The following is a 56,974-nucleotide window of genomic DNA, read 5'->3' as shown; positions in this document are numbered from 1 at the left end:
CCGACGTAAAGCGAAGCCACCTTGCGCGGGTACGCGCCCAGCTTTTCGACGAATGCGACGATCGGAAACGTCTCGCTCTTCTTGCATTTCAGCTTGAGCCAGGCTTCCTGCCGTCCGGAGCGATAAGGAGCGTCCGCGCGCTTGGCGAGCAGCCCTTCGAGGCCAAGCCTGCAAGCATGGCGAAGGATTTGCTCGCCGTCGGCTTCGACGTGCTCGACGTAGATGAAAGTCTCGGGCGCTTCTTTCAGGAGCCGCTGCAGCAGCTGCTTGCGCTCGACAAAGCCGACGCCGCGCAAATCGTATCCGTCAAGATACAATAGATCGAACGCGTGATAGCGAATGCGGCGGCTCTGCTTGGCGCCGAGCTCGCGCCGCAGCTGCTGGAAGTCCGGCCGGCCATTACTGCCGTAGACAACGGCCTCGCCATCAATGATCGCACTCCCGGCTCTGAGCATTCGCGCGCCGGCTGCAATTGACGAGAACTGCTCGGTCCAATCGTATCCGGCGCGCGAATAGACCGTCGCCGCGCCCGCCTGCAGGTGAAGTTGCGCGCGATAGCCGTCGGCTTTTATCTCGAACACCCAGCCGCTGCCTTGCGGCGGGTTCTCGCGTAGCGTGGGATCGCATGGCACGATGTATGATGGAATCGGAATCTTCCGCGCGCCGGCTAGGCGCGATAGTCCCGACTGACGCAACGCAACGGCACACATGCGGGATTCAACGCGGCCCGACAGATTCGTTCCGATCTGAAATAAAATCGATGGAATGCCGCGAAGCTCTTGAACAACCCGAATATTTCGCCGTGCGAGGGGCGCCGCGCGCTAAGGCGCCAGATACCGCATCAGCTCCGGACTGCCTTTCACCTCGCCGGCGTCGCCCTGCAGCGCGACGCGGCCGCGGTCGAGCACATAGGCGTAGTCGGCGACTCGCAAAGCGAGGTCGAGGTGCTGCTCGACGATGATGACGGCGATGCTCTTGGCAAGCTCGATCAGGCGCTCGGTGATCTCCTCGATGACGCCGATCCAGACGCCCTCGGTGGGCTCATCCAGCAGCAGCAGTTTTGGATCCCCGAGCATGGCGCGGCCGATCGCGAGCATCTTGCGCTCGCCGCCGGAAAGCGTGCCGGCGGGCTGGTCGAGGCGCTGGCCGAGCTTTGGGAAGATCGCCAGCACGCGGTCGATGGCGGAGGAATCCTTCTTAGCCAGCGAGCCGACGGCGAGATTGTCGCGCACCGACAGGCGCGCGAACACCGAATGCTCCTGCGGCACGTAGCCGATGCCGGCGCGGACGCGCTCCTGGGTGGCGCGGCGACTGATGTCACGGCCGTCGAAGGCGACCTCGCCCTTCCATGCCGGCAGCTCGCCGACGATGGTCTTCATCAGCGTGGTCTTGCCGGCGCCGTTGCGGCCGAGCACGGCAACACCGCCGCGCCAGGGAATGCCGAGGCTGACGTCGAACAGGACCTGGCTGCGGCCGTAGCCGGCATCGAGATGCTTGATTTCCAAAAATTCAGGCACGGCGCAGATAGATCTCCTGGACGGATGTGTTGGCCTGGATCTCGGACACCGTGCCTGTTGCCAGCACCTTGCCCTGGTCGAGCACGGTGAGGCGATCGCAGATGTCGCGAATGAAATCGAGGTCGTGCTCGACGATGACCAGCGAGCAATGTTTTTTGATCGGCTGCAGCAGCTCGCCGGTGACGCGGCGCTCTTCCAGGCTCATGCCGCCGGTGGGCTCGTCGAGCAATAGGAGCTTCGGCTTGCCAGCGAGCGCCATCGCGATCTCCAGCCATTGCTGCTGGCCGTGCGACAGCGCAGCGGCCGCATCGAAGGCGCGGTCGGCGAGACGGAACTGCGTCAGCATGGACATGACCTGGTCGTGCAACGCACCGCGCGTGCGCGAGAACACGAGGTCGAACAGCGAGGACTGCGCCTGCAGCGCGAGCAGGATGTTGTCGTAGAGCGTGAGCGACGGCAGCACGGATGTGATCTGGAATTTCAGGCTCATGCCGGCGCGCGCACGTTCGGTCGGCGTGAACGCGGTGATGTCGGTGTTGACGAAGGAGACCTTGCCTTGGGTCGGCACTTCGGCGCCGGCGATGCACTTCATCAGCGTGCTCTTGCCCGAGCCGTTCGGGCCGATCAGGCCGTGAAACTCATTCTCGCCGACCGTGAGGGCTGCGCCGTCGAGCGCGGTGAGCTTGCCGAAGACCTTCTTGATGCCGGCCGCTTCAAGGAGCATTGCGCCTCTCCTTTTGCTTGGCACCAAAGCTGCCGACGCGTTCGCGCTCGCCGAGCACAAAACTGATCAGGCCGAGCGGCCGGAACAAGATCACGAGCAGGAGCAGCAGGCCGAGGATGATCGGCCAGATCTCGCGGTAATTGTCCGAGAGCCAGAAGCTGACGCCCTCGACGATGACAGCGCCGACGACGGCACCGATCAGCGTGCCGGAGCCGCCGAACAGCACATAGAGCACGACCTGGGTCGAAACCACGACGCCCACCATGTTGGGCCAGACGAAGCCTTCGTGGAAGGCATAGAGGCTGCCGGCGAGGCCTGCGACGGCGCCGCCGATGGTGAAGATGATGGCTTTGAGATGCTGCGCCTTGTAGCCGAAGAAGGCGATGCGCTGCTCGTTCTCGCGCAGGCCTGCGAGCGCAAGGCCGAATTGCGAGCGCACCAGGAAGCGGCAGAGCAGATAGACCACGACGAGGATGCCGAGCACGAGATAATAGAACGCTGGGCCTTCCGTGAAGTCGTATGACCCAAGCGACATCGGCGCGATCGAGGGGATGCCGTTCTGGCCGCCGAGATAGTACCAGCCGCGCGCGAGCCGATCGGCGGCGTAGGAGCCGGTCAGCGTGCCGAGCGAGACGAAGATCACGCTGGAGGGATGCCGTCCCAGCAGCAGGAAGCCGCCGAGCAGCAGCGCGAAGGTGAGGCCGATCAGCGTGCCTGCCGGCAACACCAGGAAGATGTTGGTGATGTCGAGGTCGCGCGCGAGCAGGGCGACGCCGTAACCGGCCGAGCCGAAGAACAGCGCCTGGCCGAAGCTCATGATGCCGGCATAGCCCCAGACCAGGTCGAAGGACAGCGCAAACAGCGCGAGGATGATCACGCGCGTCGCGAAGACCGTGAGATAGTCCTGCAGCACCAGCGGCGCGAGTAGCGCCGCGAGGAGCACGAGGCCCTCGATGACAGGCAGGATTTTTCGTCTTGCCTTGACCTCGTCATTGGCCCGTTTCGCCGCTGCGCCCTCAGCCATCGCACCGTCCACTTCGTCGTCCGGGTCGGCGACGATGGCCTCTCTTACCACACTCATCGGCTTCAGCATTCCGAGTTCAACATCGTCAGAGGCAGCCGTGTCAATCACGGCGGGGTCCACCTCTCCCCAAGAGGGGAGAGGCGAAGAATCAGCATTCCTTGGGATCGACGAGGCCGTTGCTGCGCCCGACGATCTCGTAGTTTCCGCTCTTGGCGACGGCGGTGTACATCTTCATCTTGCAATGCCGCTTGCCCGGCACCATCTCGGCGGGTCCGCCCGGACCTTCGGCGATCTTGGCATGGTCGAGCGCGGCGGCCACGGACTCGCGGTCGATCTTGCCGGCTTCCTTGACCGCGGCTTCCCACAGCTTGAGGCCGCGATAGGTGCCTGTGGCAGCGCTGCCGGCGGCGAACAGGAAGTTGCCCGGGAAATCCTTTTCATAGGCCGCCTGGATCTTGGCGTCGAACGGGTTCTCCTTGGTCAGCACCTTGAAATAGTCGAGGCAGCTGGCGAGGCCTTCGATCTCGGCGGCCTGGTTGATGTTGAGCGTGTTCTCGTCGTAGTAGACGCAGGCCAGACGCCCGCCGTTCTTGAGGAAGCCTGCTTCATAGAGCTGCTTGAAGAACGGGCCGACGCCGGGCGGGATGACGGTGTTGAAGACGACGTCGACCTTGTTGGAGATGATGCGGTTGACGGTCGCGGAGAAGTCGACCTGGTCGAGCGGGTAATATTCCTCGAACACGACCTCGCCGCCATTGGATTCGATCACCTTGCGGGCGTAGACGTTGAGCGTGTGCGGCCAGACATAATTGGCGCTGGGCAGCGCGAACTTCTTGCCGCCGTTCTTGATCAGCCAGGGAATGAACTCGTCGCATTGCTGCGCCGGCGTCGGGCCGGTGCAGAACAAATAGGGCGTGCACTCCTTGCCCTCGTAGAGCTGCGGATAGATGTAGAGGGTCTTGCCGCGCGCCACGATCGGGTCCTTGATCGCGTTGCGCATCGAGGAGGTGATGCCGCCGAGGACCATGTCGACCTTGTCGCGCTGGATCAGCTTGCGCACGTTGCCGACGGCGACGGATTCGTTGGATGCGGTATCCTCGATGTAGAGCTCGAGCGGACGGCCGAGCAGGCCGCCGGCTCCGTTGATCTCCTTGATGACCATCTTGGCGACGTTGGCATCGGCGTTGCCGGCGTACGCAATCGGGCCGGTGAGATCGGTGGCGATACCGACCTTGATCGGCGCCTCGGCCGCATTGGCCCAGGGCGCCGGGATCACCCAGCTGCCGACGCCGGTCGCGACCGCGCCGGAGGCGAAGGCGAAATTGGACAGGAAACGACGTCGCGTGAGCTGAGTACGATCGAGCATGTGATTAAACCCCTTTTCCAGCGATGAGACCTTGCGGACGGAATTTGATGAAGACGATGGCGAGCACGAAGACGAGGACGTCGGCAACGACGGGTGCCATCACCCAGGGCAGCGCCGCGCTCAGCGTGCCGATGACGCCGGCGCCCGCGACCGGGCCGATGAAGGAGCCGACCCCGCCGACCATGACCGCGACAAAGCCCTGGATCAGGAAGCGCAGGCCGAGATCGGCAAACAGGCTGAACACCGGCACGATCAGGGCGCCGGCTAGGCCGGCCAGCGCCGCACCGAAGGCAAAGGTGGCGCCGTAGATCAGCGGCGTAGAAATGCCCGACGCGCGCGCCAGCGACGGGTTCTCCAGGGTCGCCCGCACGCGCAGGCCGAAGCTGGTGCGCGACAGCAAGAGATAGCAGAGGCCCATCACCAGCAGCGTGATGACGATGATGGTGAAGCGCCACGCCGAGATGTGCATGGCGCCGATATCGATGGAGCCGCCGATCGGCTCCGGCACGGTGAGGTAGAAGCCGCCGATCAGCCCGCGAACGGCTTCGCGGATGATCAGTCCGAGCGCATAGGTGCCGAGCATGGCAACGATCGGCGCGGCGTAGAATCGCCGGATGATCAGCGCCTCCAGCACGAAGCCGAGCGCGCCGACGACGAAAGGCGCTGCAACCATGCCCGCCCAGATCGGCAGGCCCTTGGCATAAGCGAGATAGGTGATGTAGGCGCCGAGCAGGACGAACTCGCCCTGCGCGAAGTTGAAGATGCCCATCATGCTGGCGATGATCCCGAGCCCCAGCACGATCAGGACGATGATCGCGCCGAAGCTCAGGATCTCGAACGCCGCGACGAACGCGTTAGCCATGCGTTGCGTTTCCGCCGAGTTGAAGCAAAGGTTTCCTCACATCTTCTTCCAGTCGCCGATCTGCTCGAAGGCATGGGCGGCGCGGTAGATCGTGGATTCCTCGAACATGCGGCCGACCAGCATCAGGCCGACGGGCAGGCCGTCGACCATGCCGCAGGGCAGCGACATCGCCGGATGGTGGGTGATGTCGAACGGCGCGGTGTTGGAGATCATCTCGAGCGCGCGGGCGACATATTCCTCGCGGCTGGCATTGGGCTCCGGCAGCTTGGTCGCCTTCATCGGCGTCGTCGGCATCAGGAGCAGGTCGTAATCCCCAAACGCCTTGTCGTAGGCCGCGGTCAGCCGGCGCGAGATGTTGAGGGCCTTGCCGTAGAAGCGAGGGCCGAAATTGTTGTTGATGTAGGTGCCGAGCATCATGAACAGCTTCGTGGTCTCGGACAGCGAATCGGCCTGCCGACGCCAGCCGCGATGGAAATCCATCAGCGAGGTCGAATAGAGATCGCCGCGGCTGAGGCCGTAGCCGTCGCCGAACATCATGGTCTGGGTCAGGCCTTCCGTGCCGATCGGCGTCCAGATCGCCCCGCCCATCAGGTGCATCGGGATCGAGACGGTCTCGACCGTGGCGCCGAGATCCCTAAAGCGCTTTGCGGCCTCGCGCACGCTTTCATTCACCGCAGACTCGGCGGTCGGCTGTTCGAAACCCTCCTTGACGATGCCGATCTTCATGCCCTTGACGCCCTGGCCTAGCGCCTTGGTGTACTCCTCGACCTTCGGAGCCTTGATGCGCGGATCGTAGCCGTCGTCCCCGGCGAGCACCTCGAGCAGCAGCGCATTGTCTTCGACCGTTGCCGTCATCGGACCGGTGTGATCGACATAGATCTCGATCGGCATGATGCCGGTGTAGGGGACGAGGCCCCAGGTCGGCTTCATGCCGTAGATGCCGCAGAACGACGACGGCATGCGGATCGAGCCGCCCTGGTCGCCGCCAATGGCCATGTCGACCTCGCCGAGCGCGACCACGACGCCCGATCCCGACGACGAGCCGCCGGCCGAGTAGCCCATCTTGTGCGGATTATGCACCGGCCCGTAGGAGCCGGTGTGGCTGCCGCCGGACAGGCAGAAATGCTCGCAATGCACCTTGCCCTTGATCTCGGCGCCGGCATCCAGCATGCGCGTGACGATGGTGGCGTCGAAATCGGGCACATAGCCTTCCAAGGTCGACGAGCCGTTGGTCATGGGCACGCCGGCCAGCATGATGTTGTCCTTCAGCGCGATGGTCTTGCCCTTGAGCTTGCCGCTAGCGGCGCCCTTCACTGTCGACTTGCGATACCAGGCATTGCGCGGGTTCTCCTCCGCCGAGGGCCGATAGCCCGGCGTGCGCGGATATTTCACTTCGGGCAATTCGTCCGGCATCGCGGCAACGAGATTGTAGGCTTCGATCGAGCCCTGCATGAGACCGCGGAACGAGGCGACGTCGTCATCGGTGAGCGAAAGACCGCATTGCTCGGCGACACTGCGAAGTTGGGCTGGCGTGGGAAGGGCAACTGTCACGGCGCTCTCCTTGAAGTTCTTTGCAACGTTGGGCGTGGCCGCCCCGGCGCGACGCACGCACCCGCGGCCTCGCCGAAACATTCAAAACGGAAATATTTTCCTTTTCAAGTATTATTTTGCAAATGCGCCGGCCGGTCTAGCCGCGAGGCGGTCAGAGCGGCTTGATCAGCTTGAAATCGAGACCGTCGGCCTCGGCGAGATGCATCGGCATCCGCACGTGCCCGTTGCAGACGGTAACCCGACCGCGGGCGCCGCTGTAGACGATGTTGCGGCCGGCCGCGAGCAGCGGCCGCATCGCCAGCGAACCAGCCTTGTTCGCAACGGCTTCGAGGAAGCGCAGGCCTTCGTAACTCGATTGCCCCACCGAGCCGATCGGCGGCGCATTCGGCCCGAACATCGCGTGATAACGGCTCTGGAAGTCGTCATTGGCGCGCGCGCCGGTGCCGGTGAAGTAGCCGGAAGCGCAGAACATGTTCTCGCTGTTGTCGGCGCCGATGCCGAGTAGCACGGTATCGTCCATCGCGCCCGCGAGCCGCAGCGTCGTGGCGCCTAGCCCACATTCGCCGAAGGCCCGGTTGAAGGTGATGCTGTCGGTACCGATCAGCGAGATCAACACGACATCGGGCTTGGCGGCGCGGATCCGCGCCAGATGCGGCCCGTGATTGTCTTCGCCGAGCGGGACGAACTCTTCGCCGACGACGCGGCCGCCGGTTTCCTTGATGTAGTTCTTCACCGCGCGATGCGATTGCCAGGGCCAAACGTAGTCGCTGCCGATCAGGTACCAGCGTTTGGCCTTCTTGACGTCCGCGAGCCAATGGATGGCGGGGCGGCTCTGCCAGCGCGGCGTCTCGCCGATCGCCATCACGCCGGGCGTGCGCTCGCCGCCCTCGTAGACCGGCGTGTAGATATAGGGAATGCGGTGGCGTGTGGTGACGTCGCGGAGGCCCACGCGAACCGCGCTGGTGTGCAATCCGACGATCAGATCGACCTCGTCGAATGCGATTGCCTGCTCGGCGCGGTCCAGAACCTCATCCAGCGGCCCGCCGGCATCGTAGATCGACAGCTCGAGCTCGCGGCCGAGAATGCCGCCGCGCTTGTTGATCTCGGCGACGGCAAGCTGCGCGCTGTTCGTGGCACACGGGCCCCACACGCCAGGCGAGCCGGTGCAGCAGATGAAGCCGCCGACGCGCAGCTTGTTGACGCCGCGGCGCTTGAACAAGGCGTCACCGTGCGGCGACAAGGCACCGCCAGCTGCCGAAGACGACAGATTCCTGAACAGCAAGGACGGCGGTAACGCCGAGCCGCCGTGAGCCGGGAAGTTCACCGTCGCGCGCACGCCAACTCCTGTCTGAGGCCAGACCTGAAAGCACATTGAGCAGGCGGCCGCGGCTTCCGCCCTTTTGTTGGGCAATGATCTTATTTTGAAAATATTGAATATTCAAGAATTGAAGTGCATATAGATGCAGCATCGATTGCAAGACATTCACTCATTTGGGTCAAGGCGAAGTCTCAGCCGTGGCAAAACCGCCGAAACAAAATTCCCCAATCACCGAACACCTCGCTTACCTGCTCGCGCAAGCCAACCGGGAAATCAACCGGCAGCTCGAACTGAGGTTGAGCAAGGAGGGCGTGCCGGTCGAGCAATGGCGCATCCTGAAAGTGCTGTCGGACGGCGAGGGCCATTCGATGGGCGAGCTCGCGGACGCCGTGCTGCTCAACCATCCGACGCTCACGAAGATGATCGACCGCATGGTCTCCGACACGCTGGTCTACCGCGTGCAGGACCCGAACGACCGCCGCAAGGTGCTGATGTTCATCTCCGACCGCGGCAAGGTGCTGTGCAAGAAGCTCAACTCGCTCGCGGTCGACCAGGAGGAGCACATCCTGGAGAGCTACGGCGACAAGTCGACGAGCGAGCTCAAGCGGCTGCTGGAGAGCTTGATCGACAGCTCGAATTAGACCTCGTGAAGTGGAGCGTGGCGCCTTGCGAAGCGCACACACACATCTGCCGTTTCAATGCATAGCCAGAGGAAAGCACTCGCGCATCATCGCCAGCACGAGAGGCGATAGCGTTGGCCATTCCATGTCGTCCAGCCCACGGCCTTGTTGCTGACCGGCTTGGCTAGATACCATTTGTTGCCGTCGGCATGGTTGAAGTACACGCCGCCCTGGGTTCCGGTGCGTGGATTTGTCAACTTCACCCATCGCGAGCCATTATCTGAGAAGCGGCCTGACCAGCGTGCTCCCGAAGTGCTGGTGCAAGTGTTGCCGTTGCAGGTTGTCTGACTGTCATCGACGGCGGCCCATTTCATCCGGGCCGGGCGGCCGTCGATGTTGCACGACCATGTTCCGCCCCACCATCCGCCCACTTGGCTCGCAGGGGCGGAACCGCAGGCGTAAAAACTCAGGGCAAGGACACAAAAGGCGGTTGGCAGCGCGCGTTTGGACATTGTCTGGCTCCCAATTTTCAGGCCACGTCTCGTGATTCAATCAAACCACGGATTGAGCTCTGTAGCGGTGATCCAGATCACAATGAGCAGTGGTAAAAAATTGGATGGTCTACCCGAGGGCGTTCGCCGAGACTCGATGCCGCGCTTTGACCATTGGCTCTCCGGGTGAAGAGTTCTTCAGCGACGCAGCCGCGCGAGCGAGTGGCCGCCGGCCATCTGCAGAAGCAGCAGCACTCCGGAGTGATCACAGGAACAGGCGCTGAGGCGGGTTGCCAGATGACTGAAGCGTGCTCAGCCGCGCGTGACGGATAAAGGACCGTCTGACAATTGTGCGCCAGCCATCCTCAATGGCGTGCGCCTACCATTCGTTATGCAACGGAAGACCAGCAGGCATCATATGGATCGAAAGCATTCGACGCCTGGCGAACTCGTGGGCCAAGACAACACCGCGAGTTCGCTGGGTTTTGAGGTCATCGATCAAGCATACCGCCCGTGGCAGTGCTTGTACTTCTTGCCACTACCGCACGGGCAGTCCTCGTTGCGGCCGACCTTGCCCCAGCTCGTCGGGTTCTTCGGGTCGCGCAACGCCGCGTCGGTGGATTGGGCGCCGAGGGTGACGCTGGCGAGAGCCATCTCGTCCTCGCCGGTGTTCGGATCGAACTTGTGCGCCTCCATCGGCGGCAGGACGGGGGCCTCCTGCTCCGGCGGGACGATCTCGACGCGCATCAGCTGCGCCGTGACGGCCTCGCGCAAGTGAGCGCTCATCTCCTGGAAGAGATTGAAGGCTTCGGTCTTGTACTCCTGCAACGGATCGCGCTGGCCGTAGCCGCGCAGACCGATGACCTGGCGCAGATGGTCGAGCATGATCAGGTGCTCGCGCCAGAGATGGTCGAGCGTCTGCAAGAGGATGGTCTTCTCGACGTAACGCATCACGTCGGGACCCCATTGCGCGACCTTGGCCGCCATGTGTTCGTCGGCCTTGGTCTCGATGCGAGTCAGCAGCTCCTCGTCGGCGATGCCCTCTTCCTTGGCCCATTCGTCGACCGGCAGGTCGAGATCGAGCACGCGCTTCAATTCGTCCTTGAGCCCGGCGACGTCCCACTGCTCGGCATAGGCATGCTCGGGCACGTGCTTGGCGACGAGGTCGTCGATGAAGGCGTGGCGCATGTCGGCGACGGTCTCGGCGACGCTCTCGTCCTTCATCAGCTCGACGCGCTGGTCGAAGATCACCTTGCGCTGGTCGTTCTGGACGTTGTCGAACTTGAGCAGGTTCTTGCGGATGTCGAAGTTGCGCGCCTCGACCTTCTGCTGCGCCTTCTCCAGCGCCTTGTTGATCCAGGGATGGATGATGGCCTCGCCCTCTTGCAGGCCGAGACGCTGCAGCATGCTGTCGAGACGGTCCGAGCCGAAGATGCGCATCAGGTCGTCTTCCAGCGACAGGAAGAACTTCGAGCGGCCGGGATCGCCCTGACGGCCGGAACGGCCGCGCAGCTGGTTGTCGATGCGGCGGGACTCGTGGCGCTCGGAGCCGATGATGTAGAGGCCGCCGGGCTTCTTCACGGTCTTGGCAGGCTTGCTTCCCTTGGCCGGCTCGACCTCGACGGTCTCCTCGGCCTTCAGCACGATGTCGCGGAAGTGCTCGATATCGGCCTTGATCTGCTCGATCTTCTTGGCCTTCTCGGCCTCGTCGGTGATATCAGCAGTCTCCTGCTGGATGCGCATCTCCAGCGAGCCGCCGAGCTTGATGTCGGTGCCGCGGCCGGCCATGTTAGTGGCGATCGTGATCGCGCCCGGCACGCCGGCTTCGGCGACGATGTAGGCTTCCTGCTCGTGGAAGCGCGCGTTCAGCACCGCGAACAGTTTCGCCGGCTTGCCGGCGCGGGCGGCGGCATAGAGCTTGTCGAGCGCGCCCTCCTTGCCGAAATCGATCTGCTTGTAGCCGTTCTTCTTGAGGAATTCGGCGAGCACCTCCGACTTCTCGATCGAGGCGGTACCGACCAGCACCGGCTGCAGGCGCGCATTGGCGCGCTCGATCTCGGCGAGGATGGCCTGATATTTTTCCTTCTGGGTCCGATAGACCTCGTCGTCCTCGTCGAGGCGCGCGATCGACAGATTGGTCGGGATCTCCACGACCTCGAGCTTGTAGATGTCGAACAATTCGTCCGCTTCGGTCGCGGCGGTGCCGGTCATGCCCGCCAGCTTCTCGTACATGCGGAAGTAGTTCTGGAAGGTGATCGAGGCCAGCGTCTGGTTCTCGGGCTGGACCTGGACGTGCTCCTTGGCCTCCAGCGCCTGATGCAGGCCTTCCGAATAGCGGCGGCCCGGCATCATGCGGCCGGTGAACTCGTCGATGATGACGACTTCGCCGTCGCGGACGATGTAGTCCTTGTCGCGCGTGAACAGCGTGTGAGCGCGCAGGGCCTGGTTGATGTGGTGCACGACGGAGACGTTCTCGACGTCGTAGAGCGACTCGCCCTTGAGCTGGCCGGCATCGCGCAGCAGCGTCTCGATCTTCTCCATGCCGCCTTCGGTCAGCGTCACCGTGCGCTGCTTCTCGTCGACCTCGTAGTCGGTCTTGTCGAGCCTCGGCAGGAAGCCGTCGATGGTGTTGTAGAAGTCGGAGCGGTCGTCGAGCGGGCCGGAGATGATCAGCGGCGTGCGCGCTTCGTCGATCAGAATGGAGTCGACCTCGTCGACGATGGCGAAGAAGTGCGGCCGCTGGACCATGTCCTCGAGCCGGTACTTCATGTTGTCGCGGAGATAGTCGAAGCCGTATTCGTTGTTGGTGCCGTAGGTGATGTCGCAGGCATAGGCCGCCTTGCGCTCGGCATCGTCGAGACCGTGCACGATCACGCCGGTGGTCATGCCGAGGAAGCCGTAGATCTGGCCCATCCAGCCGGAGTCGCGGCGGGCGAGGTAGTCGTTGACCGTGACGACGTGGACGCCTTTGCCGGCGAGCGCGTTCAGATACACCGCAAGCGTCGCGACCAGCGTCTTGCCTTCGCCGGTCTTCATCTCGGCGATGTCGCCCTCGTGCAGCACCATGCCGCCGATCAGCTGGACGTCGAAATGGCGCTGGCCGAGCGTGCGCTTGGCGGCCTCGCGCACGGTGGCGAAGGCCGGGACGAGGAGATCGTCCAGCGTCTTGCCGTTCGCGAGCTGCTGCTTGAATTCCGCGGTGCGGGCCTTGAGCGCCTCGTCGGAGAGCTTCGAGACCTCGGGCTCCAGCGCATTGATCGCGTTGACGCGGGACTGATATCCCTTCACCCGCCGGTCGTTGGCGGAGCCGAAAAACTTGCGGGCGAGCGCGCCGATCATGCCAGGTTCCTGTGTTCGCGATTCAACCGCGTTGGGCCTAAGAAGTTGTCACCCGCCCGCCTATCAACTCACCGTGACGCTTCGCGGCGTCAGAGCCCGGACTGCGGGGGACATCCGCCATATGGGTGGGAATTGGGCAAGTCTGGGTTCAACGGCCAAAAACGCAGCAAAATAAACGCCATCGCCATGGTCGCGACCGCGCAGAGATATGGCCCGGTCGGGGCCTTGTCAACGGCGGGCGCAGTGCGGCTAATTCATCATTTTGACAGACTTTTCGCGTTGCCAAGCCCCCCTGATTGGGCGAGTGTCCGCCCCGCTCGAGCAGCCCCCTGCTTCAACATAAGGATTTTCCATGACCACCTCGTTCCCGGCAACCCAGCGCTTCCGCTCCGCGTCCGCCCTGGCTGGCAGCCTCGCTCTGGCGCTGTCCCTGGCGTTTGCGGGCCCGCTCCGGGCCGCCGATGATCCGGTGCTGGCGAAGGTCAATGGCGCGGAAATCAAGAAGAGCGACGTCACCATGGCCGAGGAGGAACTCGGGCCGAGCCTTGCCCAGATGGACCCGGCGACCAAGGACGAGAACGTCCTGTCGTTCCTGATCGACATGAAGATCGTCAGCAAGGCTGCCGAAGACAAGAAGATCGCCGACGGCGAGGAGTTCAAGAAGCGCCTGGCATTCGCCCGCAACCGGCTTCTGATGGACAGCCTGCTCGCCAGCGAGGGCAAGGCCGCGACCACGCCGGACGCCATGAAGAAGGTCTATGAGGAGGCCGCCAAGCAGATCACCGGCGAGCAGGAGGTGCGCGCCCGCCACATCCTGGTCGAAACCGAGGACGAGGCCAAGGCGGTGAAGGCCGAGCTCGGGAAGGGGGCCGATTTCGCCGAGCTCGCCAAGAAGAAGTCCAAGGACCCCGGCTCCGCCGATGGCGGCGACCTCGGCTTCTTCACCAAGGAGCAGATGGTGCCGGAATTCTCGGCCGTGGCCTTCTCGCTGGAGCCCGGCAAGATCTCCGACCCCGTGAAGTCGCAGTTCGGCTGGCACATCATCAAGGTCGAGGAAAAGCGCAACCGCAAGGCGCCCGATTTCGAGCAGGTCAAGGCCCAGATCGAGCAGTACGTGACCCGCAAGGCCCAGGCCGAGTATGTCGCCAAGCTGCGTACCGAAGCCAAGGTCGAGCGGCTGGACCAGCCGGCGGCGGATGCGTCGAAGGACGCCAAGCCGGATGCGAAGCCGTCCGACAGCAAGATGGCGCCGCCGGCGAAGAAGTAAGAATTCGCTGTCACTTCGCGGACGCCAAGTATATCTAACGTCGCAATGGCCGGGGCTCCCCCGGCCATCTGCATGTCCAGACCCTACCAAGGCGCCCGCGATGTCCTCCTCCGTCTCTCCGCTCGCCCCCAAAACCGTCCCTGATATGCCCGTGATCGCGGGCATCCGTCTGGCGACGGCTGAAGCCGGCATCCGCTACAAGAACCGTACCGACCTGCTGCTCGCGGTGATGGACAAGGGCACTGCCGTCGCCGGCGTCTTCACCAGGTCGAAGTGTCCCTCGGCCCCGGTGGAATGGTGCCGCGCCAAGCTGAAGGGCGGCAAGGCGCGCGCGCTGGTGGTCAATTCCGGCAATGCCAACGCCTTCACCGGCAAGACCGGCCGCGCCTCCACCGCGCTGACGGCGAAGATCGCGGCCAAGGCGGTCGGCTGCAGCGAGAGCGAGATCTTCCTGGCCTCGACCGGGGTGATCGGCGAGCCGCTGGATGCCACCAAGTTCGACGGCGTGCTCGGCCGCCTCGCCGAAGCCGCCGAGCCCGGCGATTACCTCGCCGCGGCCAAGGCGATCATGACCACCGACACCTTCCCGAAAGTGGCGACCGCGACAGTCAAGCTCGGCAAGGCCAAGGTCACCATCAACGGCATGGCCAAGGGCGCCGGCATGATCGCGCCCGACATGGCGACGATGCTGTCCTTCATCTTCACTGACGCGCCGATCGCGCCCGCCGCGCTGCAGGCGCTGCTCAAGAGCGGCGTCGAGGACACGTTCAACGCCGTGACCATCGACGGCGACACCTCGACCTCCGACACGCTGCTGGCGTTTGCGACCGGCGCCGCCGCCGAGCACGGCGCGCCGAAGATCAGCCGCGCCAGCGACCCGCGCCTGAAGGCCTTCGTCAAGGCGTTCAACCAGGTGCTCGCCAATCTCGCCGAGCAGGTCGCCCGCGACGGCGAAGGCGCGCGCAAGCTGGTCGAGATCACCGTCGAGGGCGCCAAGACCAAGGCCTCCGCCCGCAAGATCGCGATGTCGATCGCGAACTCACCGCTGGTGAAGACCGCGATCGCGGGCGAAGACGCAAATTGGGGCCGCGTGGTGATGGCGGTCGGCAAGGCCGGCGAGCCGGCCGATCGCGACAAGCTGTCGATCTCGTTCAACGGCATCCGCGTCGCCAAGCGCGGCGCGCGCGATCCCGATTATGACGAAGCGCAGGTGTCGGAAGCGATGAAGGCGCCGGAGATCGCGATTCTGGTCTCGCTCGGCCTTGGCAAAGGCCGCGACCGCGTCATGACCTGCGACCTCACCAAGGAATATGTGGCGATCAACGGGGACTACAGGTCGTAGGCCTTCCTCTCCCCGTTCTTACGGGGAGAGGTGAGCGCCATCATCCGGAGATCCGCGCGTCCGCGACCGCCTTCTTGAACAGCGCGTTCATGGCGTCCGCGATGCCTTGCGTCGGGCTGACCTCGAAATACAGGCCCGGCGAAGCGCAGCTCTGCATGTTCTGTGCGATCTGGCTGTTCGGCGACGGGCCATAGGGGCCGGCATTGAACGGATCGATCCACTTCATGTACCAGGGGTTGGTCGGCAGCGCGAGATACGTCGTATACAACACCGCGACCTTGACGCCGCGATCCTTCATCGTCTTGCAAAGCGCAGGGTTGAGCGGCGACTGGCACCGCGTGCTGCCCGAGAGCGGTTTCAGGCATCCGGTGTTGCTCTCATCGGCCACGCCGTCGGACACGAAGAACAGATACTTGAGCGGACTGGCCGACGTGCCGCTTCCGGGGGAGCTGATCTCGCCGTTGATCGCGGGAAAGACCGCGGTGAATGGGGTATCTTGATCGTGATTCTCGTTCTGGCCGTTCACCGACATCAAGTCGATCTTGCCGGCCGCCGCCTTGGCGCTGGAGAGAGAGGCCGACAACGAAAACAGACTGCGCAGGCCGAGCGAACTTGCAGAGCCGCCGAAATCATAGATCGCCATTCTGAACTGGTTTGAATAGGTCTCGGTGGCGTTTGCCGTATCCATCAAGGACTCGGTGGCGCTCCGAAGCACGTCGATCCGGGTGGTCACGCCAAGCTTCTTGGCAAGGTCGTAATAGTTGTTCTTGTCCTTGAGATCGTGGCAGGCGAAAGCGCACTTGTCCGACGTGTTGTTGACCATCTTCTGCACGTCGGCCGGGGTCGCACCGACGCCCATCGACGGCGAATTGTCCAGCAGCAGGTAGAAATCGATATAGAGCGGCATGCTGGCCGTCGCCTTCGACGTGCCGCTCAACGTCAGCACCGACTTGCCGATCACGCCGAGGAACATGGTGTTCAAAGTTGCGTTGAACGAAACCGTCGCGGTGACGGTCGAGCCGGACTTGACCACGGTCGGCGTGAGGCCGGTCAGCGTGTAGCCGGACTGACTGGCGCGATTGGCATTAAAAATGTTCGTGGCGTCCGTGATGCCGACCGAAATCGAGCCGTCCGCAGTCATGTTGCCGGCGGCCTTGAAGGCGGGCGAAGCCTTGGCGATCGAACCGACACTGGCGGCATCCGCCGCGGCCTGAAGCTTGGACCGGATCATCGTCGCGCGCGAATAGTCGATGGCGCAGCCGACCGCACTGATCAGGGGAACGCAGGCGAGCGCGAAAATCACCGCGATATTGCCGCTCCGGTCGTGGACGAACCGGCGGACGAGAACCGAAGGCGCAGCGCGCATGAGGTGGCCTGGAGTGGTTTAAAGAGTTCCCACTCTAGGAACTGCGGATTAAATATGACTTATGGTGACCTTGGAAACGTAGACTGCAACGAGGTTAACAAACCGTTGCAAACGATCTCAGCGAGCGACAGACGCGCATGGCCGATCTCAAACTGACACTGGTGGTGGCCTGCGCGCTCGTCGACGCCGACAAACGCGTCCTGATCGCGCAGCGCCCGGAAGGAAAGGCCCTGGCCGGCCTGTGGGAATTCCCCGGCGGCAAGCTCGAGCCGGGCGAGCGGCCGGAGCAGAGCCTGATCCGGGAGCTTCATGAGGAGCTCGGCATCAACGTCGCCGAGCCGTGCCTCGCGCCGCTGACCTTCGCCAGCTACGGTTACGAGACCTTCCATCTGCTGATGCCGCTCTATATCTGCCGGCGCTGGGAGGGGTTGGTCACCGCACGCGAGGGCCAGAACCTTGCCTGGGTCCGCGCCAACAAGCTGCGCGATTACCCGATGCCGCCCGCGGACATTCCGCTGATCCCGCATCTGATCGATTTGTTGATGTGAGGTCGAAGGGTACCGCTCTCTGGCGTCATGCCCGGGCTTGTCCCGGGCATCCACGGCCTTCGTGCCAGCCTGAAAGACGTGGATGGCCGGGACAAGCCCGGCCATGACGGAAGAGAAAGATCACTCCTTCCCCGCCTTCTTCACCGCCTCCGCCAGGCTCGCTTTCGCCGACCCCGGCTTCAGCGGCTGCTGCTGGCTCGCATGCGGGGCCCAGCCCGAGAGCCAGACGATGTCGAAGGTCGCACGGATGCGGCCGTCGGCATCGGCAAAACGCTCGGCGTAGATCTCGGCCATGCGCAGCAGCGTCGCGCGCCGGCTCGGTGTGCGGCGCCGCTCGATCAGCACATTTGCCGCACCCATGCGGCGGAGATCCTGCATCAAGGCGAACGCATTGGCATAGCGCACCACGACACGGTCGACGTCGGTCACCGGCAGCGCAAAGCCTGCCCGCTGCAATAGCGCACCGATGTCGCGAAGGTCAGCGAACGGCGCCACGCGCGGCGACACACCGCCCTCGCATTCGGCTTCCGCCGCGGCAAACGCCTGCCGCAGCTCGGTGAGGCTGTCGCCGCCGATCATGGCAGCAAGCAGCAGCCCGTCCGGCTTGAGTGCCCGGCGGATTTGCGCGAGCACACCCGGCAGGTCGTTGACGTATTGCAGCGCCAGCGCCGAGACGACGAGATCGAGGCTCTCAGGCGCGAGGGGCAACTTCTCCGCGCCGGCCGCGTCGAGCGCGATGTGTTCGATGGAGGGAAGCCGCGTGCGCAACGCCGCCAGTCCCGCGCCGGGCGTCCAGAGGTCGGCGGGAGCTTGAAACTCCCGCATCACCGCTGCCAAGCGGTCGGACATGTCCTCGGCGACCCGCTCGAGCAGGAATGTGACCGCGCCTTGGGCCTGGGCGCGCTGCTGCCGCCTCTGCAGCAAGGCACGATCAAACAAGGCGGGCGGGATTTGAGCGGTCCGGACCATGCCGCTGGTTACGCCGATCTCCACAGTTCTGGCAATCCGCTGCGTGCAGCGTTAGCCTCCCCACATGGAAGCCGACGCTCCCCCCATCCGTTCCATCGCCGCACCGCTGCGGAGCGCGTGGACGGCCGGCCGCCACGTGCTGGCGCGGGCGGCGCGGCTCGCGCTCGACATCGCCCTGCCGACACAGTGCGTATCGTGCCGGGAGCCGGTCGATGGCGAGGGCGTTTGCGCTTCCTGCTGGGCGCGGCTGTCGTTCATCGAGCGGCCCTATTGCCCGCGGCTCGGCATTCCCTTCGTTTACGACCCCGGCCCCGAGATGCTGTCGATGGAGGCGATCGCGAGCCCGCCGACCTACCAGCGCGCCCGCGCGGCGGTACGCTACGACGACGTCGCGCGCATGCTGGTGCATGCGCTGAAATATCAGGACCGTACCGATCTGGCACCGGCCATGGGCCGTTGGATGGCGCGCGCGGGCCGCGAGTTGCTGACCGGCGCCGACATGCTGGTGCCCGTGCCCCTGCATTGGCGGCGGGCCTGGCGGCGCCGTTACAACCAGTCGGGCGCGCTCGCGCGTGTCATCGAGCGGCAGAGCGGGATCAAGGTGCGGGGCGACGTGCTGCGGCGGGTGCGCGCCACCGAGCAGCAGATCGGCCTGTCGCGGGCCCAGCGCGCCACCAATGTGCAGGGCGCATTTCAGGTATCTCCCGACCGTCAGGCCGAGGTCCAGGGCCGCCGCGTTGTCCTGATCGACGATGTCCTGACGTCAGGGGCTACGCTCGACACCTGCGCGCGGGCCCTGCTCCGCGCCAAGGCGGCCCAGGTCGACGTGCTGGTCTTTGCCCGGGTTGTCGAGAGCGGGCCCCGTCCCATATAATTCAATGAATTCATGACATGAGAGCGCCAGACGAATGACTGCTGCTGTCGAGATCTACACCCGGCCGGGCTGCGGCTATTGTTCCGCCGCCAAGTCACTGCTGACCCGCAAGAAGGCGACCTTCACCGAATTCGACGTCGCCAAGAACCCGTCCTGGCGCCAGGAAATGTACGGCCGCGCCGGCCAGGGCTCGACCTTCCCGCAGATCTGGATCGGCGGCACCCATGTCGGCGGCTGTGACGACCTCTATGCGCTCGATCGCGAAGGCAAGCTCGATGGCATGCTCGAAAGCGTGAAGGCGGTATCATGAGCGAGAACCGCACGTTCACCGCCGCCATGGTGCAGATGCGCACCGGCCTGATGCCCGGGCCGAGCCTCGAGCAGGCTACGAAGCTGATCCGGCAGGCTGCGGCCGATGGCGCCGATTACGTGCAGACACCCGAAGTCAGCAACATGATGCAGCTGAACCGCAAGGCGCTGTTCGAGCATCTCCAGAGCGAAGAGGACGATGCCTCGCTGAAGGCCTACCGGGCGCTCGCGGCGGAGCTGAAGATTCACCTCCATGTCGGCTCGCTGGCGCTGCGCTTCTCGCCGGAGAAGGCGGTCAACCGCTCCTTCCTGATCGGGCCCGAGGGCAATGTGCTCGCGAGCTACGACAAGATCCACATGTTCGACATCGAGCTGCCGGACGGCGAGAGTTATCGCGAATCCGCCAATTACCAGCCGGGCGAGACCGCCGTGATCTCGGATCTGCCCTGGGGCCGCATCGGCTTGACGATCTGCTACGATCTGCGCTTCCCGGCGCTGTACCGTGCGCTCGCAGAAAGCGGCGCCTATTTCATCACCGTGCCGTCCGCCTTCACCCGCAAGACCGGTGAAGCGCATTGGCACGTGCTGCTGCGAGCCCGTGCGATCGAGACCGGCTGCTTCGTCTTCGCCGCGGCGCAGGCCGGCACCCACGAGAACAAGCGCGAGACCTACGGGCATTCGCTGATCGTCGATCCTTGGGGCGAGATCCTCGCCGAAGGCGATGTCGAGCCGGGCATCATCATGGCTAGGATCGACCCGGCCAAGGTCGAGACCGCGCGCCGGGCGATTCCCTCGCTCCAGCACGGCCGCCGCTTCGGCGTCTCCGATCCCAAGGCCGGGCCGGACCATTTGCACCTCGTGCGGGGCTCGGCATGATCCGCTACGCGCTCCACTGCGACCGCAATCACGCCTTCGAAAGTTGGTTCCAGAGCTCGTCGGCCTATGATTCGCAGGTGAAGCGCAAGCTCGTGACCTGCCCGATCTGCGGCTCAGCCAAGGTCGACAAGGCGATCATGGCGCCGCGCATCGTCGGCAAGAAGGGGCGCGGTCGCGCCACGCCGCCGCCGGAGCCCGTGGCCGCGACCACGCCCGAGGCTGCGCCGTCAGGGCCGACCTCGCTGCTGATGGCGCAGGAGCGCGAGCTGCGCGCCAAGCTGAAAGAGCTGCGCGACCACATCGTCAAGAACGCCGACAATGTCGGTGAGCGCTTCGCCAACGAAGCCCGCGCCATGCATTACGGCGACAAGGAGCACCGCCCAATCTATGGCGAAGCCTCGCCCGAAGAGGCGAAGTCGCTGATCGACGAAGGCATCGAGGTCTCACCGCTGCCGACGCTGCCGGAAGACCGGAATTAAGCTCCCACCAGCACAGCGACGCCCAGGACAATCAGCGCAATGCCTGCAAGCTCGCGCGGCGCGATCGGCTGCTTGAACGAGTAATACGCCACGGCTTGCGCGAACAGCACCTCGATCAAGGCGAGTGTGCGGACGTTGGCGGCCGCCGTCAGTGCAAAGGCGAGGAACCAGAATTGCGAAGCGAAGGCGCCGATGAAGCCCGCGAGCATCGACGGTCGCCATAACCTGAGGATTCCTCGGAGCACGTCCGGCGCGCGCCAGAGCAGGTAGATCGTCAGCACCAGCGTCTGCACGAACAGGCCGAGCGCCAGCGTAATTGACGCCGCGGTCACGAAGGACACGTCGGGCACATTGATGATGGCGCCGCGAAAGCCGACCGCTGACAGCGCGAAGGCCGCCGCGGCAACGAGGCCGGTGATGGTCGGCTTCAGCTCGGCAAAGCTCTTGTCGCCGCCGGGGCGGAGCGCGGTGATGACGACGCCGACGGTGGCGATCATGATCGCGAGCACCTTCAGCCAGGTCAGGTGATCGCCGAGGAAGACGAAGCCGAATATCGCGGTCTGGATCGCCTCGGTCTTCAGGTAGGCCGTCGTCACGACAAACGAGCGGTCGTTCATCGCGAGCAGCATCAGCCCGGTGGCGACGATCTGGCTGAGCGCGCCCAACAGCAGCCATGGCCAGAACACGGCTGGCGGCGGGCTCAGATGATCGCCGGTCGCGAGCAGCACCAGCCCCAGGAACAGCAGCGAGAACGGAAAGCCGAACAGGAAGCGGATATTGGTCGCGCCCCAGGTCCCCAGCGGCTTCGTCAACGACCGCTGCATCGCATTGCGCGCGACCTGCCCGAGCGCGGCAACGATGGTGAAGGGAATCCAGAGGCTGGCGATGGTGAACATGGGGTGGCGGGCGCGAGGATCCGGGCCAACGTGCCGCTAGCGGTGGAGCAGGTCAATCACACGGATGTCATGGGTGCGATGCTCTCGCACAAACTCGGTGCCTGCGAACGCAGGGACGACGGTTGTGATGTGGCGTCTGCCTAAACCTGCGGCTTGGCCGTCGCGCCGCCATACCGTCGGCGATAGATCCACATCCCCACGCCCAGCACGATCGCAACCCCTGCAACGGTCAGCATCCAGATGTGCTTGCCGACATGCGCATGATGATGCAGCCCGGCATATTCATGCAGGGCCGACACGGCCAAGACGCCCGGCAGCACATGGGCGGGCGCCCAGGCCAGGATCGCCGGGATGTTCACGGCATAGAATTTCGTGGGCGCCATGCCCAGCGCGCCGGCGGTCACGGGCACGAAGGCGCGGATCGGCGGCACGAAGCGGGCGAAGAACACGGCCCAGGTGCCGAAGCGGTTGAAGAAGTTTTCGCTCTCCGCGACCACGCGTGGATAATTGGTCAGCGGCCAGGTGTTGAGGATCTCGCGCTGCCGCCTGTGCCCGATCCAATAGGCCGCCCCGTCGCCGAGTACGGCACCAGTTGCGGCCGCCAAGAGCACCCATGGCAGCTGCAATTCGCCGCCGGGGATCAGGGCGCTCAGCGCCAGGATGATGGTCGAGCCGGGGATCACCGATCCCACCACCGGAACGGCTTCGAGCAGCGCCGCCAGGAACAGGGTCAGATAGGCCAGCCACGCATGGGCGGAAACGAAGGCGATGAGGGGATCGAGGAAGGACGTCACGTCGTCTCTTGAAGGGCTGGAGCATGAGGGCTTCGGACCCTACATAAGTAACTGCATACGGCCAAAGTACCATTCGCACGGATTGGGGCCGACCCGCCCGAATTTCGGCGTGATTCGCAAGGCAGCCCTCCAAAAACTGCGTTCCTTGCCTATCTAAATGAAAAGACAACGGAACTTTGATTGGTGGGCGGGCTTCTGCCGGCTCGTTGTCTCTGATAGGTTGATTTTCAGCACCCAGCCGCAGCCAACGTGCGAATACCGGTTTCGGGACCGCCCGGGACCTCGGAGGATTGATGACGACCGCCGCCCTGTCCAAAGTTGAGGAAGTTTCCGGCCTGCCCGACATGAAGGTGTCGGTGCGCCAGGTGTTCGGGATCGACAGTGATCTCGAAGTCCCGGCCTATTCCGAAGTCGATCCTCATGTGCCCGAAGTGGATTCCGATTACCGCTTCGACCGCGCCACCACGCTGGCCATTCTCGCGGGCTTTGCCAGGAACCGCCGCGTGATGGTGACCGGCTATCACGGCACCGGCAAATCCACCCATATCGAGCAGGTCGCGGCACGTCTGAACTGGCCCTGCGTGCGCGTCAACCTCGACAGCCACATCAGCCGTATCGACCTCGTCGGCAAGGACTCGATCGTGGTCCGCGACGGCAAGCAGGTCACTGAATTTCGCGACGGCATCCTGCCTTGGGCGCTGCAGAACAACGTCGCGCTGGTGTTCGACGAATACGACGCCGGCCGCCCGGACGTGATGTTCGTGATCCAGCGCGTGCTGGAGGTTTCGGGCCGCCTGACGCTCTTGGACCAGAACAAGGTGATCAAGCCGCATCCGGCGTTCCGGCTGTTCGCCACCGCCAACACCGTCGGCCTCGGCGACACCTCGGGCCTCTATCACGGCACCCAGCAGATCAACCAGGGCCAGATGGACCGCTGGTCGATCGTCACCACGCTGAACTATCTCAGCCACGACGAGGAAGTCGAGATCGTGCTGGCCAAGGCCAAGCACTATCGCACGCAGGAGGGCCGCGACATCGTCAACAAAATGGTGCGCCTCGCCGACCTCACCCGCAACGCCTTCGCCAATGGCGATCTGTCGACGGTGATGAGCCCGCGCACGGTGATCACCTGGGCGGAAAACTCCGACATCTTCGGCGATATCGGCTTCGCCTTCCGCGTCACCTTCCTCAACAAATGCGACGAGCTCGAACGGCCCCTGGTCGCCGAGTTCTACCAGCGCTGCTTCAATGCGGAGCTGCCGGAATCGGCAATCAACGTCGCGCTGAGCTGATCTCTCACGGTGTGTCGTCCCGGCGAAGGCCGGGACCCATACCGCGTGATGTCTCGATTGAAGCGACGCTGATAGTTTCCTGACACAAGAGCGGCCGGTGGTTATGGTCCCGGCCTTCGCCGGGACGACAGATAGGGTCAGATGACCGCCTCCAACTCCAAATTCCGCAGCAACAAGGAAGCACCGACTGAGCCGTTCAAGCGCTCGGTCGCCTCCTGTCTGAAGGCGATCGCAAAGGCGCCCGAGCTCGACGTCTCCTTCGCGGCCGAGCGCCCGGGCCTTGCGCCCGGCAAGGCGCGGCTGCCTGAGCCCGCGCGCAAGATGACGAAGCGTGACGCCGCGATCGTGCGCGGCCATGCCGATTCCATCGCGCTCAAGCTCGCCTGTCACGATCCCAAGGTTCACCGCAAGCTGATGCCCGGCAATCCGCAGGCGCGCGGCGTGTTCGAGGCGGTGGAGCAGGCCCGCGTCGAGGCGATCGGCGCGCGCCGCATGGCGGGCGTTGCCAAGAACCTCACCGCGATGCTCGACGACCATTTCCACCGCGGCAAGTTCGACGAGATCACCGACCGCGCCGACGCGCCGCTGGCGGACGCGCTGGCGATGCTGGTGCGCGAGCGCCTCACCGGCATGGCGCCGCCGACGGCGGCCAAGAAGATGGTCGATCTCTGGCGACCGATCCTCGAAGACAAGATCGGCAAGCGGCTCGACCGGCTCGACGGCGTGCTCGAGGATCAGACCAAGTTCGGCGATGCCGTGCATGACCTGCTGTCGGCCCTCGAGCTTGGCGACGAGCGCAACGCCGACAGCGAGGACAACGACGAGAACGAGGAGAACCAGGACGGCGACAACGACCAGTCCGGCGCCGAAGGCTCGCCCGATTCCGACGCCGCGCAGGAAATGAGCGCCGACCAGGCGCAGGCAACCAGCGAGGAGATGAGCGAGAGCGCGATGGAAAGCGCGCAGGCCTCCACCTCCGACACCTTCGACGATGGCGAGCTCGGTGATGACGAGACGCCGGGCGAGGCGACGCGCCCGAACCAGCACGGCAGGAACGAGCCGCGTGGGCCGGAATATCACGCCTTCGCGCCCAAGTTCGATGAGGTCATCGCCGCCGAGGATCTCTGCGACCATGACGAGCTGGAGCGGCTGCGCGCCTATCTCGACAAGCAGCTCGCACATCTGCAGGGCATCGTCGCCCGTCTCGCCAACCGGCTGCAGCGCCGCCTGATGGCGCAGCAGAATCGCGCCTGGGAGTTCGATCTCGAGGAGGGCATCCTCGACCCTGCGCGGCTGTCGCGCGTCGTCACCGATCCCTATCACCCGCTGTCCTTCATGCACGAGAAGGAGGCGACGTTCCGCGACACCGTAGTGACGCTGCTGCTCGACAATTCCGGTTCCATGCGCGGCCGCCCGATCACGGTCGCCGCGACCTGTGCCGACATCCTCGCGCGCACGCTGGAGCGTTGCGGCGTCAAGGTCGAGATTCTCGGCTTCACCACGCGGGCCTGGAAGGGCGGGCAATCGCGCGAGGCATGGCTTGCCGCCGGCAAGCCGGCCAATCCCGGCCGCCTCAACGATCTCCGCCACATCATCTACAAGTCCGCGGACGCCCCGTGGCGTCGTGCGCGGAAAAACCTGGGCCTGATGATGCGCGAGGGCCTCTTGAAGGAGAACATCGACGGCGAGGCGCTGGACTGGGCGCACAAGCGCCTGCTCGGCCGGCCCGAGCAGCGCAAGATCTTGATGATGATCTCGGACGGCGCGCCGGTCGACGATTCCACGTTGTCGGTCAATCCGGGCAATTATCTCGAGCGGCATCTGCGCCACATCATCGAGGAGATCGAGACCCGCTCGCCGGTCGAGCTGATCGCGATCGGCATCGGCCATGACGTGACGCGCTATTATCGCCGCGCGGTAACGATCGTGGACGCGGAAGAACTCGGCGGCGCGATCACCGAAAAGCTTGCCGAGCTCTTCAGCGAGACCAACACGGCGCCAACGCAAGCGGCCGGTCGCCCGCGACGCAAATTGCATTCGTGAGCACGCATCCATCCCGCCGCAGCTTCGTCAGCCTCGCGGCGGCGGGATTTTCCACTCTCGCGTTGCCGCGCTTGGCGCAGGCGCAGCTGCAGCCCAAGACCGAGCCGCCGCCGCGCGCCCTCCAGCTCGAGCATGCCGTCACCGCGCCGGTCAGCGTCGAGGTCAACGCGCGTAGCATTGCCAATTTCGAGCCGCGCGACCGCTCGCGCACGCGCTTCGGCTCGCTGGATTTTCGGAGCGGCCTGGTGCTGACCTCGCCCTATCGCGGCTTCGGCGGGCTGTCGGGCCTCCGCTTCCTCGACGGCAAGGGCGAGCGCTTTCTTGCGATCTCCGATCAGGGCGGCTGGTTCACCGGCAGCATCCGCTATTCCGGCCGCGAGATGGTCGGGCTCACCGATGTCGAGGCCGCGCCGGTGCTGGGCGCCGACGGGCGGCCGATCACCGAGAAGCGGCTCTGGTACGATACCGAGTCGCTCGCGCGCGACGGCAACCTCGTCTATGTCGGGCTCGAACGCGTCAATCAGATCCTGCGTTATGATTTCGCCAAGGGCGCCACGGGCGCCCGCGGCGAAGTGATCGCCGTCCCACCGGCCCTGCGCAAGCTGCCCTACAACAAGGGGCTGGAGGCGATGGTCGTCGTGCCCAAAGCGCAGGGAGCGGGCAAGAGCCAGGCCCAGCCGCTCGCGGGCACGCTGATTGCCTTTTCCGAGCGCGGGCTCGATGCCGACGGCAACCTCCTCGCTTTCCTGATCGGCGGCTCGACGCCCGGCCAATTCAGCGTGCGGCGCTCGGAGAATTTTGACATCAGCGACGCGGTGCTGCTGCCCTCGGGCGATCTGCTCATCCTCGAACGTAAATTTTCCTGGTTCACCGGCGTCAACATCCGCATCCGCGCAATCCCGCTGAAGGGAATCGCGCCGGGCGCCGTCGTCGACGGCCTGACGCTGTTCGCCGCCGATCTCGGCCACGAGATCGACAACATGGAAGGCATCGACGCCCACGTCACCGCCGACGGCGAGACGGTGCTGACCCTGATCTCCGACGACAATTTCTCGATGTTGCAGCGAACCCTGCTGCTGCAATTCACGCTGGCGGAGTAGCCGGCACTGCCCTGCGGCAAACTCCGCCGTCATCCCGGGGCGCGCGAGGCGCGCCCCGGGATGACGGCGGAGTCTATGGCGCAGCTGACCATCAAGCCATTGCCGGAATGCACGAACAGGCGACCCGCCATTCCCGCGCCCCGCTAGCAATCCGCCGCGCGCCCACTACACTGATCCCATCTCCCTCCATCCCCCGGAACTTCCCGCATGTCCGTCCTGTTTTCCCCGATCAAGCTGCGCGGCCTGACGTTGAAGAACCGCCTCGTGGTGTCGCCGATGTGCCAATATTCGGCCGATGACGGCGTCGCCACCGACTGGCACTTCACCCACATCAACAATCTCAGCCTGTCGGGCGCGGCGATGTTCTGCATCGAGGCGACGCATGTCGAGGCGATCGGCCGTATCACGCCGGGCTGCCTCGGGCTCTACAGCGACGCCTGCGAGGCCGCGCTGAAGCCGATCCTGCATTCGGTTCGCAAGCATTCCTCCACCGCGATCGCAATGCAGCTCGCCCATGCCGGCCGCAAGGCCTCCAGCGCCCGCCCCTGGGACGGGGGCCAGCTGATCCCGGTCGAGCAGGGCGGCTGGCAGACGGTCGGGCCGTCGGCGGTGCCGCACAAGGAGGGCGAGGCCGCGCCGCTCGCGCTCGATGCCGCGGGCTTGAAGCGCATCCGCGAGGCCTTCGTCGACAGCACAAAGCGCGCCGCGCGGCTCGGCATCGACGCCATCGAGGTGCATGGCGCGCATGGCTATCTCTTGCATCAATTCCTGTCGCCGATCTCGAACCGGCGCACCGACGAATATGGCGGTAGCCTCGCGAACCGCATGCGCTTTCCGCTGGAGGTGTTCGAGGCGGTGCGCGCCGCGTTCCCCGCCGGCAAGCCGGTCGGCATGCGGGTGTCGTCGACCGATTGGGTCGAGGGCGGCTGGGATCTGGCACAGACCATCGAATTCGCGAACGCACTCAAGGCGCGCGGCGTCGACTGGATCGATGCATCCTCCGGCGGCGTCTCGCCGCTGCAGAAAATCCCGCTCGGCCCCGGCTATCAGGTGCAGTTTGCAGAGGCGATCAAGCGCGAGACCGGCCTGCCCACCATCGCCGTCGGCCTGATCACCGAGTCGAAGCACGCGGAGGAGATCGTCGCGTCGGGCAAGGCCGACATGGTCGCGCTCGCCCGCGGCCTGCTCTACGATCCGCGCTGGGGCTGGCACGCCGCCGCCGAGCTCGGCGGCGTGGTCGAGGCGCCGCCGCAATATTGGCGCTCGCAGCCGTCCACGCAAAAGGCGCTGTTCGGCAAGACCACGTTCGGGGCGAGGTGAGAGCGAGTGGGGTGCGCGCGCTGCCACCCCTCACGCATCCGTAAACCTCCTCACCTTCCACGCCCCTTAAAACTGGCCTAACCTCTCCACACTCAACGCCTCGCGGAGGCTGGCCATGCGTTTTCGTTTTCGTAAAACTGCCCATGTGTTCGAGCGCGTCGGCCTTGCCATGGCGGGGGCCGCGTGCGGATTGTTCGTCGGCGCCTATGTCGGCTCGGCGATCCCCACCCTCACCACGCAGGGCTTCCTGCTGCTGATGATGCTGCTCGGCGGCATCGGCTTCTATCTCGGCATCGACACGCCGCAGATGCCTTTCGACGATGCGCACAGCCAGATCGACGCCGCCGAGCTCATGAGCGCCGCCGGCACGCTCTCCGCCACGCTCACCGCGTTCGCCTCGGTCGCCGTGATCGTGCTCCGGCTCGATCCGCACATGGCCTGGACCTGGCTCGTCTTGGTCGGCTGGATGGCCGGCGTCGCCATGCAGATCGTCGCCGGCGCCAAGGCCAGGCTGCGTAAGTAGCTCTCTCTCTGTCTCTGTCTCGATGGGCCCGTCTGAAGCGGGCATCTCGAAGGACAGCCGCCGGGAAAAGCTCGCAATTCCGAGTGCCCGTCGTTTACGGCAGGGTTCGGCTTGCCGCAACTGCCTTGCCCGGCACCGTCTCTCTCTGTCAACCCGTCATCCGGTCAGGGCGCCGTTCGGAGCATTGCGCGCGCATTGGTCTTGAAGAGTTCATCTTTGCAACACATCTTGTGGCGCCCGCAGGTAGAGGCGTACCCTGCATTTTCTGCGGCTTTGATGCGAGGACCTGGGGATGAGCGGACCGGACGGAAGCAGGCAGTTGATCAAAAAGCACGATTTCGTTCAGGTCAGCGCAATTGCCGGGCTTCTCGCCGCCGCGTTCGCCCTGTCCGGCTGCGACAAGCCGGCATCGCAGGCTGCGGCTCCGCCGGCGCCGGCGGTGACGGTCGCCCAGCCGGTCAAGCGCACAGTCACCGATTGGGACGAGTTCACCGGCCGCTTCGAGGCGGTGGAGGAGGTCCAGGTGCGGCCGCGGGTCGGTGGCTTCGTCAACTCGGTCGAATTCCAGGACGGCGCCATCGTGCGTCAGGGTGACCTGCTCTACGTGATCGATCCGCGCCCGTTCGAGGCGGTGGCCACTCAGGCGGAGGGCCAGCTGTCAGACGCACGGGCGCGAGTGGAGCTCGCCAAGCGCGAGCTCGACCGTGGTCTCAGCCTCGTGCAGACCAGCGCGGTCTCCGAACAGGTCGTCGATCAGCGCCGCCAGGCCTTGCAGGCTGCGCACGCCGCCGAGATGCAGGCCGAGGGCGCGCTGAAGGCCGCCAAGCTCAACATCGAGTTCACGCATGTGGCAGCGCCCTTGACCGGCCGCGTCAGCCGCCATCTCGTCAGCCCCGGCAATCTCGTGCAGGGCAGCGACACCGGCACCTCGACGCTGCTGACTTCGATCGTCGCGCTCGATCCGATCTACATCTATTTCGACATGGATGAGGCGACGTTCATCAAATACAGCAAATTGTGGTTCGAAGGACGGCGGCCAAGTTCGCGCGATACCGCGAACCCGGTGCAAGTGACGCTGGCCGGCGAGACCAAGCCCTCGCGCGAGGGCACCGTCAATTTCCTCGACAATCGGCTGGACGTGTCGACCGGCACGCTGCGCAGCCGCGCGGTGGTGAAGAACACGGATCTTTCGATCCTGCCCGGCCAGTTCGGCCGCGTCCGCCTGATCGGCAGCGCGCCTTACGAGGCGCTGCTGATTCCGGACGCTGCGATCGCAACCGACCAGTCCCGCAAGATCGTGTTCGTGGTCAAGCCTGATGATACGGTCGAGGCACGCCCCGTCGTGCTCGGTCCGCTCGACGACGGCCTGCGCGTGATCCGTGAAGGGCTGAAGCCGGACGATCGTGTCATCGTCAACGGCATCCAGCGCGCCCGCGTCGGCGCCAAGGTCGCTCCCCAGACCGCGCAAGCGCCGGCCGGTGGCAAGTCATGAATCTTGGCCGCCTCTCCATCAACCAGCCCATTTTGGCGATGGTGCTGTCGATCGTGCTCCTGATCGTCGGTGCGCTCGCCTACACCACGCTGCCGGTCTCCGAATATCCGCAAGTGGTGCCGCCGACCGTCGTCGTCACGACGCAATATCCCGGCGCCTCCGCCCAGACCGTGTCCGACACGGTCGCAGCTCCCATCGAGCAGGAGATCAACGGTGTCGAGGACATGCTGTATCTCTACAGCCAGGCGACCTCGAACGGCCAGCTCACCATCACCGTCACCTTCAAGCTCGGCACCGATCTCGACAAGGCCCAGGTGCTGGTGCAGAATCGCGTCGCCATCGCGCAGCCGCGCCTTCCAGAGGAAGTGCAGCGCAACGGCGTCACCACCCGCAAGAACTCGCCCGACATCCTGATGGTCGTGTTCATGCTGTCGCCGGACGACACGTTCGACCAGCTTTACATCTCCAATTATGCGCTGCTCCAGGTCCGCGACCAGCTCTTGCGCATCGACGGCGTCGGCGACATCCAGATCTTCGGCGCCCGCGACTATTCGATGCGGCTGTGGCTCGATCCCGACAGAATCGCCAATCTCGGCCTGACCTCGGCCGAGGTGCTCGCGGCCATCCGCGCCCAGAACGTGCAGATCGCGGGCGGCCAGATCGCCGAGCCGCCGATCGCCGATCGCGCCTTCCAGCCCAACCTCACCTTCACCGGACGTTTGAAGGACCAGAAGCAGTTCGAGGATATCCTGATCAAGGCCGGCCCTGACGGCCGCACGGTGCGGCTGCGCGACGTCGCCCGCATCGAGCTCGGGGCGCTGGCTTACAGCACCAACAGCTTTCTGCTGCGCAAGTCGGCGGTCGCGATGCTGGTGACGCAGCGGCCGGGCTCGAACGCGCTCGCGACCGCAAAGAACATCTCCGACACCATGACGAGGCTCAAGGAGAGCTTTCCCAGGGGGCTGGACTTCAATATCGGCTACAACCCGACCGAGTTCATCGCCCAGTCGGTCCACGAGCTGATCAAGACCATCTACGAGGCCATGCTGCTCGTGGTCGTCGTCGTGCTGGTGTTCCTGCAGGGATGGCGGCCCGCGATCATTCCGATCATCGCGATTCCGGTCTCGCTGGTCGGCACGTTCGCGGTGATGGCGGCGCTCGGGTTCTCCATCAACAATCTCACCCTGTTCGGGCTCGTCCTCGCGGTCGGCATCGTGGTCGACGACGCCATCGTCGTGGTCGAGAATGTCGAACGCCATCTCGAACACGGTCTCAGTCGTCGCGATGCCGCGCTGAAGACGATGGAGGAGGTCGGCGGCGCACTGGTCTCGATCGCCCTGGTGCTATGCGCGGTGTTCGTCCCGACCGCGTTCCTCGGCGGCATCTCCGGGCAGTTCTTCCAGCAATTCGCCGTCACCATCGCCGTTGCGACGGCGATCTCCTGCTTCTGCTCGCTGACGCTCTCGCCCGCGCTGGCCTCGCAGATCCTCACGCCACACGAAGAAAAGCGGCCGCCGGCCACCTGGAACATCATCGCGCGCGGCTGGAATGCGTTCACCGGCGTGTTCAATCGCGTGTTCGACCGGCTGGCGCATGGCTATGCCGGCCTCGCCAATTTCGCGATTCGCCATTCGGTGGTGATGCTGCTGATCTACGTCGTGCTGATCGGCGGCGCCGGCTGGCTGATCGTGACCACGCCGCAGGGCTTCATCCCGGCGCAGGATCGCGGCTACGTCATCATATCCGTGCAATTGCCGGGCGCGGCGTCGCTGGCGCGCACCACCGAGGTTGTTCGCGAGATCGAGCGGATCTCGCTGGATACGCCGGGCATCGTTCGAGTCGCCGCCTTTGCCGGTTTCTCCGGCGCCACCCGCACGCAGGCCGGCAATGCGGCGGCGCTGTTCCCGGTGTTCGACGAGCCCGAGGCGCGGCTGAAGAAGGGCCTGTCCGCGAATGCCATCACGGCCGAGCTGCGCAAGCGCCTGTCCGCGATCCAGGGCGCTTTCATCATCGTGATTCCGCCGCCGGCCGTGCCCGGCATCGGCACCGGCGGCGGCTTTGCCATCCGCATCCAGGACCGCCAGGGCCGCGGGCCTGAAATGCTCGCAGCCGCCACCGACGAGCTTGTCGCCGCCGCGCGCAAATCGCCCTCGCTGCTCGCCCCCTCGGTGTTCTCGCCGTTCACGGCCAACACGCCGCAGCTCTTCGTCGACATCGACCGCACCAAGGCGCAGAAGCTGGGCGTGCCCATCTCCAACATCAACGAGACGATCCAGACCTATTTCGGGTCGACCTATGTCAACGACTTCAACCTGTTCGGCCGCACCTACCACGTCACCGCGCAGGCCGACTTCCCGTTCCGGAAAGAACCGAGCGACCTTGCGCGCCTGCGCACGCGCAACGCTTCCGGCGACATGGTGATGCTCGGCAGCGTGGTCGAGTTCAAGGACGTCTCGGGACCCGACCGCGTCGCTCGCTACAATCTCTATGCGGCGTCCGAACTCCAGGGCGAGCCGGCGCCGGGCACGAGCTCGACCACCGCGCTCAACGCCATCAAGCAGCTCGCGAACGATACTTTACCGAGCGGCTTCACCTTCGAATGGACCGACCTGTCCTATCAGCAGGTCACCGGCGGCAATGCCGGTCTCTACGTATTTCCGATCTGCGTGCTGTTCGTCTATCTCGTCCTCGCCGCGCAATATGGCAGCTGGACGCTGCCGTTCGCGGTGATTCTGATCGTGCCGATGTGCCTGCTCGCCGCCACCATCGGCGTTCGCGTCATGGGCCAGGACGTCAACATTCTGACCCAGATTGGCTTCGTCGTGCTGGTGGGACTGGCGGCGAAGAACGCGATCCTAATCGTCGAATTCGCGCGCGATATCGAGAACGAAGGCAAGCCGCGGCTGGAGGCCGTCATCGATGCCTGCCGCCTGCGCTTGCGGCCGATCCTGATGACCTCGTTCGCGTTCATCCTCGGCGTCTTGCCGCTGGTGATCTCGACCGGCTCTGGCTCGGAGATGCGCCAGGCCGTCGGCGTCGCCGTGTTCTTCGGCATGATCGGCGTCACCCTGTTCGGCCTTCTGTTCACGCCGATCTTCTACGTCGTGGTGCGGAACCTGGCGGAAGGGCGGCGCGACAAGAAGCCGGAGGCGATGGCCTGACGTCTGTCTCGATGGCCAAAGACTCCGCCACATCCTCCGCTGTCATCCTCGCGAACGCGGGGATCCATAACCACAGGGAGGAGTTTAGCGCGACAGCGGCGAGTCTTCGCCAAACACCATCCTGTGGTTATGGGTCCCGGGCTCGCGCTGCGCACGCCCCGGGACGACGGTGGAGAATGTGGCACGCAGAATCCCATACTAACGACCAACATGAAATGGATGGGCGCAAGCGCGGTTCTTCACTACTATCCGCGCGATTTCACAGAAGAATGCCGGGAGTTAAACATATGAAATCAGCACTTTGGGCCGCAGCGGCTTCGGCCCTCTTGATTGCGGTTCCCGCCTCCGCGCAAGGCGTCAAGATCGGCATCCTCAACGACCAGTCCGGCGTCTATGCCGATTACGGCGGCAAATGGTCGGTCGAAGCGGCCAGGATGGCGATCGAGGATTTCGGCGGCGAAGTACTCGGCCAGAAGATCGAGCTCGTCACTGCAGACCACCAGAACAAGCCTGACCTCGCAAGCTCGATCGCGCGGCGCTGGTATGACGTCGAGAACGTCGACATGATCACGGAGCTGACGACCTCCTCAGTCGCGCTCGCGATCCACGAGCTCTCCAAGGAAAAGAAGAAGATCGACATCGTCGTCGGCGCCGCGACATCGCGCCTCACCGGCGATGCCTGTCAGCCCTACGGCTTCCACTGGGCCTACGACACCCGCGCGCTCGGCGTCGGCACCGGCGGCGCGCTGACCAAAGCCGGCGGCGACACCTGGTTCTTCCTCACCGCGGACTACGCCTTCGGCTACGCGCTGGAGAAGGACACCAGCGAGATCGTCACCGCCAATGGCGGCAAGGTGCTCGGCTCGGTGCGCGTTCCGCTCAATTCGTCGGACTTCTCCTCCTTCCTGCTGCAGGCGCAGAGCTCGAAGGCGAAGATCGTCGGCCTCGCCAACGCCGGCCTCGACACCACCAATTCGATCAAGCAGGCGTCCGAGTTCGGCATCGTCGCGAGTGGCCAGAAGCTCGCGGGCCTCCTGATGACGCTTGCCGAGGTGAACGGCCTCGGCTTGCAGGCCGCGCAAGGCCTGGTGCTGACCGAAGGTTATTACTGGGATCTCAACGACAGGACGCGCAATCTCGGCGAGCGCTTCCTCAAGCGCACCGGGCGGATGCCGAGCATGATCCACGCCGGTACCTATTCGGCGACGCTGAGCTATCTCAAGGCCGTCAAGGCTGCCGGCACCAAGGATCCGGATGCCGTCGCCAAGAAGCTGAAGGAGCTGCCGGTCGACGACGACTTCGCGCAAGGCGGCAAGGTGCTCGAGAACGGCCGCATGATCCACGACATGTATCTGTTCGAGGTCAAGAAGCCCTCGGAGTCGAAGAAGCCCTGGGATTATTACAAGCTGCTCGCCACCGTCCCCGGCGACAAGGCCTTCTTCACCGCCAAGGAGAGCGGCTGTCCGCTGACGAAGTAGGGAAGTGGCACAGCGAGCGCCACACCCGCGCTGTCGTCCCGGACAAGCGCGCCTCAAGCGCGCGCCGATCATCGACCCATAACCACAGGCACGCGTGGTTACGGGGACTCGGAGTGATCAGCTCGCATCACGACATCTTCCTGCGGTTATGGGTCCTGGATCGGCGCTTACGCTTGTCCGGGACGGCAGCGGAATGTGTGGCGGCGGATTGCCTCACACCAACCGCAGCACCACCGCCCCGAGCGCCCCGACCCACAGCGCCATTGCCGCGAGCGCCTGGATCGCAAAGCCGGTGCCGCGCTTGGCCACGGCTTGCGAATAGCCGATGAAATAGACGATCCGGCCGATGATCCAGATCACGCCAATCGCCGCCGCGATGGCGTCGCTGATATAGATCGCGAACAGCCAAAGGGCCGGCAAGAAGATCGGCATCCATTCCAACGTGTTCATCTGGATGCGGAAGGCCCGTTCGAAATCCGGATGCCCCGACATCGCAGGTACCTTGACGCCGGTCTTGGTGCGCGAGCGGGAGACGTTGATGGAGGTGAAGAAATAAAACGCGATCGCCAGCAGCGTGACGAGGGCGGTGAGATGATACATCGTCGGTTCCTTCGAAGAGATCGCGCTTCAATAGCCGGTCAGCTCGAGATAGCCAACGCCGTCATGTGTGCCGGCAAAGCTGATCGGCCCTTCCCAGTACGAGAAGCCGGTCCCCATCCAGGCGTTCGGATTGAGCGGCTTGCAGAGGATCGAGAATGATCGCGCGGGGATCGCGATCTGCCATTGCACCGGCAGCCTGCGTCCCGCAACCTCAGCCGTCGCCCTCGGCATCATCTGGATGTCGCTGCCTGCAATCATCTGCGTCTCGCCGGCCGCGCTGATCCAATTGCCGAACGGATAATTTCTGCCGTCCTTCTGCCGCAGCCGGTACAGCATCAGCTTGTCTCCGGATGACAGATGCAGCGACAGCCAGTCCCAGCCGGTCTGGTCGGCGTCGAGCGGCTGGCTGCTCCATTCCCGGTCCATCCAGGCCTGGCCCGAGACATCGACCGGCTTGTCCTCGATGCTGAGCGTGCCGCGCGCGCGGTAGAACGGCTGACTGTAGTAGTACGAGGCCTGCCCACGCTCCGACTTGCGGCTGAAGCCGCGATCGCCCTGCAGCACGACCGGCCGGTCGGCCTCGAGCGTCAGTGCGTAGCTGAAATCGGCGCCAGCTGCCTTCAGCGACAGCGGCGCCAAAGCGAGGTCATCGGTGCGGTCAAAACTCTTCATCTCCCAATCGTCGATCCAGGCATCGAACGGTTTTGCCGTCACGCCGGCTTGCCCGACGCCACCCCGTGAAAACGTTTCAGAGAAGCGGTGAGTGTCGGCGCGCGTCACCGCGGCATGCGCCATCCACACCTGTTGATTGGCCCAGCCCTCGCCTTGCGGACCTGGCTGCGCCGCCTGGCGGAACAGCGTCCATTGCAGGCCGCACGCCGCACCGCGTGCGTCGACGAGGTTTGCCGTGAGATACCACCACTCGATACGAAACTGCGGATGCGGTCCGTGATCTTCGGGGAAGGTGAATGTCTTTCCCGGCGTTACCTTTGTAAACCCATCGGCGGTCTCGGCGAGTCCGGCATAGCCCTGCGCGCCGGCGCGGCGCGGGAGGGCGAGGGCGACGATGCCACCGGCGAAGGCGCGCCGCGTGATGGCTTCAGCGCTCATTGGCAAACACCTTGACGAGATTCGCCGGCTGCATCCGCGCCAGCCGCACCATCGGGAGCAGCGCCGCAAGCAGCGAGGCGAAGAGCGCCACCGCGACCAGCTCCACCAGATGCAACGGAAAGACGTGGAACGGCAGCCGCCAGCCGAAAGCTTTCACGTTCACGATTGCAATCAGGCACCACGCGACCAGCAGTCCGAGCGGCACGGCCAGCAGTGCCGTGAACAGCGCGACCGAGAGCGTCTTGGTCAGCTCGATTGCGGCAAGGCGTGGCCGGGTCAGGCCGATCGCCCACAGCGGCGCAAGCTGCGGCAGTCGGGAGTTCGCCAGGGTCAGCAGGCTCGTGAGCAATGCGATTCCGGCGACGCCGAGCGTGAAGGCGTTCAGCGCCGACGTCACCGCGAAGGTGCGGTTGAAGATGCGGATCGATTCCGCCTTCACCGTCGCCTGGTCGGCGATTCTGCGGTCGTCGAGCCCGAACTGCTTCTGCAAAGCCGCAATCAGGCCGGGGATATTCTCTCTCGCGACGATCAGGCCGATCCGCGTCTGCGGCGTCTGCGGAAACTGCCGGATCAATGCGGCGACGTTCACAGTGAGCTGCCCCTTGGGGTTGCCGTAATCGGCATAGATGCCGACGATGTCGAGCTCCCAGGTCCCGCCCGGCGCCGGCACCTCGACGACGTCGCCGATCTGCACGTTCAGCCGCCGGCTCAATTGCTCGCTGATAAAGGCGGCATTGCCCGGCACCAGCCGCGTCCAGGCCCGCGGCGCCGTGTCCAGCAGCGGCCAGCGTTCGCGATAGAGCGCGTGATCGGGCAGACCGAGCAACTCGACCGGCTGGCCCTGAACCTGCGCCTCCGCGCGCCCGCCGGGGAGGATCGCCTGAACATCGCTGCGATCCTTCAGCCAGTTGCGGATCGCCGTACCTTGCGCATTGTCGGAGGCGCTGATGTAGACGTCGGCCGCAAGGCGCCCGTCGAGCCAGCCGATGAAGGTGCGGCTGAAGGTCTCCACCATGGTGGAGACCCCGACGTTGACGGCAAGCGCGAGCAAAAGCGCCATCAGCGCCAGCGACAATCCGGAGAGCTGCTGCCGGCTGTCCGCCCAGAACCACAGCACGAGCGGGCCTCGCGCGAAGCGCTGGCCTACGAGCAGGATGATGTCGAGGAAGGCCGGCAGGATCAGTGCCGCACCGAACATCAGCGCGGCCAGCACGCCGAACCCTGCGATCAGTGATTGCCCGTAGTGGAGCAGCAGCAGCGCGACGGCGAACGCGCCGCAGGCCGCACAGCTCTGCAGGATCAGCCAGCGGCGTTGGCGCTGCTGCCAGGCGCCCGGCTGCGCCGTCGCCAGCACCGGCATCCTGATCGCCTTGATCAGGCTGGTCGCCGCCGCCACAAGCGCACCCGCCACGCTGATCCCGATGCCGGCGAGCCACCATTCGGGCCGCAGGCTGAGCTGCCCAGGGATCTGCGCGCCATAGAGTCCGCGCAGCGAGGCCGCGACATCGGGCAGCAGGGCGGCTGCGATGAAATAGCCGCACGCGAGCCCGATCAGGCCTGCGACCAGCGCCAGCGCCACCAGCTCGACCACCAGCACCGTATTGACTAGCCGCGCCGAGGCGCCACAGGCCCGCAAAGTGCGCAGCATTGGCAGCCGCTGCTCGAACGCAAGGCCGACGGCCGAATTGACGATGAACAGGCCGACGAAGAACGACAGCAGGCCGAAGGCGGTGAGGTTGAGATGAAAACTGTCGGTGAGACGCTCGAGCTCCGTCTCCGCATTGGGCTCGACTCGCTCTAACTGCTCGCCGACCACGCTCGCGAGCGGTGCGGGCTTGCCCCTCGGCTTGCCGATCAGCAGCCGCGAGACCTGGTCGGGCTTGCTCAGCAGCCGCTGTGCCACGCCGATATCGACCACGAGCACATCGGGTGCGAGCTGCGGCTGGACCCGCAGCGGCGGCAGCCTTGCGCCGCTGCTGATCGCCGGGGCCGTGCCCTCTGCTTGCTGCAAGCCCCTCAGCGTCTCCCGGGCCACCAACGTCTGGCCGGGCGGAGCAACGAAGCTGCTGAGATCCGTGGCACCCAGGCGTGGCGCGTTGCCGACATCGACCGGCAGCGTGACCGGCTCGATGCCGAGCAGCCGCACCGAATGCCCGTTGATCTGGACGCGTCCCTCCAGCACCGGCGACACCGGCCAGCCGGCGCGGCGGAGCTTTATGAACAGCTCCTGCGGGAAAGTCGCCGCGTTGGGAGCGACCAGCATCGCGGTGCGCACGCCGCCGAACGTCGCTGCAGCGCGGTCATAGGCATTGCGGGCCTGCTGATTGATGGCCTGCACCCCGCTCCACAGCGCGGTCGCCGCAATCAGGCCAATCAGGAGCGTCGCGAACTGCATCTTGTGGCGCCGCCAATGGCTGAGCAGCACGGCGAGAACCCAGAGCGCGCGCTTCATGAAATGCGCCCCGCATGCAACGTGAGATGACGGTCGAGCGTGGCGGCGAGATGCAGGCTGTGCGTCACCATCAGGAAGCCGCAGCCGGTGCGCGCGACGAGGTCGCGCGCCAGCGCCAGCACCTCCTCGGCGGTAGCTTCGTCGAGATTGCCGGTCGGCTCGTCCGCCAGCAGCAGCGCGGGCTTTGTCGCCAGCGCCCGGCCGATCGCGACCCGCTGCTGCTGGCCGCCTGATATTTGCTCTGGATACCGTTTGAGCAGGCTGCCGAGTCCGAGGCGCTCGACAAGCTCTTTCGTCCAGGCCGCATCATGCCGGCCGGCGATCCGCGCCTGGAAGGCGAGATTGTCCGCGACGGAGAGGCTCGGGATCAGGTTGAACTGCTGAAAGACCAGGCCAACGCGATTCCGCCGCAAGCTGGCGCGTCCGGCATCCGATAGCGTGGTGACCTCGGCGTCACCCAGCCGGATCGAGCCGCCATCGGCGGCGTCGAGGCCAGCGATCAGGTGCAGCAGGGTGCTCTTGCCGCTGCCGGATTCACCGGTCAGCGCGACGCGCTCGCCAGCCCCGAGGTCGAGGTCGACGCCGCGCAGAACATGGACGGGCTCGCCGGCCGAAGAGAAGGTCTTTGAGAGGTTTCGGATGCTCAGCACGATGACGGCGCCGGACGGAATCAACGGAATTGCTGCCTAGCACACCTGATGCGGAAATGCCGGGGTTGCGTTGGCCCTGAAGCCGCTGTTAGCTTCCAAGACGGCCAAATCAAATAGGTACCGAAAAGACATACGGGGAGAATGATGAGCGCTCAGGAAATGCCGAATGTGGCGGCTGGGACGACCAAAACGCCAAAGGGCGCCTGGACTGTTACATTTCTCCTCTTTCTTTTCATGGTGGTGAACTTCGCCGACAAGATCGTGGTCGGTCTCGCCGGCGTGCCGATCATGACCGACATGAAGCTCAGCGCCGAGCAGTTCGGCCTGCTCGGGTCCTCGTTCTTCTTCCTGTTCTCGATCTCGGCCATCGTGGTCGGCTTCATCGTCAACAAGGTGCCGACGCGCTGGGTGTTGTTGACGCTGGCGGTAATCTGGGCGGTGTCGCAGTTCCCGATGGTCGGCACAGTCTCCTTCACCACGCTCTTGATCTGCCGCATCGTGCTGGGGGCGGGCGAAGGGCCGGCCTTCTCGGTCGCCGCGCACGCCATCTACAAATGGTTCCCCGACGAGAAGCGCACGCTGCCGACTGCAATCCTGTCACAGGGCTCGGCCTTCGGCGTCATCCTGGCGGTGCCGGCGCTGAACTGGATCATCGTCAACCATTCCTGGCACTACGCCTTCGGCGCGCTCGGCGTCGTCGGCCTGATCTGGGTCGCAGCCTGGCTCGCGCTCGGCAAGGAAGGCCCGCTGGAGGATACCGAGGTCCTGGCCGTCACCGAGCCGAAGATTGCGTACGTGCAGCTGCTGACCTCACGCACCTTCCTCGGCTGCGTGATCGCGACCTTCGGCGCTTATTGGGCGCTGTCGCTCGGCCTCACCTGGTTCACGCCGTTCATCGTCAAGGGGCTCGGCTTCTCGCAGAGCCAGGCCGGCTTCATCTCGATCCTGCCCTGGGTGTTCGGCGCCACCATCGTTCTCCTCACCGGCTGGATCTCGCAGGTGATGATGGCCCGCGGCTACACCACGCGCGTCTCGCGCGGCGTGCTCGGCTCGGTGCCGCTCATCGTCGGCGGCCTGATCCTCACCGCGATGGCGCATGTCGAGGGCGCCGGCCTGCAGATCGCGCTGCTCGTCCTCGGCTCCGGACTCTGCGGCGCGATCTACGTGGTCTGCCCGCCGATGCTCGGCGAGTTCACGCCGGCCTCGCAGCGCGGTGCAGTGCTCGCGATCTACGGCGCGCTCTACACGCTTTCAGGCATCATCGCGCCGAGCGTGATGGGCACCGTGATCCAGCGCGCCAGCAGCATGCTCGACGGCTACCTGACGGGCTTCACTATCAACGCGGTGGTCATGATCGGCTCCGGCGTCATTGGCCTGCTGCTGTTGTGGCCGAACACGGAGAAAGCCAGGCTGACACGTGGTGCGGCGGCGCAGGGCACGGCGCTGAAGGGCGCAGTGTCGCCGACGTAAGTCGCGGCTCTCTCTTACCCTCCCCTGGAGGGGGAGGCTCGCTGCGCATGTAGCGAAGCGGAATGCGTAGCGGGGTGGGGTGACGGTGTTTCCCATCCGGCAGTGCCCGAGAGGAGAGATCACCCCACCCCGCTCGCGCTGCGCGCGATCGACCACGGGCGAGCTTCGCTCGTCCCGGACCCCTCCAGGGGAGGGTAAGCGGCTGCCTCGTTAGCCTTCGCAGGAACGACAGTTGGATTTGTGTCGATGCCGACGGCTCAATTTGCTTTCGCCGGCCGGCGCTCCGTGAACGGCGACAGCACCACCGTCGCCACCATGAAGATCACGGACGCGCCGAACACCCAGTGCGGCGCGCTTTGATCCATGATCCAGCCGAACAGCAGCGGTGAGACGATGCCACCGAGGTTGAAGCCGGTAGAGGCGATGCCGAAAGCGCGCCCCGCGGCACCCGGAGGCGCGGCATTGCGCACCAGCATGTCGCGCGAAGGCGCGATCACGCCGGAGAGGAAACCTGCGGTCGCCATCGTCGCCGTCAAGGCCCAGCCCGGCAGCGTCACCAGCGCGATCAGCAGCACGATGGCCGCATTCGCGGCGAAGCAGGCCGCCGCGACATAGCCGTGGCGCTCGGTGCGGTCGGCGAGGAAGCCGCCGGCGAGTACGCCCGCGGCGCTTGCGGCGAGAAACGCAGTCAGCGCGACATTGGCGATCGAATAGGACGTGCCGTAGCCGCTCATCAGCGCCACCACGCCGAAATTGTTGATGCCGGCAACCGACAGGCTCAGCAGCATGAACAGCGCAGTCAGCGTGATCAGCGCCGGCGTGATGATGGCCTGCTTTGGCGCGCTCTCGCTGCCGGGCTTCTTCTTGTGCGCACCGGCATCGGGTATGTTCATGATGATCAGCAGCAGCGCCACCGCAATGCCGATCGCGCCCGAGGCGATCAGCGCGCCGGTGCCGCCGGACAGCGTTACGAGCGCGGCCACGATCGCCGGTGCGACGGCGCCGCCGAGAAAGCCGGCAAAGGTATGGATCGAGAAGGCGCGGCCCATCCGCCCCTCGTCCATGTGCTCCGCAAGAATCGCGTAATCGGCGGGATGATAGACGCTGTTGGCAAGACCCAGCAGCACTGCGCAGGCGATCAGCGAGGCGTAGCTGAGATGCAGACCGAGCAGGATCAGCGCGGCGCCGCCGAGCGCGAGCCCGGCCAAGAGAATGCGCCGCGCGCCAAAATGGTCGACGAGGTAGCCGGTCGGCGCCTGGGTTAACCCCGATACCACCGCGAACACGGTGAGGGCGAAGCCGAGCTCGACATAGCCGACGCCGAGCTTCTCCTTCAGGAACGGAAACAGCATCGGCAGGACCAGCAGATGGAAATGGCTGACCCAATGCGCGATCGAGATCCCCGTCAGCGTGCGCAGCGCACTGTCCGTCTTGCCTTGTTGCGGTGCGGCGAGAACGTCGACCATTGCAGTTCCGTTTCACTCCCGATGGACCGGCAAACTATCGGGGCTGGCGGTTATTTGTCCATGAACGCAGGCGCATGGCAGGTAGTGCGGGCGGGGCCGTGCGGGGTCAGGTGTGCTTCACGCCGTTGTCCCCGGCGAGCGCAGGAACGACAGCGGAGCTGCATCCTCAGAACGGCTCGTCGTCCGGGCCATAGCGATCGCGCTTCGGCGTTGCGATGTCGCCGTCTTCGTAGTCGTCGTCATCGGTCTCGCGCCGGCGCGGGGCCCTCTTCGCCTTGTCGTCCGCGGGCTTCTTCTCGGTGATCTTGGGCGGCTCGCTCGACTTGCCGGTCTTGGCCATGGCTGGTCCCGGATGGGTGATGCTGCATCCGAATCTACCTGCCAAATATGTGCGGCGCCTGATTTATCTCAAGGGGCGACGAGATCGTCAGTGCACCACCGGCCCGCCTGCCTTCTTCCAGGCATCGAGGCCGCCGGCGATATGCGCGGTGTTCGGAAGTCCCGCCTCCTTTGCGGCAGCAACGGCCATCGCCGAGCGTTCGCCGAAGGCGCAGAAGAACACCACGCGCCGCCCGGTTGCGGCCGCGACCTCGCGCAGCATGCCGCCGGGCTTGAGGCTCTCCTCGACGGAGGGATACGGCGTGTGCAGCGCGCCTTCGAGCATGCCGTGCTTCATCCGCTCATTGGTCTCGCGCAAGTCCACCAGCAGGATGTCGGGCCGGCCGAGGCTGCGGATCGCCTCGATCGCGCTGAGCGCGCGGCCTTCCTTCTCCAGCTCTTCCTGGTGCAGGCCGACATGCATGTTGGCGGGAATCGCCACGTCCATCATCTTCGGATTGGGCAGCTTCAGATTGGCCATCAGCTCGACATATTCGTCGACTGAGCGCACCTGGAGCCGTGGATTGTAGCGTTTTTCCTCGCCGATGGTGGAGACGGTGTCGCCCTTGTAGTCGTGGGCCGGAAACACCATCGTCTCGTCCGGCAGCTTCAAGAGGCGGTTGAAGATCGAATCGTATTGCGCGCGCGCCGAGCCGTTCTGGAAATCGGTGCGGCCCGTGCCGCGGATCAGCAGCGTGTCACCGGTGAAGACGCGGTCGCCCATCAAATAAGAATAGGAATCGTCGGTGTGGCCCGGCGTGTACATCACGTCGAGCGACAGGCCCTCGATCGTCACCTTGTCGCCGTCGGCCACCCGCATGGCGACGACGTCGGCCTTGGTCTGGTCGCCCATCACGGTCATGCAATGGGTGCGATCGCGCAGCTCGCCGAGGCCGGTGACGTGGTCGGCATGCAGATGCGTGTCCACCGCCTTGACCAGCTTGAGGTCGAGCTCGCGCAGCAATTGGCAGTAGCGGTCGACCTTCTCCAGCACGGGGTCGAGAATCAGCGCCTCGCCGCCGGGGCGGCTGGCGAGGACGTAGCTGTAGGTGCCCGAAACGCTGTCGAAGAGCTGTCGGAAGATCATGGCAGAACCCGGCTTGGAACTGACTTCCAAGATTCTACTACAATACGGGTCGGAAAGAGAAGTAATTCACTGCATGAGCAGAAAAATTTAGAAGATTATTATTATGGCCGCATGATCGCGGACAAAACACATCATCCCAGTCCTGCAATGCCTGGATTGCCTTCGACGCCTTTCAGCGTCACGCCGGAGCCGAGCCGTTCGGGCATCATCCGGCCCGAGCGCAGATATTTGCCGACCACGTCCCACACCGGCGCGCCCTGCTGGCCGTTGACTGAGGCCCAGCCCGCGACCTTGTAGCGGTGGCTGGCGTTGAGCGCCTTGCCGCTGCCGAGCTTCAGCTCCGAGATGCGGCTGCCGATCGCAGCGTCCGGCGTGCAGGTGTAGCTGAGCCCGCCGGCACGGACCATGTCGCCGCCCTGCTGGTAGTAGGGATCGGCGTTGAAGAGGTTGTCGCAGACGTCCTCGAGCAGGTCCTTGATCTGGGCCCCCGTTATCTCCTGCACATAGGTCTCGGGATAGGTGATCGCGGTTTCCGCCAGCAGATCCTCCATGGTCATGGCCTGGCCGGACAGCGCGGTGACGCCCCAGCGGAAGCCCGGCGACAGCGCGATTTCGGCATCGAGCTCGGTGCGCAGCGCGGTGCAGATCAGCTCGTCCATGGGGCCGGAGAAATTGCCGCGGCGATAAAGCAGCCGGTCGGGCGTCGCGATCTTTTCCGACCAGTCGGCCACGTGCGGTGCACGGACCCGGCCTATCAGCTCGGCCATCGCCGGATCGGGCTTCAGCAGCTCCGAATAGACCGGCAGCAGACGATATCTGGCATCGCTGACTTTGCCGCTGTCGAGCGCGAGATCGAGCACACCCAGAAATTTCCCGTTGGAGCCGGCATTGGTGACGAGCGTCGTACCACCTGCGTTCTTCACCGGCATGGGCTGCGGCACGGCATCATGGGAGTGGCCGCCGAGAATGACGTCGATGCCGGTGACCCGGCTGGCGAGCTTGAGATCCACGTCCATGCCGTTGTGCGACAGCAGCACGACGGCGTCGACCTTGTCGGTGCCGCGCAAGGCATCGACATGCTTCTGCAGCTCCTCCTCGCGGATGCCAAAGCTCCAGTCCGGTGTAAACCTCCTGGGATGCGCGATCGGAGTGTAGGGAAAGGCCTGGCCGACGATTGCGATGCGATACCCGCCGAGCTCCTTGATGACGGAAGGCTTGAACACGCGCCCAGTGGCCTTGTCGAAGGCGGGCGCGTCGTTGAACGCGGCCTCTTCGGTCAGGAACACGTTCTGCGCCAGGAACTCGCCCTTGAAACGCTCGAGATTGTCGCGCAGCGTCTGCTCGCCATAGGTGAATTCCCAATGGCCCGTCATCGCCTCGATGCCGAGCAGATTGGCCACCTCGACCATGTCGCGGCCCTGCATCAGGTTGGCCAGCCCCGTGCCCTGCCAGAGATCGCCGCCGTCGACGAGCAGCGAACGCCGCTCGCCGACATCGGCGCGCAGGCGATCGACCAGTGTCTTCAGATGGGCAAAGCCACCGAGCTTGCCGAAGCGGCCTGCGGACTTCTCGAACTCGAAGCAGGTGAAGGCATAGGCATCGGCGCTGTCGGAGCGGATGCCGAAGCGCTCGAGAAAGGCCCGGCCGACCAGATGCGGCGGCCGTCCCGCCATCTCGCCGATGCCGATATTGACGCTGGGCTCGCGGAAATAGACCGGATTGAGCTGCGCATGCGTGTCGGTGATGTGCAGGATGCGCGCATTGCCGAACCGTTCGAGGTCGTAGATGCTGGCGGCGTCAGCGCCGCGGGCGAGCCGCGGCAGGCCAATCGTTGCCGCGGCAAGGCCTGCACCTTTCAGGAAATCGCGGCGGCGGATCGCCATTCAAGAATTCTCCGCGCCTCTCGTGGGGACTGCGTTCACCGCGGGGCAGTCTAGCGGATTTCCATCGCCTTCCAGGCTTCTTTTTCGGAAACAGCCTGGAAGATCGACGCCCTCGCCAGCGCTTCGGCTTCCCTGGCCGCGGCCACCGCACGGCCGAAATCGCCGCCATCGGCAGCCCTTTTCGCGGCCGCCAGCGCAGATACGGTCACCGTCCACTGGTTGCGCATGCCCGCCGCCTCCTTGGAGGCGGCTTCGGCGGCCGCATAGGCCGCCTTGTAGTCCGCCTCACTCGCCGCGCGCGCGGATGGCGCAAGGCTCAAGGCGAGCAGCATGGCCAAGCCAAGTGACAGCTTCATGGCCGTGCTCCCGGTCCCGAGATCGGCAGGCCGTTGGCGACGTAGGACAGGAAATATTCGACGTCGCGATATTCATCCGACTGCGGCTCCAGTGGAACCGCGCGGGTCTGGCTGTTGCAGGTAACGAAGCGGCGGCTGGTCGTGCCCATGCCGCTCCATTCGGAGCGGTAGATCGGCATCGCGTTGAGGATGCCGAGCGCTGGGGCGAGGGTCTCGGCGCGGATGCGCTCGCCCGGGCTCTGCACGTGGCAGCTCGCGCAGGAGAAATTCATCTGGCCGCGCCGCGTGTAGAAATAGCGCTTGCCGTTCTCGTACGCCGCCAGCGCGCGGGGATCGTCGGGGATCTTGATGTCCATCAGCTTGCCGCGCGAGGTGTAGGCCATGTAGGCGGTGAGCGAGGCCATCTCGTCCTTGATGTAGGAATAGGGCGCCTCGCCATTGGCCTCGCGGCAGCGGTTGAGCGCGAGCTCCAGCGTGATGACCTTGCCTTCGCCGCTGTCGAAGTACGGATAATTCTGGCGGATGCCGATGCCGCCGTTCGGGAAGCAGTCGGCATAGGTCTTGCCGTTCTTGAACGGGGTCGAGAACATCTCCTTGCCGGCCTCGAGCGCGAACTCGTAAGGCGGGAATTCCTCCTTCTCCTGCCACTGCCGCTTCATGTCCTCGTTCATGGAATACGGACCGTTGACGAAATCCTCGTGCTTCACGTTCGGAAATTTCTGGAAGAAGAAGTTCTGGAACGCCTTGGCGTCGGCGACGGGATCGACCTTGTCGGCAGCGATCACGCGCGGCGCGGCGAGCGCGAACGCGACGAGCGCAGCGCTGAGCGAGCCCAGCAGGAGGTGGATGCGGGCCTTCATCACGCGATCTTCGCGGTGGTCGTATCCGAGCCGCCCTTGTTGTCGGTCCAGGAGATCTTGAGCTCGTCGCCCTTCTTGGCGCCCTTGAAGCTGAACTTGACGTAGGGGTCCTTGGAGACCGCTGTGCCCCAATCGGCGACGAACACGTCCTTGCCGTTACATTCGAACTTCAGCCGCTCGATGAAATGCGCCGGGATCAACTCGCCCTTGGAGTCCTTGACGAGGCCGGTGTCCATGGGGTGCTGGATCAGCGTCTGCACCTCGGTGATGTCGCCGGTCGATGTTGCGCGCACGCGAATGCTGGATGCCATGTCGAACTGCCTCGCTTAGCCGCCGCAACCGCCGACGGTGACCTTGACCTCCTTGGTCGCGCTGTAGAGCTTGCCGTCGGCCTCTACGATCGCGGTCAATTTGGTGGTCCTGGCCATCTTGAGCCGGTTGGCGACGGCAGGGATCGTGCCATCGGGAATCCTGTAGCTGGCCGCCAGCGCGCTCGAGTTCTCCGCCACGAAGAACGAGATCGAGGTGACCTTGTCCAGCGTCGTCGTCACCGAGATCGGCACGACGCCGCCGTTCTCGGCGATCTCCGGCGCATCCAGCTTGACCTTGTCCGACGGCTCGGCGGCCTTGCCGTAGAGCGCCTTGATCGCATCCGCCTCGCTCTTCTGCCTGAAGGCCTCTTCCGGATATTTGTCGTTCGCCGCGGCGCGCGCGGGCGCGAACGGCAGATTGCCGAGGCCGAGCAGCGCCACGGAGGCAGCGCCCTGAAGGATCAGGCGCCGCGTCGGATGAGGCCTCCAATGAGGCTTGGGGGTCGTGGTCATCTCAAGTCTCCTAGGGGCCGCCGGCGGTTACAGGGTCTGCAGGAAATCAACAATCGCGTTGATCTCCTGCTCGGTCAAAATCCGGTTCCGGCCGAACGGCGGCATCATGGTTTGCGGATTGCGCTTGGTCTCGTCGAAGATGATCGCGGTGAGCTCGTTGCGATCGGGGTATTTGGCCTTGATGTCCTTCAGCTCCGGTCCGATCGTCCCCGGCAGGTCGCCGCCTTTGATGACGTGGCAGGTGAGGCAATTGCCCTTGCCGCGGTCGAAGGCGAGCTTCTGGCCTTCCGTCACGGTGGATTGCGCCCCCGCCGGGGCCATTGCCGCGCCGGCGAGGAGGGCCAGCGCAGCAAGCAGAGCGGGCTTGCGAGGAAAGGCGGTCAAGGCATCGTCCCGGCGTTATCTCGATGATCTCGTTTGCGGAATTGTTCAAAAGCACAAAGGCCATCGCCTGACAATCAAGACTATGCACGCGGTGAAATGGAGTTAATATCCTGCGCATTGCAACTGACGAGATAGTTCGTTCATTCGGATGGGCGTGAACTAGCAGATTATTCTCGGACGTTTGGCCGCCTTTTCTGGTTCGCATTTTTTGGGGACGTCACTTGGCTGAATATGTGGTCGAATTTGGCAGGGATGGCGGACGGGTCGAGCCGGATGGCCGGCTCGATGCGCCTGCCTTCCATCGCAATCACGAACCGATCTGGGCAGCGCTGGAAAAGCATCTCGCGGATGCGACCGGCAACGTCGTGGAACTCGGCAGTGGAACCGGGCAGCACGTGGTGCATTTCGCCCGCCACACGCCGGGCCTGATCTGGTGGCCGAGCGATCTCAACCAGCGCCACCTCAAGAGCATCGAAGCCTGGCGCGTGCATGCCGGCCTGCCGAACATCCGTTCACCCCTGCGCATCGACCTCACCGATCCCGACTGGTGCCCGGAAATGAAAAGCGGGCAGGGGCCGACCAGCCTCGCGGCCGTGTTCTGCGCCAATGTCATTCACATCGCGCCCTGGGCCGTGGCCGAAGGCCTGTTCGCCGGCGCGGGCCGTTATCTGCGCCGCGACGGCAAGCTGTTCCTCTACGGCCCCTTCAAGCGCGACGGCAAGCATACCGCGCTCAGCAATGCGGTGTTCGACACCTCCTTGCGCGAGGGCAATCCCGAATGGGGCGTGCGCGACGTCGTCGACGTCGAGAAGCTGGCGAAGGCGGCAGGCCTCGGCCTCGTCGACACGATCGAGATGCCCGCGAACAATCTGACGCTGGTGTTTGCAAGAGGCTAGGAGGTCGTCATGCCCGGGCTTGTCCCGGGCATCCACGTTCTTCGGGCGGTAAGGCAAGGCGTGGATGGCGGGGCCAAGCCCGGCCATGACGATGTGGAGACGTCAGCGCACCCAACTCTAGCCTTCATCCCGCCACCCGATCTTCTCCTTCAAGAACCGATAGCCCAGCACCTCGAAACCGGCGCGCTCCTTGTTGTCCTTGCCGTAGCCGTGGCCGCCTGCGGGCGGCTCGTAGAACCAGGCCTCATAGCCCATGGCCTGCAGCTTTGCCGCCATCTTGCGGGCATGGCCGGGATGGACGCGGTCGTCGCGCCGCGTCGTTGCAATCAGGATCGGCGGATAGGACCGGCCGGCTTTCACATTGTGATAGGCCGAGTATGTCTGCAGCCATTCCCATTCCTCCGGCTTGTCGGGATCGCCATATTCCGCGATCCAGCTCGCGCCGGCGAGCAGCTTGGTGTAGCGGCGCATGTCGATCAGCGGGATGGTACAGAACAATGCGCCGAAACGCTCGGGATAGCGCACCAGCATGTTGGTGATGAGGATGCCGCCGTTCGATCCGCCCTGCGCGGCGATGCGTTTTGCGCTCGTCACACCGCGGCGGACGAGATCGGCGGCGACGGCGGCGAAATCGTCGTGTGAAAGCTTCTTGCCGGCAAGCCGTCCGGCATCGTGCCAGCACGTGCCGAACTCGCCGCCGCCGCGCAGATTCGCCTGCACAATCGTGCCGCCGCGCTCCAGCCACAACTTGCCGAGCGAGGAATTGTAGTACGGCTTCACCGAGTGACCAAAGCCGCCATAGGCGCTCAGATAGACCGGCGCATCGCCGGTCTCGCCGGCAGGGCCCGTCTGCACATAGGGGATACGCTCGCCGTCAACGGAGATCGCCTCGTGCTGCGTCACCACGAGGCCATCGGCGGTGAACGTCTTCGGCGCCTGCTTCAGCACGATCGGGCTTGCGACGCCGCGCTCGATCAGCAGCAGCGCCGGCGGCGTCAGCGGGTCCTGCACATTGGCGAGCAGATCGCCATTGCTCTCCGATGCATGGCGGTCGAGCGGCCAGACATCGACGACGCCGATCTGCGGCAGGCCTCCAAGTGTCTCGCGGCTCCAGCTAGTGGCAGACGGTGTGCAGATCTCGAAGCGAGGTTTGAGCTCGTCGAGAATCGACATCACCAGCTTTCCTTCCGCCCAGAACAACCCTTGCAGCGCGCGCCGCGGTGCGGGCTCGAACAGGACGACAAAATCGCGGCTGCCGGCGAGGAAGGCCGAGAGCGAGATGCCGAGCACGGTGTCGGTGGCATAGGTCCGGCCATCGACCTGCCAGTCCTTGCGTAGCTTCATCGCGAACCAGTCGCCATGCGCCTGCATCCAAATCCCGGTCGGCAGATCGAGCTTCGTCGTCGTGCCGGCCGCATCGCGCAGCCAGATGGCGTGGTTGAAGAAGTCGATCTGGTCGACGATCCAGACCCGGGGCGCCGCTCCGGTGTCGTCGGCCATGCCATAGATCACCATGTGATCGGCGGTGGTCTCGATGACCATCTGTGCCTGATCGACCGGTTGGCCGCGCCGCCACAGGCGGACGGTGCGCGCATAGCCCGAGCTCGTCGCCATGTCCTCGCCATGCGCGCTTGACAGCAGCAGCGTGTCGGCATCGAGCCAGTCGACGCCGCCTTTCGCTTCCGGCAGCGCAAAGCCGTTCGCCACGAAACTTTTCGTGGCGAGGTCGAATTCCCGCAAGGTGACGGCATCGCTGCCGCCGCGCGACAGGCTCAAGATCGCCCGCGAGCTTCCCGGCATCGTGGCGATACCGCTAAGCAACCAGTCCTCGTCTTCGCTTCTCGCGAGCTGGTCGATGTCCAGCATGGTCTCCCATGCCGGATCGGCTTTGCGAAATTCCGCAAGCGAAGTCCGCCGCCACAGGCCGCGCGGGTTGGCGGCGTCTTTCCAGAGATTGTGCAGGTCGTTGCCGCGCCGGCTGACATAGGGAATGTTGTCAGGTCGGTCATAGATCGCCGCGAGGATGTCGCGATCGTGCTCGAAGGCCTTGCCGCCGAACGCGGCGAGCGTCAGGCTGTTCTGCCGCTCGACAAAATCGAGCGCCTGCCGGCCCTCGATCTCCTCCAGCCACAGCCAGGGATCGTCGTCGGGCGCTTGACGTGTGGGCCTGTCGTCGACGGACATGAAGGTAACTCCCGGAAGATCGCGGCGGATAGGATTTGATCGAGCGCAAGCCGTCAAGGGTGCGCAGCGTTATCATTCCAGCGATTGCGTCAGGGGCATGGCCCGCGCCCGTTTGCGCCGGTTGCCGGCCCTCTCTCACCCCTCCATAGTGCCGCGAATCAACAGAGCCCTTTGGGCGGAAATGCCGATGCTGGACGTGACTGCAGCCCATGAGATCGCCGACGATGCCCGCGCGCGCGCCAACGTGGTGCGCCTCGCCGCCGCGCAGGCGCTGACCGGCGCCAACTCGGCCGTGATCTTCGCCACCGGAGCGATCGTCGGCGCCACGCTCGCGCCCGACATGTCGTTCGCGACCGTGCCGATCTCGATGTATGTGGTCGGGCTCGCCGCCGGGACGCTGCCGACCGGCGCGATCTCGCGCCGCTTCGGCCGCCGCGCCGCCTTCGTCATCGGCACGGGTCTCGGCACGCTCACCGGCCTGCTCGGCTCGCTCGCAATTCTGCGCGGCTCGTTCGCGCTGTTCTGCTTTGCTACCTTCCTCGGCGGTCTCTACGGCGCGGTGGCGCAATCCTATCGCTTCGCCGCCGCGGATGGCGCCAGTGCGGCCTACCGGCCGAAGGCCGTGTCCTGGGTGATGGCGGGCGGCGTGTTCGCCGGCGTGCTCGGTCCGCAGCTCGTGCAATGGACCATGGATGTCTGGCAGCCTTATCTGTTCGCCTTCAGCTTCCTGGTGCAGGCCGCCGTCGCGCTGATCGCGATGGGCATCGTCGCCGGCGTCGATATGCCGAAGCCCGCGCCGGCCGATCTGCACGGCGGCCGGCCGCTGCTCACGATCGTGTCCCAGCCGCGCTTCATCGCGGCAGCGCTGTGCGGCGTCATCTCCTATCCCATGATGAACCTGGTCATGACCTCGGCGCCGCTTGCGATGAAGCTGTGCGGCCTGTCCGTGTCCGATTCCAATTTCGGCCTGCAATGGCACATCGTTGCGATGTACGGGCCGAGCTTCTTCACGGGCACGCTGATCGCGCGCTTCGGCGCTCCGAAGATCGTCGCCGCCGGCCTGCTGCTGGAAGCGGGCGCCGCCATCATCGGTCTCTCCGGCCTTACGGCGATGCATTTCTGGGCGACGCTGATCGTGCTCGGCGTAGGCTGGAATTTCTCCTTCATCGGCGCCTCCGCGCTGGTGCTGGAGACGCATCGCCCGCAGGAGCGCAACAAGGTGCAGGCCTTCAACGATTTCCTGGTGTTCGGCATGATGGCGATCGGCTCGTTCTCATCGGGCCAGCTGCTCGCCAATTACGGCTGGTCCGCGGTGAACCTCGTGGTGTTCCCGCCGGTGGTGCTGGGCCTTGCGGTGCTCTCGCTGGTCTCCTGGGCGAAGCGCCGCAAGGCGCGGCTGGAGGTGGCCATGGGCGAATTCCCCGACGCCGTGTGAGTGGCGGGAGGTTGTCAGCAGCGTTGACACTTCGATCCAGGCCGAAGTGATTTTCTGAGGAAGGTTATTTAGATGTCGTCATGGCCGGGCTTGTCCCGGCCATCCACGTCTTTGCGAGGTCGGAAGAAGAACGTGGATGCCCGGAACAAGTCCGGGCATGACGGAGCAAAACAAACGGCAGATGAAATGCTCGACAATCCTCAGACCCCAGCGGCCCACGAATCCTCGCTCCGCTATGAAGGCTGGCGCATCGTCGCGGTCTGCTTCCTGCTCGCCACCTTCGGCTGGGGGCTCGGCTTCTACGGCCAGAGCGTCTATGTCGCCGAGCTGCAGCGCGCGCGGGGCTGGCCGGCCTCGCTGATCTCCTCCGGCACCACGTTCTTCTATTTGTTCGGCGCGCTGCTGGTCGTCTTCGTCGGCGAGGCCGTGCGGAAATACGGTCCACGGCTCAGCCTGATCGCCGGGACGCTGGCGATGGCGTCCGCCGCGGTCGCGATCGGCGCGGTGCGCGAGCCCTGGCAGCTCTATCTCGCCAATGCCGTGCTCGCCTTCGGCTGGGCCGGCACCAGTCTCGGCATGATCACCAACACGATCAGCCTGTGGTTCGACCAGAAGCGCGGCATGGCGATCAGTCTCGCGCTCAACGGCGCCAGCTTCGGCGGCATCGCCGGCGTGCCGCTGCTGGTAGCATTGATCGGCCATATCGGCTTCGCCGGTGCGATGTACGCCGCCGCCGGCGCCATGCTGATCCTGCTCGTGCCGGTCATCCTCCTTCTCGTCGGCCGCCCGCCCGATCGCCACGGGTGGAAGGCGGCGGCGAAGGCGAAGCCGCAATCATCGACTGAGATCCGCGCCTGGGCGCTGCGGGACGCCGGCTTCCTCACGGTGACGATCGCCTTCGCCCTGGTGCTGTTCGCCCAGGTCGGCTTCATCGTGCATCTGATCTCGTTCCTCGATCCCGTGATCGGACGCGAGCGCGCCGCCGTGGCCGTCGCGGTGCTCACCGCGATGGCGGTGGTCGGCCGCGTGCTGTTCTCGCTGGTGATCGACCGCATCAATCAGCGCCTCGCGTCCGCGCTGTCGTTCCTCAGCCAGGCCGCCGCGCTTCTCGTCGTCGTCAACCTGCACAACGATTACGTGCTGATCGCGGCCTGCGCCGTGTTCGGCTTTTCGGTCGGCAACCTCATCACGCTGCCCTCGCTCATCGTGCAGCAGGAGTTCGACTCCGCCGCCTTCGGCGTGCTGATCAGCCTCAACACGGCGATCAACCAGGTGACCTACGCGTTCGGTCCCGGCGTGGTCGGTTTCCTGCGCGATCTCTCCGGCGGCTATACGCTGCCCTTCTATCTCTGCATCGTGCTGGAGGTGATGGCGGCGGCGCTGATCATGGTGCGGGGGAGGCCGCGTCTCTCTGGGATGACATCCGCTTAGCGCGGCGTCGGAGCATGGTCCGGAAAAGTGTGTAGCGGTTTTCCGAAAAGATCATGCTCAAAAGAATAACCTAAAGCGCGATGACGATCCCAATCGCATCGCGCTTTAGTCCGCCACGATCTTGACGCGGTCGCGCACCTTCACCTGCGCGGTGCGATCGAGGCCGTTCAGTACGCGGAAGCGCTCGGCGGGATGGTCGACGCCGGCCATGCGGTGGGAGAGCGACTCTACGGTATCGCCGGGCTGCACAGTGATGACCTTGATGCGCAGCGGGCGCGCGGCCTGGATTTCCTCCAGCGTCAGCCGCCGGAACGAGTTGACGGTCTCGCGCGCATTCCGCTCGCTCTCGGTCGATTTCTGCCGTGCCGCGAAGATGAAGCGATAGACGTCGCTGCCGAAGCGCAGCGCATAGACCTTGAACTGCCACTGGTCGCCCTTGGCGGTGGCGGACGCCGCTGGAAAACCGTTGACGGTGAGATCCTCGGTCGAAGCCTTCTCGACGCCTTCCATCCAGCCGGAATTGAGGTAGTCGCCGAGCGACTGTTCGGCCGGCACGCGCACGACGTCGAAGCGCATCGCCTGCGCGCCGCCCTCGCGGACGCCGATCACGGCCTGCGCGGTGTTGTCGAGCGTGAAATTGTCCGGCGCCTGGAAGGTGAAGCCGAGCTTCGGATGCAGGAAGCGCCGGCCGCGGACAAAACCTTCGCTCGGGTCTTCGCCATAGACGAGATTGTCGATCGCGGCGAGATAGCTTTCGCGATCGCGCTCGGCGCCTTCAGGCGCGGTGTATTGGCGGGCAATGTTCTGCGCGTTCTGGACGCGTTCCGGGGTTGCCGGATGCGACGAGGTGAAATCCTGCGCGCGCGGATCGAGCGAGCTCTTGCCGGCCTTCAGCTCGGCATTTCGCTCCATCGCGGACAGGAAGCGCGCCGCGCCGTACGGGTCGAAATGCGCCTTGGCGGAGATGCCGACGCCGATGCCGTCGGCCTCGAACTCCTGCTTGCGCGAGAAGCTCGCCATGGTGAGCTTGGTCTTGGCCAGCGCCAGCGCGGTGAGGTCGGGATCGTTGCTCATGTCGGTGACGACGCGGGTGACGATCGCGGCCTGGCGGGCCTGGTCCTCGCGCATCGCCGCGTGCTTGGACAGCACATGCGCCATCTCGTGGCTGAGCACGGAGGACAATTCGGAGGTGTCGCTGGCGAGCGCGAGCAGGCCGCGCGTGACATAGAGCTGGCCGTTGGGCAGCGCGAAGGCGTTCACCGCCCCGGAATTGAGGATGGTGACCTTGTAGCCCTGGTCGGGCCGCTCGGAGGCCGCGACCAGCCGGTCGACGGTCTTGCTGACGAGCGCCTCGAGCTTGGGATCGTCATAGGTCCCGCCATAGCTCGCCAGGATGCGCTCGTGCTCCTTCTCGGTGGCCGGGGTTTGGGCGACGGCGGGCTTCGGCTTCGGCATCGCGACGGCTGCCGGGGTCGCCGCAGTCTGGAACCGGCCCATATCGCCGCAGCCAGCGAGAAGTCCGCCCAGCGCAAGGCAAAGCGCGGCCGGCGCAGCCCGCAGGCGGCGGCAATCGCCCAGTCCGTGCCGTTCTAGCACCCCATTCACGTCGTTTAACCCGTGCCCGGCCTGTCTTAAGGCCTTACCCCTGTCGGCTCGTTTGCGCCCAGCAACTCGATCTGCCCCACGAGGCGTACATCGATGCGTGGCCCCGTATTCCCCTCAACCCAGCCCCGAACGCGAATACGCCGATTCTCCAGGGACTTAAGGGCCATACCAGCGCTTTCGAACGCCGCTAGCGTGCGCTTTGAAATAGTCACGGCAAAGCCGCGTGTCCAGTTTCGTCCGAAGTTGAGGTAGGTCGTTGCCCCAGCTTGCCGGACCGACAGGACTTTGCCTTCGACCACCGTAAAGCGCCCGATCTCCGCCAAAATATCGTCCGGACTTTCCGCGTTTTTTATGGCCGACGGGTCAGCCCAGCTGCCCATTTTTTGGCGCCGCGCCGCAGCTTCGGACGCCATCAGGGCGGCCGCGCAGTCCTTGTCCAGGATCTCGGCGGAGGCGATGGCATCGCCCCGAGCGAGCAGCATGGCCTGCACCGAGATGTCGCCTTCCCCGATGAAGACAAGCGCACTCTGGCGGCCGTAGCGATCAGGCGTGTCGTCAGCGCTCCGCAGCATCACGTCGTGGCCGGCGAGCAGCGAGGTCAGCGCCTGCTTCGTGGTCGCGGTCGGCGCGATGCCGCTGAGGCGGATCTCGCGCCCGTCATCGAGCCGCACGCTGCGCGCATCGACGATGGCAGCGACGCGGCCTTCGCCTTGGGACTCGAACTGGCAGGGGCCCGCGAATGCCGAGCTACTTGCGACGAGAAGACATGCGACGATGAAGCGAAGCCGTTGCGTCACGTGATCCGGAGAGGTTGCATTGCGGCCGGACTTTAACTCATGCGTGGTGAGACGCGAAGGGGCTTTCTCACACCCTTCATTGCGAGGAGCTCTTCGCGACGAAGCAATCCAGACTGTTTCCGCGGACGCATTTCTGGATTGCTTCGCGGAGCCTGTCATCCGGCC

Annotated in this window: 51 protein-coding genes (1 of these 51 running past the window's edge); 20 read left to right on the top strand and 31 right to left on the bottom strand. The window is 65.0% G+C overall.

Annotation, left to right across the window (positions count from 1 at the left end; all coding sequences use genetic code 11):
- From ligD to I6F31_RS32950, 9 genes are all read right to left on the bottom strand, one after another.
- On the bottom strand, positions 1–710 hold the start of the coding sequence (ligD, locus tag I6F31_RS32990) for a DNA ligase D (protein ID WP_225186802.1). Its footprint begins 1,108 nt before the window's first position; the window shows 710 of its 1,818 coding nt (coding positions 1–710); it begins with the start codon at positions 708–710; its stop codon lies beyond the left edge, outside the window.
- 111 nt (positions 711–821) lie between these two features.
- Positions 822–1,517: an ABC transporter ATP-binding protein gene (locus I6F31_RS32985; RefSeq protein ID WP_225186801.1), complete on the bottom strand. Its 696-nt coding sequence runs from the start codon at positions 1,515–1,517 to the stop codon at positions 822–824.
- Positions 1,510–2,241: an ABC transporter ATP-binding protein gene (locus tag I6F31_RS32980; RefSeq protein WP_036014683.1), complete on the bottom strand. Its 732-nt coding sequence runs from the start codon at positions 2,239–2,241 to the stop codon at positions 1,510–1,512. The genes I6F31_RS32985 and I6F31_RS32980 overlap by 8 nt, the downstream gene beginning before the upstream one ends.
- Entirely contained in the window at positions 2,231–3,334 is a 1,104-nt protein-coding gene (locus tag I6F31_RS32975) for a branched-chain amino acid ABC transporter permease (protein WP_225186800.1), read from the bottom strand. Before I6F31_RS32975 ends, I6F31_RS32980 begins: the two co-directional genes overlap by 11 nt.
- A 79-nt stretch (positions 3,335–3,413) precedes the next feature.
- Complete coding sequence (locus I6F31_RS32970) at positions 3,414–4,631, bottom strand: substrate-binding protein (protein ID WP_225145187.1); 1,218 nt, start codon at positions 4,629–4,631, stop codon at positions 3,414–3,416.
- A 4-nt stretch (positions 4,632–4,635) separates the two neighbouring features.
- The gene (locus I6F31_RS32965) at positions 4,636–5,493 is read right to left on the bottom strand and encodes a branched-chain amino acid ABC transporter permease (protein ID WP_025032673.1); all 858 of its coding nucleotides are present in this window, start codon (positions 5,491–5,493) and stop codon (positions 4,636–4,638) included.
- A gap of 36 nt (positions 5,494–5,529) precedes the next feature.
- A complete protein-coding gene (locus I6F31_RS32960) occupies positions 5,530–7,044 on the bottom strand; it encodes an amidase (RefSeq protein WP_036014727.1) in 1,515 nt (504 codons plus the stop codon).
- A gap of 151 nt (positions 7,045–7,195) precedes the next feature.
- A complete protein-coding gene (locus I6F31_RS32955) occupies positions 7,196–8,380 on the bottom strand; it encodes a substrate-binding domain-containing protein (RefSeq protein WP_036026234.1) in 1,185 nt (394 codons plus the stop codon).
- Positions 8,268–8,522, bottom strand: coding sequence for a hypothetical protein (locus tag I6F31_RS32950; RefSeq protein WP_162131185.1), 255 nt, complete (start codon positions 8,520–8,522; stop codon positions 8,268–8,270). Before I6F31_RS32950 ends, I6F31_RS32955 begins: the two co-directional genes overlap by 113 nt.
- A gap of 37 nt (positions 8,523–8,559) precedes the next feature.
- On the opposite strand from I6F31_RS32950, the gene I6F31_RS32945 reads away from it, so the two are divergent.
- Complete coding sequence (locus I6F31_RS32945) at positions 8,560–9,003, top strand: MarR family transcriptional regulator (protein ID WP_025032676.1); 444 nt, start codon at positions 8,560–8,562, stop codon at positions 9,001–9,003.
- 86 nt (positions 9,004–9,089) lie between these two features.
- Here the strand turns inward: I6F31_RS32945 and I6F31_RS32940 are convergent, their stop codons facing one another.
- Both I6F31_RS32940 and secA read right to left on the bottom strand, forming a co-directional pair.
- Entirely contained in the window at positions 9,090–9,494 is a 405-nt protein-coding gene (locus I6F31_RS32940) for a DUF6006 family protein (RefSeq protein ID WP_074448072.1), read from the bottom strand.
- A 477-nt stretch (positions 9,495–9,971) separates the two neighbouring features.
- Entirely contained in the window at positions 9,972–12,812 is a 2,841-nt protein-coding gene (gene secA, locus I6F31_RS32935) for a preprotein translocase subunit SecA (RefSeq protein WP_109141738.1), read from the bottom strand.
- Between the two features lie 352 nt (positions 12,813–13,164).
- On the opposite strand from secA, the gene I6F31_RS32930 reads away from it, so the two are divergent.
- Together I6F31_RS32930 and argJ are read left to right on the top strand one after the other, a co-directional pair.
- Positions 13,165–14,079: a peptidylprolyl isomerase gene (locus I6F31_RS32930; protein WP_225148475.1), complete on the top strand. Its 915-nt coding sequence runs from the start codon at positions 13,165–13,167 to the stop codon at positions 14,077–14,079.
- Between the two features lie 100 nt (positions 14,080–14,179).
- A complete protein-coding gene (gene argJ / locus I6F31_RS32925) occupies positions 14,180–15,421 on the top strand; it encodes a bifunctional glutamate N-acetyltransferase/amino-acid acetyltransferase ArgJ (protein ID WP_225148476.1) in 1,242 nt (413 codons plus the stop codon).
- 40 nt (positions 15,422–15,461) lie between these two features.
- Here the strand turns inward: argJ and I6F31_RS32920 are convergent, their stop codons facing one another.
- Entirely contained in the window at positions 15,462–16,787 is a 1,326-nt protein-coding gene (locus I6F31_RS32920) for a TadE/TadG family type IV pilus assembly protein (RefSeq protein WP_225148477.1), read from the bottom strand.
- Positions 16,788–16,924: 137 nt separating this feature from the next.
- Here I6F31_RS32920 and I6F31_RS32915 point away from each other — a divergent pair, with 137 nt between their 5' ends.
- The gene (locus I6F31_RS32915; protein WP_036014656.1) at positions 16,925–17,335 is read left to right on the top strand and encodes a (deoxy)nucleoside triphosphate pyrophosphohydrolase; all 411 of its coding nucleotides are present in this window, start codon (positions 16,925–16,927) and stop codon (positions 17,333–17,335) included.
- Between the two features lie 120 nt (positions 17,336–17,455).
- On the opposite strand, the gene I6F31_RS32910 is transcribed toward I6F31_RS32915, so the two are convergent.
- Positions 17,456–18,304, bottom strand: coding sequence for a methyltransferase domain-containing protein (locus I6F31_RS32910; protein WP_225148478.1), 849 nt, complete (start codon positions 18,302–18,304; stop codon positions 17,456–17,458).
- Between the two features lie 64 nt (positions 18,305–18,368).
- Here I6F31_RS32910 and I6F31_RS32905 point away from each other — a divergent pair, with 64 nt between their 5' ends.
- From I6F31_RS32905 to I6F31_RS32890, 4 genes are read left to right on the top strand one after another with little or no spacing between them, the layout of a single operon-like run.
- A complete protein-coding gene (locus I6F31_RS32905) occupies positions 18,369–19,178 on the top strand; it encodes a ComF family protein (RefSeq protein ID WP_225186799.1) in 810 nt (269 codons plus the stop codon).
- Between the two features lie 34 nt (positions 19,179–19,212).
- A complete protein-coding gene (grxC, locus tag I6F31_RS32900) occupies positions 19,213–19,488 on the top strand; it encodes a glutaredoxin 3 (protein WP_036026245.1) in 276 nt (91 codons plus the stop codon).
- Positions 19,485–20,363, top strand: a complete 879-nt coding sequence (locus tag I6F31_RS32895; protein WP_225127131.1) for a carbon-nitrogen hydrolase family protein — start codon at positions 19,485–19,487, stop codon at positions 20,361–20,363. Before grxC ends, I6F31_RS32895 begins: the two co-directional genes overlap by 4 nt.
- Positions 20,360–20,842: a DUF1178 family protein gene (locus I6F31_RS32890; protein WP_036014648.1), complete on the top strand. Its 483-nt coding sequence runs from the start codon at positions 20,360–20,362 to the stop codon at positions 20,840–20,842. Before I6F31_RS32895 ends, I6F31_RS32890 begins: the two co-directional genes overlap by 4 nt.
- On the opposite strand, the gene I6F31_RS32885 is transcribed toward I6F31_RS32890, so the two are convergent.
- Both I6F31_RS32885 and I6F31_RS32880 read right to left on the bottom strand, forming a co-directional pair.
- Entirely contained in the window at positions 20,839–21,738 is a 900-nt protein-coding gene (locus I6F31_RS32885) for an EamA family transporter (RefSeq protein ID WP_036026248.1), read from the bottom strand. The two genes, I6F31_RS32890 and I6F31_RS32885, sit on opposite strands and share 4 nt — an antisense overlap.
- Before the next feature lie 140 nt (positions 21,739–21,878).
- Entirely contained in the window at positions 21,879–22,532 is a 654-nt protein-coding gene (locus tag I6F31_RS32880; RefSeq protein ID WP_036026250.1) for a DedA family protein, read from the bottom strand.
- 293 nt (positions 22,533–22,825) lie between these two features.
- Between I6F31_RS32880 and cobS the strand changes: the two genes are divergently transcribed.
- The 8 genes from cobS to I6F31_RS32840 all read left to right on the top strand — a co-directional run bounded on the left by cobS (position 22,826) and on the right by I6F31_RS32840 (position 34,941).
- On the top strand, positions 22,826–23,824 hold the full coding sequence (gene cobS, locus I6F31_RS32875; protein ID WP_036014642.1) for a cobaltochelatase subunit CobS: 999 nt from the start codon (positions 22,826–22,828) through the stop codon (positions 23,822–23,824).
- 141 nt (positions 23,825–23,965) lie between these two features.
- On the top strand, positions 23,966–25,867 hold the full coding sequence (gene cobT / locus I6F31_RS32870) for a cobaltochelatase subunit CobT (RefSeq protein WP_036014640.1): 1,902 nt from the start codon (positions 23,966–23,968) through the stop codon (positions 25,865–25,867).
- Positions 25,864–26,967, top strand: a complete 1,104-nt coding sequence (locus tag I6F31_RS32865; protein WP_225186798.1) for an esterase-like activity of phytase family protein — start codon at positions 25,864–25,866, stop codon at positions 26,965–26,967. Before cobT ends, I6F31_RS32865 begins: the two co-directional genes overlap by 4 nt.
- 207 nt (positions 26,968–27,174) lie before the next feature.
- The gene (locus I6F31_RS32860; RefSeq protein ID WP_225148481.1) at positions 27,175–28,287 is read left to right on the top strand and encodes an NADH:flavin oxidoreductase/NADH oxidase; all 1,113 of its coding nucleotides are present in this window, start codon (positions 27,175–27,177) and stop codon (positions 28,285–28,287) included.
- Positions 28,288–28,402: 115 nt separating this feature from the next.
- Positions 28,403–28,810: a hypothetical protein gene (locus tag I6F31_RS32855; RefSeq protein WP_036014633.1), complete on the top strand. Its 408-nt coding sequence runs from the start codon at positions 28,403–28,405 to the stop codon at positions 28,808–28,810.
- Between the two features lie 292 nt (positions 28,811–29,102).
- Positions 29,103–30,302 (top strand): efflux RND transporter periplasmic adaptor subunit, encoded by a 1,200-nt coding sequence (locus I6F31_RS32850; protein WP_036026265.1) that lies wholly within the window; start codon positions 29,103–29,105, stop codon positions 30,300–30,302.
- Positions 30,299–33,463, top strand: a complete 3,165-nt coding sequence (locus I6F31_RS32845) for a multidrug efflux RND transporter permease subunit (protein WP_225186797.1) — start codon at positions 30,299–30,301, stop codon at positions 33,461–33,463. Before I6F31_RS32850 ends, I6F31_RS32845 begins: the two co-directional genes overlap by 4 nt.
- 287 nt (positions 33,464–33,750) lie before the next feature.
- Positions 33,751–34,941 (top strand): ABC transporter substrate-binding protein, encoded by a 1,191-nt coding sequence (locus tag I6F31_RS32840; protein ID WP_036014626.1) that lies wholly within the window; start codon positions 33,751–33,753, stop codon positions 34,939–34,941.
- A gap of 213 nt (positions 34,942–35,154) precedes the next feature.
- On the opposite strand, the gene I6F31_RS32835 is transcribed toward I6F31_RS32840, so the two are convergent.
- The 4 genes from I6F31_RS32835 to I6F31_RS32820 are packed head-to-tail and all read right to left on the bottom strand — an operon-like array spanning position 35,155 to position 39,753.
- Positions 35,155–35,541, bottom strand: a complete 387-nt coding sequence (locus tag I6F31_RS32835) for an MAPEG family protein (RefSeq protein ID WP_225186796.1) — start codon at positions 35,539–35,541, stop codon at positions 35,155–35,157.
- A 27-nt stretch (positions 35,542–35,568) separates the two neighbouring features.
- On the bottom strand, positions 35,569–36,651 hold the full coding sequence (locus I6F31_RS32830; protein WP_036014614.1) for a lipocalin-like domain-containing protein: 1,083 nt from the start codon (positions 36,649–36,651) through the stop codon (positions 35,569–35,571).
- Positions 36,641–39,103 carry an FtsX-like permease family protein gene (locus I6F31_RS32825; RefSeq protein WP_225186795.1) on the bottom strand — a complete coding sequence of 821 codons (2,463 nt, stop codon included), beginning with the start codon at positions 39,101–39,103 and terminating at the stop codon, positions 36,641–36,643. The genes I6F31_RS32830 and I6F31_RS32825 overlap by 11 nt, the downstream gene beginning before the upstream one ends.
- On the bottom strand, positions 39,100–39,753 hold the full coding sequence (locus I6F31_RS32820; protein WP_036014611.1) for an ABC transporter ATP-binding protein: 654 nt from the start codon (positions 39,751–39,753) through the stop codon (positions 39,100–39,102). Before I6F31_RS32820 ends, I6F31_RS32825 begins: the two co-directional genes overlap by 4 nt.
- A gap of 144 nt (positions 39,754–39,897) precedes the next feature.
- Here I6F31_RS32820 and I6F31_RS32815 point away from each other — a divergent pair, with 144 nt between their 5' ends.
- A complete protein-coding gene (locus I6F31_RS32815) occupies positions 39,898–41,223 on the top strand; it encodes an MFS transporter (protein ID WP_109145517.1) in 1,326 nt (441 codons plus the stop codon).
- A 257-nt stretch (positions 41,224–41,480) separates the two neighbouring features.
- On the opposite strand, the gene I6F31_RS32810 is transcribed toward I6F31_RS32815, so the two are convergent.
- From I6F31_RS32810 to soxX, 9 genes are all read right to left on the bottom strand, one after another.
- On the bottom strand, positions 41,481–42,689 hold the full coding sequence (locus tag I6F31_RS32810) for an MFS transporter (protein WP_036026276.1): 1,209 nt from the start codon (positions 42,687–42,689) through the stop codon (positions 41,481–41,483).
- A 166-nt stretch (positions 42,690–42,855) separates the two neighbouring features.
- Positions 42,856–43,029, bottom strand: coding sequence for a hypothetical protein (locus I6F31_RS32805; RefSeq protein WP_036014608.1), 174 nt, complete (start codon positions 43,027–43,029; stop codon positions 42,856–42,858).
- Between the two features lie 87 nt (positions 43,030–43,116).
- Positions 43,117–44,154, bottom strand: a complete 1,038-nt coding sequence (locus I6F31_RS32800; protein WP_036042512.1) for an MBL fold metallo-hydrolase — start codon at positions 44,152–44,154, stop codon at positions 43,117–43,119.
- 131 nt (positions 44,155–44,285) lie between these two features.
- Positions 44,286–46,037: a thiosulfohydrolase SoxB gene (soxB, locus tag I6F31_RS32795; RefSeq protein WP_225186794.1), complete on the bottom strand. Its 1,752-nt coding sequence runs from the start codon at positions 46,035–46,037 to the stop codon at positions 44,286–44,288.
- Positions 46,038–46,087: 50 nt separating this feature from the next.
- The gene (locus tag I6F31_RS32790; RefSeq protein ID WP_036014604.1) at positions 46,088–46,393 is read right to left on the bottom strand and encodes a hypothetical protein; all 306 of its coding nucleotides are present in this window, start codon (positions 46,391–46,393) and stop codon (positions 46,088–46,090) included.
- Complete coding sequence (gene soxA / locus I6F31_RS32785) at positions 46,390–47,253, bottom strand: sulfur oxidation c-type cytochrome SoxA (protein ID WP_225141066.1); 864 nt, start codon at positions 47,251–47,253, stop codon at positions 46,390–46,392. Before soxA ends, I6F31_RS32790 begins: the two co-directional genes overlap by 4 nt.
- Entirely contained in the window at positions 47,253–47,564 is a 312-nt protein-coding gene (gene soxZ / locus I6F31_RS32780; protein WP_225148488.1) for a thiosulfate oxidation carrier complex protein SoxZ, read from the bottom strand. Before soxZ ends, soxA begins: the two co-directional genes overlap by 1 nt.
- 15 nt (positions 47,565–47,579) lie before the next feature.
- The gene (gene soxY, locus I6F31_RS32775; protein ID WP_225148489.1) at positions 47,580–48,077 is read right to left on the bottom strand and encodes a thiosulfate oxidation carrier protein SoxY; all 498 of its coding nucleotides are present in this window, start codon (positions 48,075–48,077) and stop codon (positions 47,580–47,582) included.
- Positions 48,078–48,104: 27 nt separating this feature from the next.
- Positions 48,105–48,398, bottom strand: coding sequence for a sulfur oxidation c-type cytochrome SoxX (gene soxX, locus I6F31_RS32770; RefSeq protein ID WP_225113698.1), 294 nt, complete (start codon positions 48,396–48,398; stop codon positions 48,105–48,107).
- A gap of 284 nt (positions 48,399–48,682) precedes the next feature.
- Here soxX and I6F31_RS32765 point away from each other — a divergent pair, with 284 nt between their 5' ends.
- Entirely contained in the window at positions 48,683–49,357 is a 675-nt protein-coding gene (locus I6F31_RS32765; RefSeq protein WP_036014591.1) for a DUF938 domain-containing protein, read from the top strand.
- Positions 49,358–49,474: 117 nt separating this feature from the next.
- On the opposite strand, the gene I6F31_RS32760 is transcribed toward I6F31_RS32765, so the two are convergent.
- Entirely contained in the window at positions 49,475–51,541 is a 2,067-nt protein-coding gene (locus I6F31_RS32760; RefSeq protein ID WP_225148490.1) for a prolyl oligopeptidase family serine peptidase, read from the bottom strand.
- A gap of 187 nt (positions 51,542–51,728) precedes the next feature.
- Between I6F31_RS32760 and I6F31_RS32755 the strand changes: the two genes are divergently transcribed.
- Together I6F31_RS32755 and I6F31_RS32750 are read left to right on the top strand one after the other, a co-directional pair.
- Complete coding sequence (locus tag I6F31_RS32755; RefSeq protein WP_225148491.1) at positions 51,729–52,976, top strand: MFS transporter; 1,248 nt, start codon at positions 51,729–51,731, stop codon at positions 52,974–52,976.
- Between the two features lie 186 nt (positions 52,977–53,162).
- Positions 53,163–54,407 (top strand): MFS transporter, encoded by a 1,245-nt coding sequence (locus tag I6F31_RS32750; protein WP_225148492.1) that lies wholly within the window; start codon positions 53,163–53,165, stop codon positions 54,405–54,407.
- Between the two features lie 105 nt (positions 54,408–54,512).
- Here the strand turns inward: I6F31_RS32750 and I6F31_RS32745 are convergent, their stop codons facing one another.
- Both I6F31_RS32745 and I6F31_RS32740 read right to left on the bottom strand, forming a co-directional pair.
- Entirely contained in the window at positions 54,513–55,904 is a 1,392-nt protein-coding gene (locus I6F31_RS32745; RefSeq protein ID WP_074448070.1) for a M48 family metalloprotease, read from the bottom strand.
- A gap of 134 nt (positions 55,905–56,038) precedes the next feature.
- Positions 56,039–56,809 carry a thermonuclease family protein gene (locus I6F31_RS32740; RefSeq protein ID WP_225113658.1) on the bottom strand — a complete coding sequence of 257 codons (771 nt, stop codon included), beginning with the start codon at positions 56,807–56,809 and terminating at the stop codon, positions 56,039–56,041.
- Positions 56,810–56,974 lie beyond the last annotated feature (165 nt).

Source organism: Bradyrhizobium sp. NBAIM01 (assembly GCF_020194115.1).
Classification (GTDB): domain Bacteria; phylum Pseudomonadota; class Alphaproteobacteria; order Rhizobiales; family Xanthobacteraceae; genus Bradyrhizobium; species Bradyrhizobium yuanmingense.
The sequence above is the reverse complement of the archived record's forward strand: the minus strand, read 5'-3'. Positions and strand labels throughout refer to the sequence as shown.

Coding starts and splice junctions, on each gene's coding strand:
- I6F31_RS32940 (WP_074448072.1), bottom strand. CDS start 9,494: ATGTCCAAACGCGCGCTGCCAACCGCCTTTTGTGTCCTTGCCCTGAGT.
- I6F31_RS32805 (WP_036014608.1), bottom strand. CDS start 43,029: ATGGCCAAGACCGGCAAGTCGAGCGAGCCGCCCAAGATCACCGAGAAG.
- I6F31_RS32970 (WP_225145187.1), bottom strand. CDS start 4,631: ATGCTCGATCGTACTCAGCTCACGCGACGTCGTTTCCTGTCCAATTTC.
- I6F31_RS32835 (WP_225186796.1), bottom strand. CDS start 35,541: ATGTATCATCTCACCGCCCTCGTCACGCTGCTGGCGATCGCGTTTTAT.
- I6F31_RS32855 (WP_036014633.1), top strand. CDS start 28,403: ATGCGTTTTCGTTTTCGTAAAACTGCCCATGTGTTCGAGCGCGTCGGC.
- I6F31_RS32890 (WP_036014648.1), top strand. CDS start 20,360: ATGATCCGCTACGCGCTCCACTGCGACCGCAATCACGCCTTCGAAAGT.
- secA (WP_109141738.1), bottom strand. CDS start 12,812: ATGATCGGCGCGCTCGCCCGCAAGTTTTTCGGCTCCGCCAACGACCGG.
- I6F31_RS32910 (WP_225148478.1), bottom strand. CDS start 18,304: ATGGTCCGGACCGCTCAAATCCCGCCCGCCTTGTTTGATCGTGCCTTG.
- I6F31_RS32760 (WP_225148490.1), bottom strand. CDS start 51,541: ATGTCCGTCGACGACAGGCCCACACGTCAAGCGCCCGACGACGATCCC.
- cobS (WP_036014642.1), top strand. CDS start 22,826: ATGACGACCGCCGCCCTGTCCAAAGTTGAGGAAGTTTCCGGCCTGCCC.
- I6F31_RS32745 (WP_074448070.1), bottom strand. CDS start 55,904: ATGGGCCGGTTCCAGACTGCGGCGACCCCGGCAGCCGTCGCGATGCCG.
- I6F31_RS32980 (WP_036014683.1), bottom strand. CDS start 2,241: ATGCTCCTTGAAGCGGCCGGCATCAAGAAGGTCTTCGGCAAGCTCACC.
- soxB (WP_225186794.1), bottom strand. CDS start 46,037: ATGGCGATCCGCCGCCGCGATTTCCTGAAAGGTGCAGGCCTTGCCGCG.
- I6F31_RS32860 (WP_225148481.1), top strand. CDS start 27,175: ATGTCCGTCCTGTTTTCCCCGATCAAGCTGCGCGGCCTGACGTTGAAG.
- I6F31_RS32750 (WP_225148492.1), top strand. CDS start 53,163: ATGCTCGACAATCCTCAGACCCCAGCGGCCCACGAATCCTCGCTCCGC.
- I6F31_RS32905 (WP_225186799.1), top strand. CDS start 18,369: ATGGAAGCCGACGCTCCCCCCATCCGTTCCATCGCCGCACCGCTGCGG.
- I6F31_RS32840 (WP_036014626.1), top strand. CDS start 33,751: ATGAAATCAGCACTTTGGGCCGCAGCGGCTTCGGCCCTCTTGATTGCG.
- I6F31_RS32825 (WP_225186795.1), bottom strand. CDS start 39,103: ATGAAGCGCGCGCTCTGGGTTCTCGCCGTGCTGCTCAGCCATTGGCGG.
- I6F31_RS32800 (WP_036042512.1), bottom strand. CDS start 44,154: ATGATCTTCCGACAGCTCTTCGACAGCGTTTCGGGCACCTACAGCTAC.
- I6F31_RS32755 (WP_225148491.1), top strand. CDS start 51,729: ATGCTGGACGTGACTGCAGCCCATGAGATCGCCGACGATGCCCGCGCG.
- I6F31_RS32965 (WP_025032673.1), bottom strand. CDS start 5,493: ATGGCTAACGCGTTCGTCGCGGCGTTCGAGATCCTGAGCTTCGGCGCG.
- I6F31_RS32850 (WP_036026265.1), top strand. CDS start 29,103: ATGAGCGGACCGGACGGAAGCAGGCAGTTGATCAAAAAGCACGATTTC.
- grxC (WP_036026245.1), top strand. CDS start 19,213: ATGACTGCTGCTGTCGAGATCTACACCCGGCCGGGCTGCGGCTATTGT.
- soxY (WP_225148489.1), bottom strand. CDS start 48,077: ATGACCACGACCCCCAAGCCTCATTGGAGGCCTCATCCGACGCGGCGC.
- I6F31_RS32895 (WP_225127131.1), top strand. CDS start 19,485: ATGAGCGAGAACCGCACGTTCACCGCCGCCATGGTGCAGATGCGCACC.
- soxZ (WP_225148488.1), bottom strand. CDS start 47,564: ATGGCATCCAGCATTCGCGTGCGCGCAACATCGACCGGCGACATCACC.
- I6F31_RS32830 (WP_036014614.1), bottom strand. CDS start 36,651: ATGAGCGCTGAAGCCATCACGCGGCGCGCCTTCGCCGGTGGCATCGTC.
- argJ (WP_225148476.1), top strand. CDS start 14,180: ATGTCCTCCTCCGTCTCTCCGCTCGCCCCCAAAACCGTCCCTGATATG.
- cobT (WP_036014640.1), top strand. CDS start 23,966: ATGACCGCCTCCAACTCCAAATTCCGCAGCAACAAGGAAGCACCGACT.
- I6F31_RS32915 (WP_036014656.1), top strand. CDS start 16,925: ATGGCCGATCTCAAACTGACACTGGTGGTGGCCTGCGCGCTCGTCGAC.
- soxX (WP_225113698.1), bottom strand. CDS start 48,398: ATGGCCCCGGCGGGGGCGCAATCCACCGTGACGGAAGGCCAGAAGCTC.
- I6F31_RS32790 (WP_036014604.1), bottom strand. CDS start 46,393: ATGAAGCTGTCACTTGGCTTGGCCATGCTGCTCGCCTTGAGCCTTGCG.
- I6F31_RS32975 (WP_225186800.1), bottom strand. CDS start 3,334: ATGCTGAAGCCGATGAGTGTGGTAAGAGAGGCCATCGTCGCCGACCCG.
- I6F31_RS32845 (WP_225186797.1), top strand. CDS start 30,299: ATGAATCTTGGCCGCCTCTCCATCAACCAGCCCATTTTGGCGATGGTG.
- I6F31_RS32920 (WP_225148477.1), bottom strand. CDS start 16,787: ATGCGCGCTGCGCCTTCGGTTCTCGTCCGCCGGTTCGTCCACGACCGG.
- I6F31_RS32930 (WP_225148475.1), top strand. CDS start 13,165: ATGACCACCTCGTTCCCGGCAACCCAGCGCTTCCGCTCCGCGTCCGCC.
- I6F31_RS32815 (WP_109145517.1), top strand. CDS start 39,898: ATGAGCGCTCAGGAAATGCCGAATGTGGCGGCTGGGACGACCAAAACG.
- I6F31_RS32885 (WP_036026248.1), bottom strand. CDS start 21,738: ATGTTCACCATCGCCAGCCTCTGGATTCCCTTCACCATCGTTGCCGCG.
- soxA (WP_225141066.1), bottom strand. CDS start 47,253: ATGAAGGCCCGCATCCACCTCCTGCTGGGCTCGCTCAGCGCTGCGCTC.
- I6F31_RS32810 (WP_036026276.1), bottom strand. CDS start 42,689: ATGGTCGACGTTCTCGCCGCACCGCAACAAGGCAAGACGGACAGTGCG.